The organism is Acinetobacter sp. ANC 4173 (genome assembly GCF_004331255.1).
Lineage (GTDB): Bacteria > Pseudomonadota > Gammaproteobacteria > Pseudomonadales > Moraxellaceae > Acinetobacter.
Window position 1 is genome coordinate 1 of the sequence record NZ_SJOF01000021.1, and the last position, 51,282, is coordinate 51,282.

At 38.4% G+C, this 51,282-nt stretch carries 44 protein-coding genes and 3 pseudogenes; 11 read left to right on the plus strand and 36 right to left on the minus strand.

Annotated features, from left to right (window positions below):
• Window positions 1–551: 551 nt before the first annotated feature.
• Window positions 552–1,865 (plus strand): ATP-binding protein, encoded by a 1,314-nt coding sequence (locus E0H94_RS17240; protein ID WP_131327614.1) that lies wholly within the window; start codon window positions 552–554, stop codon window positions 1,863–1,865.
• Window positions 1,866–1,958: 93 nt separating this feature from the next.
• Here E0H94_RS17240 and E0H94_RS17245 read toward each other — a convergent pair.
• Window positions 1,959–3,097 (minus strand): annotated as a pseudogene (locus E0H94_RS17245) (IS3 family transposase).
• A 50-nt stretch (window positions 3,098–3,147) separates the two neighbouring features.
• On the opposite strand from E0H94_RS17245, the gene E0H94_RS18795 reads away from it, so the two are divergent.
• Together E0H94_RS18795 and E0H94_RS18800 are read left to right on the plus strand one after the other, a co-directional pair.
• Entirely contained in the window at window positions 3,148–3,459 is a 312-nt protein-coding gene (locus E0H94_RS18795) for a hypothetical protein (protein WP_227548668.1), read from the plus strand.
• Between the two features lie 165 nt (window positions 3,460–3,624).
• Window positions 3,625–3,804 carry a hypothetical protein gene (locus E0H94_RS18800; protein ID WP_227548669.1) on the plus strand — a complete coding sequence of 60 codons (180 nt, stop codon included), beginning with the start codon at window positions 3,625–3,627 and terminating at the stop codon, window positions 3,802–3,804.
• A gap of 24 nt (window positions 3,805–3,828) precedes the next feature.
• Here the strand turns inward: E0H94_RS18800 and E0H94_RS17255 are convergent, their stop codons facing one another.
• Window positions 3,829–4,692 (minus strand): LysR family transcriptional regulator, encoded by an 864-nt coding sequence (locus E0H94_RS17255; RefSeq protein ID WP_227548670.1) that lies wholly within the window; start codon window positions 4,690–4,692, stop codon window positions 3,829–3,831.
• A 99-nt stretch (window positions 4,693–4,791) separates the two neighbouring features.
• Between E0H94_RS17255 and E0H94_RS17260 the strand changes: the two genes are divergently transcribed.
• The 3 genes and pseudogenes from E0H94_RS17260 to E0H94_RS17270 all read left to right on the plus strand — a co-directional run bounded on the left by E0H94_RS17260 (window position 4,792) and on the right by E0H94_RS17270 (window position 7,662).
• Window positions 4,792–6,162: an MFS transporter gene (locus E0H94_RS17260; RefSeq protein WP_131327615.1), complete on the plus strand. Its 1,371-nt coding sequence runs from the start codon at window positions 4,792–4,794 to the stop codon at window positions 6,160–6,162.
• Between the two features lie 144 nt (window positions 6,163–6,306).
• Window positions 6,307–6,642 carry a cupin domain-containing protein gene (locus E0H94_RS17265; protein WP_131327616.1) on the plus strand — a complete coding sequence of 112 codons (336 nt, stop codon included), beginning with the start codon at window positions 6,307–6,309 and terminating at the stop codon, window positions 6,640–6,642.
• Between the two features lie 87 nt (window positions 6,643–6,729).
• Window positions 6,730–7,662 (plus strand): annotated as a pseudogene (locus E0H94_RS17270) (IS5 family transposase).
• Window positions 7,663–7,862: 200 nt separating this feature from the next.
• Here the strand turns inward: E0H94_RS17270 and E0H94_RS17275 are convergent.
• On the minus strand, window positions 7,863–8,759 hold the full coding sequence (locus E0H94_RS17275; protein WP_131327617.1) for a LysR family transcriptional regulator: 897 nt from the start codon (window positions 8,757–8,759) through the stop codon (window positions 7,863–7,865).
• Between the two features lie 169 nt (window positions 8,760–8,928).
• Between E0H94_RS17275 and E0H94_RS17280 the strand changes: the two genes are divergently transcribed.
• Both E0H94_RS17280 and E0H94_RS17285 read left to right on the plus strand, forming a co-directional pair.
• Window positions 8,929–10,377, plus strand: a complete 1,449-nt coding sequence (locus E0H94_RS17280; RefSeq protein ID WP_131327618.1) for an aldehyde dehydrogenase family protein — start codon at window positions 8,929–8,931, stop codon at window positions 10,375–10,377.
• Between the two features lie 73 nt (window positions 10,378–10,450).
• Entirely contained in the window at window positions 10,451–11,542 is a 1,092-nt protein-coding gene (locus E0H94_RS17285) for an NAD(P)-dependent alcohol dehydrogenase (protein ID WP_131327619.1), read from the plus strand.
• Between the two features lie 345 nt (window positions 11,543–11,887).
• Here E0H94_RS17285 and E0H94_RS17290 read toward each other — a convergent pair whose 3' ends face one another.
• The 13 genes from E0H94_RS17290 to E0H94_RS17350 all read right to left on the minus strand — a co-directional run bounded on the left by E0H94_RS17290 (window position 11,888) and on the right by E0H94_RS17350 (window position 27,274).
• Window positions 11,888–12,484, minus strand: a complete 597-nt coding sequence (locus E0H94_RS17290) for an alpha/beta hydrolase (RefSeq protein WP_131327620.1) — start codon at window positions 12,482–12,484, stop codon at window positions 11,888–11,890.
• 13 nt (window positions 12,485–12,497) lie between these two features.
• A complete protein-coding gene (locus E0H94_RS17295) occupies window positions 12,498–13,454 on the minus strand; it encodes a glutathione S-transferase family protein (RefSeq protein WP_131327621.1) in 957 nt (318 codons plus the stop codon).
• A gap of 61 nt (window positions 13,455–13,515) precedes the next feature.
• The gene (locus E0H94_RS17300) at window positions 13,516–13,920 is read right to left on the minus strand and encodes a DoxX family protein (protein ID WP_131327622.1); all 405 of its coding nucleotides are present in this window, start codon (window positions 13,918–13,920) and stop codon (window positions 13,516–13,518) included.
• A 119-nt stretch (window positions 13,921–14,039) separates the two neighbouring features.
• Window positions 14,040–14,951, minus strand: coding sequence for a LysR family transcriptional regulator (locus E0H94_RS17305; protein WP_264757567.1), 912 nt, complete (start codon window positions 14,949–14,951; stop codon window positions 14,040–14,042).
• A 463-nt stretch (window positions 14,952–15,414) separates the two neighbouring features.
• On the minus strand, window positions 15,415–16,530 hold the full coding sequence (locus tag E0H94_RS17310; protein WP_131327623.1) for an NAD(P)-dependent alcohol dehydrogenase: 1,116 nt from the start codon (window positions 16,528–16,530) through the stop codon (window positions 15,415–15,417).
• A gap of 33 nt (window positions 16,531–16,563) precedes the next feature.
• Complete coding sequence (locus E0H94_RS17315) at window positions 16,564–18,018, minus strand: benzaldehyde dehydrogenase (RefSeq protein WP_131327624.1); 1,455 nt, start codon at window positions 18,016–18,018, stop codon at window positions 16,564–16,566.
• A gap of 101 nt (window positions 18,019–18,119) precedes the next feature.
• Window positions 18,120–19,001, minus strand: a complete 882-nt coding sequence (locus tag E0H94_RS17320) for a transporter (RefSeq protein WP_131327625.1) — start codon at window positions 18,999–19,001, stop codon at window positions 18,120–18,122.
• A gap of 411 nt (window positions 19,002–19,412) precedes the next feature.
• Complete coding sequence (locus E0H94_RS17325; RefSeq protein WP_131327626.1) at window positions 19,413–21,209, minus strand: sigma-54-dependent Fis family transcriptional regulator; 1,797 nt, start codon at window positions 21,207–21,209, stop codon at window positions 19,413–19,415.
• 357 nt (window positions 21,210–21,566) lie between these two features.
• Window positions 21,567–22,415, minus strand: coding sequence for an IclR family transcriptional regulator (locus E0H94_RS17330; protein WP_131327627.1), 849 nt, complete (start codon window positions 22,413–22,415; stop codon window positions 21,567–21,569).
• Window positions 22,416–22,532: 117 nt separating this feature from the next.
• Entirely contained in the window at window positions 22,533–23,750 is a 1,218-nt protein-coding gene (locus tag E0H94_RS17335) for a CaiB/BaiF CoA transferase family protein (protein WP_131327628.1), read from the minus strand.
• Between the two features lie 12 nt (window positions 23,751–23,762).
• Window positions 23,763–24,965 (minus strand): 3-oxoadipyl-CoA thiolase, encoded by a 1,203-nt coding sequence (locus E0H94_RS17340; RefSeq protein ID WP_131327629.1) that lies wholly within the window; start codon window positions 24,963–24,965, stop codon window positions 23,763–23,765.
• 11 nt (window positions 24,966–24,976) lie between these two features.
• Entirely contained in the window at window positions 24,977–26,494 is a 1,518-nt protein-coding gene (locus E0H94_RS17345; protein ID WP_131327630.1) for a 3-hydroxyacyl-CoA dehydrogenase, read from the minus strand.
• 3 nt (window positions 26,495–26,497) lie between these two features.
• The gene (locus E0H94_RS17350) at window positions 26,498–27,274 is read right to left on the minus strand and encodes an enoyl-CoA hydratase (RefSeq protein ID WP_131327631.1); all 777 of its coding nucleotides are present in this window, start codon (window positions 27,272–27,274) and stop codon (window positions 26,498–26,500) included.
• Between the two features lie 270 nt (window positions 27,275–27,544).
• On the opposite strand from E0H94_RS17350, the gene E0H94_RS17355 reads away from it, so the two are divergent.
• Entirely contained in the window at window positions 27,545–28,699 is a 1,155-nt protein-coding gene (locus E0H94_RS17355) for an acyl-CoA dehydrogenase family protein (RefSeq protein ID WP_131327632.1), read from the plus strand.
• Between the two features lie 169 nt (window positions 28,700–28,868).
• Window positions 28,869–30,587, plus strand: coding sequence for an electron transfer flavoprotein-ubiquinone oxidoreductase (locus E0H94_RS17360; protein ID WP_131327633.1), 1,719 nt, complete (start codon window positions 28,869–28,871; stop codon window positions 30,585–30,587).
• 174 nt (window positions 30,588–30,761) lie between these two features.
• On the opposite strand, the gene E0H94_RS17365 is transcribed toward E0H94_RS17360, so the two are convergent.
• The 3 genes from E0H94_RS17365 to salA all read right to left on the minus strand — a co-directional run bounded on the left by E0H94_RS17365 (window position 30,762) and on the right by salA (window position 34,463).
• Window positions 30,762–31,655, minus strand: coding sequence for a LysR family transcriptional regulator (locus E0H94_RS17365; protein WP_086210557.1), 894 nt, complete (start codon window positions 31,653–31,655; stop codon window positions 30,762–30,764).
• Window positions 31,656–31,705: 50 nt separating this feature from the next.
• Window positions 31,706–33,058, minus strand: a complete 1,353-nt coding sequence (locus E0H94_RS17370) for an MFS transporter (protein ID WP_131327634.1) — start codon at window positions 33,056–33,058, stop codon at window positions 31,706–31,708.
• 118 nt (window positions 33,059–33,176) lie between these two features.
• Window positions 33,177–34,463, minus strand: a complete 1,287-nt coding sequence (gene salA, locus E0H94_RS17375) for a salicylate 1-monooxygenase (protein ID WP_131327635.1) — start codon at window positions 34,461–34,463, stop codon at window positions 33,177–33,179.
• Between the two features lie 561 nt (window positions 34,464–35,024).
• Here salA and catA point away from each other — a divergent pair.
• Entirely contained in the window at window positions 35,025–35,945 is a 921-nt protein-coding gene (gene catA / locus E0H94_RS17380) for a catechol 1,2-dioxygenase (RefSeq protein ID WP_131327636.1), read from the plus strand.
• A gap of 262 nt (window positions 35,946–36,207) precedes the next feature.
• Here the strand turns inward: catA and E0H94_RS17385 are convergent.
• The 17 genes and pseudogenes from E0H94_RS17385 to ribH form a co-directional block, all read right to left on the minus strand.
• Window positions 36,208–36,651: pseudogene (locus E0H94_RS17385) on the minus strand (zinc-binding dehydrogenase); the annotation flags it as partial.
• A complete protein-coding gene (locus E0H94_RS17390; protein WP_131327637.1) occupies window positions 36,596–36,889 on the minus strand; it encodes a metal/formaldehyde-sensitive transcriptional repressor in 294 nt (97 codons plus the stop codon). The pseudogene E0H94_RS17385 and the gene E0H94_RS17390, both read right to left, overlap by 56 nt.
• Before the next feature lie 139 nt (window positions 36,890–37,028).
• Window positions 37,029–37,949: a LysR substrate-binding domain-containing protein gene (locus E0H94_RS17395; RefSeq protein ID WP_131327638.1), complete on the minus strand. Its 921-nt coding sequence runs from the start codon at window positions 37,947–37,949 to the stop codon at window positions 37,029–37,031.
• Window positions 37,950–38,003: 54 nt separating this feature from the next.
• A complete protein-coding gene (locus E0H94_RS17400) occupies window positions 38,004–39,005 on the minus strand; it encodes an alpha/beta fold hydrolase (protein WP_131327639.1) in 1,002 nt (333 codons plus the stop codon).
• 21 nt (window positions 39,006–39,026) lie between these two features.
• Complete coding sequence (gene grxB / locus E0H94_RS17405; RefSeq protein WP_131327640.1) at window positions 39,027–39,680, minus strand: glutaredoxin 2; 654 nt, start codon at window positions 39,678–39,680, stop codon at window positions 39,027–39,029.
• A 17-nt stretch (window positions 39,681–39,697) separates the two neighbouring features.
• On the minus strand, window positions 39,698–40,051 hold the full coding sequence (locus E0H94_RS17410; RefSeq protein WP_131327641.1) for a hypothetical protein: 354 nt from the start codon (window positions 40,049–40,051) through the stop codon (window positions 39,698–39,700).
• Between the two features lie 71 nt (window positions 40,052–40,122).
• The gene (locus tag E0H94_RS17415; protein WP_086210547.1) at window positions 40,123–40,320 is read right to left on the minus strand and encodes a tautomerase family protein; all 198 of its coding nucleotides are present in this window, start codon (window positions 40,318–40,320) and stop codon (window positions 40,123–40,125) included.
• A gap of 256 nt (window positions 40,321–40,576) precedes the next feature.
• Window positions 40,577–41,122, minus strand: a complete 546-nt coding sequence (locus E0H94_RS17420) for an RBBP9/YdeN family alpha/beta hydrolase (protein ID WP_131327642.1) — start codon at window positions 41,120–41,122, stop codon at window positions 40,577–40,579.
• A gap of 21 nt (window positions 41,123–41,143) precedes the next feature.
• The gene (locus tag E0H94_RS17425; RefSeq protein ID WP_165495632.1) at window positions 41,144–42,073 is read right to left on the minus strand and encodes a helix-turn-helix domain-containing protein; all 930 of its coding nucleotides are present in this window, start codon (window positions 42,071–42,073) and stop codon (window positions 41,144–41,146) included.
• A 63-nt stretch (window positions 42,074–42,136) separates the two neighbouring features.
• Window positions 42,137–43,567, minus strand: a complete 1,431-nt coding sequence (locus E0H94_RS17430; protein WP_131327644.1) for an NAD-dependent succinate-semialdehyde dehydrogenase — start codon at window positions 43,565–43,567, stop codon at window positions 42,137–42,139.
• A 27-nt stretch (window positions 43,568–43,594) separates the two neighbouring features.
• Window positions 43,595–45,229, minus strand: coding sequence for a flavin-containing monooxygenase (locus tag E0H94_RS17435; protein ID WP_131327645.1), 1,635 nt, complete (start codon window positions 45,227–45,229; stop codon window positions 43,595–43,597).
• 282 nt (window positions 45,230–45,511) lie between these two features.
• A complete protein-coding gene (locus E0H94_RS17440; RefSeq protein ID WP_131327646.1) occupies window positions 45,512–46,375 on the minus strand; it encodes a transporter in 864 nt (287 codons plus the stop codon).
• Between the two features lie 79 nt (window positions 46,376–46,454).
• A complete protein-coding gene (locus tag E0H94_RS17445) occupies window positions 46,455–47,582 on the minus strand; it encodes a glycerol dehydrogenase (RefSeq protein ID WP_131327647.1) in 1,128 nt (375 codons plus the stop codon).
• Between the two features lie 215 nt (window positions 47,583–47,797).
• A complete protein-coding gene (locus tag E0H94_RS17450; RefSeq protein WP_131327648.1) occupies window positions 47,798–48,910 on the minus strand; it encodes an NADH:flavin oxidoreductase/NADH oxidase in 1,113 nt (370 codons plus the stop codon).
• A gap of 30 nt (window positions 48,911–48,940) precedes the next feature.
• The gene (locus E0H94_RS17455; protein WP_131327649.1) at window positions 48,941–49,714 is read right to left on the minus strand and encodes a (S)-acetoin forming diacetyl reductase; all 774 of its coding nucleotides are present in this window, start codon (window positions 49,712–49,714) and stop codon (window positions 48,941–48,943) included.
• 76 nt (window positions 49,715–49,790) lie between these two features.
• Window positions 49,791–50,585 (minus strand): acetoin reductase, encoded by a 795-nt coding sequence (locus E0H94_RS17460; RefSeq protein WP_205679310.1) that lies wholly within the window; start codon window positions 50,583–50,585, stop codon window positions 49,791–49,793.
• Window positions 50,586–51,006: 421 nt separating this feature from the next.
• Window positions 51,007–51,282 (minus strand): 6,7-dimethyl-8-ribityllumazine synthase (gene ribH, locus E0H94_RS17465; protein ID WP_131327650.1); only part of this gene is annotated, 276 nt, incomplete at its 5' end.

Sequence of the window (51,282 nt, forward strand, 5' to 3'; positions counted from 1 at the left end):
GCAGAACCGTCAGCAGAACCGTCAGCAGAACCGTCAGCAGAACCGTCAGCAGAACCGTCGCATATTTCTTCCGCATGTGCAAGTAGTGTTTAAAACTAATCATTATCAACAGCCCCTGTTTTTAAGCCACATTCATGATCAATCTAAACGTGATAAAAAGAACTCTTGCTAATCCATCCAAACTTTTCAATTCATGTATCTATAACGTCTAAATGAATTTTTCGATCAATAAATTTAAGGTAAAAACTCTCAATCAAATTTTTATTATTTTTAATAAAAACTAAACCACTATGTAAAAACAATAACTTAAAAAATTATTCTTCCATTTTCTTTTGATTTAGTGTTATTAGTCGTATAAATCACCTCCCCCTCCCTACTTATCCAAGGGGTGGTTTGTCATTAAGTGATTGATTGATTTTCTGCGCCTTAAGAAAAATTATTTACATTTTAATGCGCATTAAAGTGTTAAATATTTCATTTATATGCGCATAAAAGTGTTAAAGAAAGATATAATATTAAACAGTTGACTTGATTACAAATAGGACAGGATGATGCAGCGTACCTTACTTAAGGCTTTAATGGCATGGAAAAATAAACCCTTGCGTAAGCCATTATTGATCGATGGTGCCAGGCAAACAGGTAAAACATTCTTGCTACAAGAATTGTTTGGCAATACCTTTACCAACATCCTTCGTATCGACTTTCTTGAAAATCCAACTTACAAAAAAGCATTCGATGGCTCCCTGTCACCTGAAGAACTATTGATGAACATTGAGCTGCTGACAAACCAAGTGTTTAACCCAGAAACTGATCTGCTGATCTTAGATGAGATTGGCGAATGTGAACGTGCAGTTACCTCATTAAAATATTTTGCCGAAAAAGCGCCATCCTATTTTGTAGCTGCCAGTGGCTCGAACATTGGTTTGTTAAACACCTTTCCTGTTGGTAAGGTAGAACAATACAATTTACGTCCATTAAGCTTCCAAGAATTTATTTATGCTTCTGGGGAACAGGCTCTAATTAAGGCCTTTGATAGCCAAATAAACACTCCGGCAGTACATTCTAAATTAATGGACAAACTGACGGACTATTTTTTTACTGGAGGACTGCCTGAAGCAGTTGCTTCTTGGTATCAATATAAAGAGTCGAGCATTTTAGAACGTGTTGAAAAAGTCTCTAAAATTCATGCAGATTTAGTCGAAGGTTATCGACGTGACTTTGGTAAATACGCGGGTAAGGTCGATGCGAAACTAATTGAATCTGTATTTAATAGCATTCCATCACAATTATCGCAGGTTTCCGATGAGTCCGTTAAGCGCTTCAAATTCAAAAATGTTCATGAGCGTAAGTCTCGTTATAGCGATTTTGAAACCGCAATCCATTGGTTAAAATGTTGTCGTTTGGCCTTAGCGAACTATCCCATTGAAGGGCAACCTAAATCACCGCTAGCAGCCTATAAAAAAGAGAATATGGTCAAACTGTTTCTATTTGATGTGGGGCTGCTCAATCATATGCTGGGTAGTAGTTATAAAGAGATCAAACGACAAAGCTATGAGTACAAGGGATATGTGGCAGAAAACTTTGTTCAGCAAGAACTCACCGCCATCAATGTGGACCCTAGTTACTCATGGAATGATGCCCGCGCTGAAATTGAATTTATTCTGGCAACTGATGAAGGAGATATCGTCCCAGTCGAAGTCAAAAGTGGTAAACGCACACGTGCTAAATCATTAACGTCCTATATTGAAAAGTGCGCACCAAGCAAAACATTCAAATTAACTGGAACACAAGGTTCTTCAGAGCTAGAACAAACCAATATAGTAATGCCCTTGTACTACACACAGTATTTGCCCTTGAGGCTGTGATTGCTTCTTTCATATTCCAAGCGAGTCAGGCCTAACCAGAGTTATGTTACTGGTAATATGGACTGCTCCCAGTATCCTAGACATGAGACAGCCTCATTTTGAAGCTGCTTCAAAGGCTTCTGGACTCATCCCATCGAGATGCGAATGACGCCTGATTCGATTGTAAAACATCTCGATATAATCAAACACATCTGCACGGGCCATTTCTCGAGTTTTATAGATCCTCTTTTTAATTCTTTCCTTCTTCAAGCTGCTAAAAAAGGATTCAGCAACGGCATTGTCCCAGCAGTTTCCGCGACGACTCATACTTGGAACTAAATTATGCTTCTGACAGAATTTCTGCCAGTCTCCGCTGCTGTATTGTGAGCCTTGATCTGAATGTATGATCACAGACTCATTTGGCCTGCGTCGCCACACGGCCATGAGAAGTGCATCCAAAACGATATCCTTAGCAAGCGTGGGTTTCATTGACCAACCGATCACTTTCCTTGAATATAAATCAAGAACCACAGCCAGATATAACCAGCCTTGCCATGTGCGGATGTAGGTAATATCAGTCACCCAAGAGGTATCAGGTGTGTTTACAACAAACTCTCGATTTAAATGGTTGGGTGGAACGATTTGAGGACGACCACAGCCATAACTCTTATGCTTTTTATATCCTCGAACAGCTGCAATGCAGTTGTTCTTCATGATCTTCAGCACACGATTAGGCCCGCAGCTTTCACCTAACTCTTTAAGATCCAGCGTGATGCGACGATAACCATAGATACCATAACTGGCCTCATAAGAAGACCGGATCAGTTGTAATAACCGCTTATCTTCAATCGTTCTGCATGATTCAGGTTCATGCAACCAGGCGTAATAGCCAGCACGCGCAATCTTAAGAACCCGACACATCGTTTTAATCTTAAATTGATGGCTGTATTCAAGGATAAACTGATACTTTACTCAGGCAGGCTTGCAAAGTACCTTGCGGCCTTTTTTAAGATATCCCGTTCTTCTTCCGTTTGCTTAAGCTGACTTTTAAGGCGCAGAATTTCTTTCTTTGCCTCAAGTAGTTCATGTTCATCAGGGTTGTTGCGTAAAGATTGTAACGCCTTTAGCCATTTATAAATGCTGTGCTGTGATACACCCAAACGTTCTGCCACATCAGTGACAGAATATCCACGTTCAGTAATCAATTTAACAGCTTCATCTTTAAATTCTGGGGTATATCGTTGTCCTCTCATAATGTTCTCTCCTATGCAAAAAGAATAGACGATATTTGTCTAGGAGAGTGGTGGCAGTCCATTACACCATGCCATCATTTATACAGACGTTTTCACAACCGGAGGATTTCATCCTGTCCGGTGTCAGTCTGGAAAGCTGCATCTACCAGTGTTGGTCGGCTATCCGAAGGACAATGCCGCGGGAAGCTATCCAGGATCCGGAAAAAGAAATCTTGACGGACAGGAACTTTATGGCATGGCTGCCGCTTAATTTTTGTGACGGAGAAATTGAACTCTGGCTTGCCAGCGAACTTGTTGCTGAGGCCCCGGCTTACGCGAGAGGATTTATTGGTCTGACTTTTCCTATTGATCAGTCAGACTAGTTTGAAAGTATTTATCTCAGGCCGACAAACAGCCTGGCTGATGACCAACTGAGACGCAACCACAGCGTTCAGTATGTAGCATACCCGGATTATCGATTTGATCGTCTCAGACGTGAGTCACCTGAGAAATATGAAACCTATGCTGAACTGGAATTAGCTCGCTGGATGCATATGCGGATTGATGTAAAAGGACAACGCGCAGTGCTCTATCTGAATCATTCTGATAAGCCGGCTTTAATCATCAATGACCTAAAGCTTGGATCAAACCAGCGTGGTGGTGTGGGCGTATGGCTTGAGTCGGGAACGGTGGCGTATATTCGGGAGCTAACAATCCGAGGTAAATAAAAGCTTCAAAGTTTGAACAGTTTCTTATTTCAATCCTAACCCAACCTTTTTCAGTATCATAGATATGACGTTTGAAGCGTGCACCACTAAAGGATCACTACGACGATCCGGGTGCTTTGCTATCCAAATATCAAGACTGAGCATAGATTCATCTACCTCGAGCTTCACCAGACGCTTATCCCTGTCTGCAAGGAAGCATGGCAACCCTGCAACCCCCACCCCTGAACAAACAGTTTCATACTGATGACTGAGATCCGCCATTTCACATAAAACGCGCTTATCACCAATTATTTTATCCAGCCATTGTTTATGTTCAAAGTTGGTTACACGTTCGGGATAGGCTATAAATTCCCAGCATTCGGGTTTTTCACGGTGGCAGTAACTACTTGCAGCATAAAGAGCAAAATCCATCTTCCCGATTTTCTTGATTATATCCGAGTCTTGAGTTCCAGGGGATAATCTGACGGCAAGGTCTGCCTCAAGTCTGGACAGAGAAACAAAGTGCACATCACTCAATATCGATATAAGAACCCCGGGAAGCTCCTGAGAGAATATCAACATGTTAGTGGCAAATAAATGTTTGGCAAGAACAGGTGGCGCTGAAATGGTCACCTTCTCTCTTTTTGCATTATTCGCGACTGACAGACGCTTTATTTTGAATGTACAGGCTTCTATCTCAAGGGCCTCTGCAAGAATAATTTTTCCTTGTGCCGTCAACCTTGCCTCACGCGGGAGTCGCTCGATAAGTTTCAACCCAAGTTCAGCCTCAAGTAACATCAGACGGCGGCTCACCGTTGCCTGGTCAACATCCAGGGCCTTGGCAGCCCCTGAAAGCGTACCTGATCTCGCTATGGCAACAAAAAAACGAAGATTTTCCCAGTTCATCATGTATGCACTTTTGCATGGGTAGTGTGCATATTCTAGTATTTATACATGCCATGGCAAGCTCTATCATTAAATCAGTTTTTTGATTGCTGGATAGACATAATGTCAAAATATACTCCTTCTTTGATAGCCATACAGCTCGCCACCTGTATGGGTTTCCTCGTGGTTCAACTCGATGTGAGCGTAGTCAATGTTGGCTTAGGCTCCCTTAAAAATGCCTTCAATACCAACCTCACAGGTCTTCAGTGGGTAATTAACAGCTACGCACTGGTGTTTGCGGCGTTGCTGATTATTGGTGGGACTTTTGGGGATAAATTCGGGGCGAGAAACATTTTTACCTGGGGATTTGCCTTATTTACAGTGGGTTCTATCGGGTGTGGCCTTGCCAATAGCCTGTCTGTTCTCATTGCTCTGAGAGGAGTCCAGGGGATGGGGGCAGCTCTGCTTGTGCCTACTTCACTGACACTGATCAGACTGTCATTTACCGACCCGGGCATGCGAAGAACCGCAGTAGCAACTTGGGGAGCCTGCGGGGGAATAGCCTTAGCTGTGGGGCCTGTTTTTGGCGGCGTTTTAATTCAGTATTTCGGTTGGCGCAGCGTATTCCTCGTTAATGTACCACTGGGCTTACTCGCGATTTACCTGATTTTGCGTTCAGCTCCGCCATCGCCACGGGTAGATAAAAAAGTCGATGGATTAGGCCAGGGAACGATTGCGGTAAGCATTACGGCATTGACCTATGGATTAACTCAGTCAAGCTCTGAAGGATGGTCCTGGGGGCCTGTAGTCATGATGACCGTTGCAGCGATATTTTTAGTGCTGTTCATCCAGGTTCAAAGACGCGTTGCGTCCCCTATGCTGCCCCCGCGCCTGGCTAAAAATAAAATTTTAGCTACTACAGCGCTCTGTGGTGCGGTAATCAATCTCACCTTTTATGGCACAGTCTTTGACCTGAGCATCTATTTCCAGAGCATTCTTCATTACGATTCGATCAAAACGGGACTATCTTTTATTCCATTAACGGCTGTGTTGACCATTTCTACAATGGTTTCGACAAAAGTTGCAAAAAAAGTCAGCGATATCCGGATCATCAATACTGGCTTTGGTGTTCAGATAATCGGTTTTATTTTGTTGTCACAGTTAACCGAGTCCAGCTCTCTGTGGTTCCTGAACGGCACTCTCATGTTGATCGGTATTGGTAGTGCAATGTCTGTACCTTCCATTACCAATTCGATGCTCTCTTCAGTATCTCAGGACGACGCGGGAATGGCTTCTGGTCTGATGGCATCTGCAAGACAAATTGGTGGCGTTATTGGTGTGGGTCTGTTTGGTGCCATGATTGCCCAAAGTGATCTACATTCATTTTCAACCGGTATGGCGTATGGGATGTGGGTCTCTGCGTTTTGTTTAGTGATGTGTATAGGCGTTAATGTTCTGGTATTGCGTAAGGATGAAGTCCCAGCCAAAGCCTGACAGGGTTGCTATGCAATGTATATATTTCAGGTATTCTGACAACTTTTTGTAATATGTGATGAAGTTTAACGCAAATATGGAGCGATTTATGTCTACTCATTCTAAAGAACAAACCGACCAAACATCTGATTTTGAAAATCTGACGTGCTGGTAAGTAGTGGGAGCGCAAGGAACGGTAAAATTTACGAAAAATATCCGGAAGGTAAACCGCATTTAACTGTCATGAAAATGCACTTTGAGGCGAATACAACACTGCCCTGGCACACCCACCCGATGCCTAATGTTGCCTATATTATTTTCGGGTCGCTAACGATTGAAGACAAAGAGACGGGCAAAAGTCGGAAATTTACAGCGGGTGAGGCGTTTAACGAATCTGTTGATGATATACATCGTGGTTTTACCACCGACGAACCAGTCGAAGTAATTATTGCTTATGCAGGAGTTGAAGGACAGGCGCTTTCAAAACCCTATAATTATTAATCTTACCTAAAGCATACTCTTATAGTATGCTTTGGCTTTGTTGCACAAAGCTATCCTTAAAGGCTTCTTCATCAATATAATTTCCAGATGAAGAAATCTGCATCCAAAATCTATCGTACAACCAATTGGCCCACATACAACCGAGCTCTCATTAATCGTGGGAATATTACCATTTGGTTTGATCCCAAAACACAATGGTATGCTCAGCCACAAGCTAAGCATGGAAGAAATCAAACCTATTCTGATACAGCAATTCAGTGCTGTTTGATGATCAAATCTTTCTTTCGACTTTCTTTGCGTATGGTCACAGGTTTTGTGCAAAGCCTAATTCAACTCAGTGGGTTAAGTTGGACAGCACCGGATTATTCCACACTTTGCCGACGACAAAAGCAGATTGATATTGCGATCAGCTATCAAAAAAGTCATGAAGGATTACATCTATTGATAGACTCAACTGGCCTTAAGTTTTTAGGTGAAGGTGAGTGGAAACGCAAGAAACATCAGCCTGAATATCGTCGGCAATGGCGTAAACTACATATTGGTATAGATGCTAAAACCTTGCAAATACGAGCTTTACAGCTCACAACAAATAATGTCAGTGATTCACAAGTCTTGGATGTTCTGTTGAATCAAATCCCATCTGATGAATGTATTGATTCTGTCTATACGGATTGAGCATATGACACGAAACAATGCCGACAGGTCATTGCAGATCGGCAAGCACATGCAGTGATTCCGCCCAGAAAAAATGTAAGGCCGTGGAAAGATAAGAAATTGGGATCTTTAGAGAGAAATGAATTATTGAAAACAGTTAAGCGTCTAGGAAGAACACTTTGGAAAAAGTGGTCTGGTTATCATCGACGTAGTTTGGTCGAAACCAAGATGCATTGCATCAAACTATTGGGCGATAAACTCAGTGCAAGGAGTTTTAACAGTCAGGTCAATGAAGTCCATGCACGTATAGCTGTGTTAAATAAATTTACAGAATTAGGCCGACCTCATACCCAAGTTGCAACCTAAATTTAAGCAACTTAGGAAAACTTTACCTTCAAAGGCTTTATGCAACAAAGCCCCGCACCGCTGGAAACCCAGCCCAAATTAAAAAATAGCGATGGGGTTCAGCGGACGCTTACCTTTAACTTTTAAATATTTATGTAATTAAGCCAACTCATACTGCCTAATTTTTATGATTGAAATTTAAAGTTGATGGTATGATTAAGTTACTTTTTTATTTTATTTTTAATAAATTCAATGAAATAAGTGTGTTTTAATTGTGGGTGATTATTAGTCACATACACTAAATATAAATTTTTATGCAACGGATTAAATGCTTCCAAGCATTCAATAATTACACCAGAAGCAAGATCTTTTTCAATATCCCAGTTTAATTTATAAGCAATCCCGAGACCATTTAATACCCAATTATGCACTATTTCACTACTATCACTGGATAAGTATGGGGGGACTTTAATGTTCAAATTTTTCCCATTATCTATAAATGGCCAATCATTAAAAGTATGACGATTTCTGATGAGACATAGACAACGATGGTCTCTTAAAGCATAAGGATTAAGGGGTATGCCAAATTTCTCCAAGTATTCAGGAGAGGCACAATATATTTTTTTTCCTTCGATTAAAGGTACTGCACAATAATCAAGTTCTAGCGGAACTTCAATTTGGAAAGAAAAATCAAGTTCTTGTTCTATTAAATCTACTTTAGAATCGGACAAGAGTAATTCAATCTTCAGATGGGGGTAGAGTTGATTAAACTCTGCAATCCATCCAGCTAAATATTGTTTTCCAAATTGATTCAAGCAAGCGATTCTTAGACGACCTGTCAAAAACTCTTGTTCACCTTGTAAATTTTTTTCCATCTTATCAATCAATGAAACAATTTGTTGGGTGTTTTCTAAAAAAAATTCTCCTTTTTCTGTCAATTTGAAACGTCTCGCATTGCGGTCAATCAGTTTCACCCCTAAGCGTAGCTCTAACTGAGACAAACGACGACTCATTGAAGGTAAAGAACTTTCCATCAGTATTGCAGCACGTGTTAATGAACCTGCTTCTACAATTTTTAAAAAAAATTCCAAATCACTTACTTTATCGTAGGCACTCATACTTTCACCCTATGAAATATAAGCTCTCAAAATAGCTTACTTTATCTCCATTAATGTGATTATTATTATCTAAATTCAAAATATCAGATACATATTTTTTGAATTTCTAGATATTAAATCTATCGATACACTACAGAATGGATCTGAGTGCTTTCAAGGAGAAACACATATGTCACAAGTTCAAATCACTGGTTTTATAAACGGAGAGTTCTTACTTCCTTCCGACCAGATTCAACCTGTGTATGATCCGGGAAATTCCACCCAGCAAATCGGAACGATTAGCAATACCAGCCTCGATGATGTCAATAATGCAATTGAGGCGGCTCATAAAGCTTTTCAAACATGGAAAGACACACCAATTGCTGAAAGACAAGAACTGTTAAAAAAAGCATCTGAGCTCATTTTTCAAGAAAAAGATAATTTAAAGGAACTACTAGTTTCTGAACATGGCGGTATGCTGTGGGAAGCAGAAACTGATTTTTACTTAGGATCCGGTGTGATGAGTATGTATGCTCAAGCTCCAGACGACTTCTTGGTTCCAAAAGAAATATCAGAAGAAAACGGTTGGATTCGTATTCACAAAAAGCCTAAAGGCGTTATCTCAGCGATTGTTCCTTGGAATATGCCTATTGTGTTGACCATGATGAAACTTGGACCACTCTTATTGGCGGGTAATACCGTAGTGTTAAAGCCCTCTCCTTTTGCGGCATTAGCATTAACCCAATTGTTAGCAAAAATTGCAGCAATCTTCCCTAAAGGTGTGATTAATGTTGTGCATGGTGATGCAGATGTAGGCAATCTTATGACCAGCCATCCGCTCGTACGTAAAGTTGCATTTACGGGTGGTACTGCAACAGGTGCAGCCGTTATGGCTAGTGCAGCACAATCGATTAAAGATGTCACACTTGAATTAGGTGGAAATGACGCTGCGATTATTTTAGATGACTCCGATTTTAAAGCGATTCTTCCAAAATTATTAAAAGGTGTATTTACCCGTAGCGGACAAATCTGTTTTGCCGTGAAACGTGTTTATGTACCGAAAGATAAGCTTGATCATTTTTTTGATCTTATATGTGAAGAAGTAGATAAATACAAAGTTGGGCATGGCTTAAATGCTGACGCAAATTTTGGGCCACTCAACAATAAAAAACAGTGGTCAATCGTGCAGAAATTTATTGAAAATGCAAAAGCATCGGATCAATGTGAAGTACGTGAGTTAGGGCAAAAACTGAATCCAGAACAATGGGATAAGGGATACTACGTTTTACCGCACGTTGTGAAAACTCTAGATAACTCCTTAGAAATTGTTCAACAAGAACAATTCGGACCGATTATCCCATTGATTGGTTATGACTCAGTGGAACAAGCGATTGCATATGCCAATGATAATGAGCAAGGTTTATGTTCTTCAGTTTGGTCTGACAACATTGAACGTGCCTATGAAATTGCGCAGAAGATTGAGGCAGGCAGCACATTTATTAATAGTCATAGTTTTGATTCTCTACAACTTGGTATGCCATTCGGTGGTATCAAGCAAAGTGGTATTGGACGTGAATTAGATATTAACGAAACATTGAAATCTTATCTAGAGCCGCATTCAATTCGATTGATTAACTAATATTTTAATTATATCTACAACATGCTGTTATCGAGCATTCAGCGAGATAACAGCTACATTTAAGGAAAAATGTATGAAAATTAAAGCTGCACTTGCAAAAGAAAAAAATTATCCATTGGTGATTGAAGAAATTGAAATTGATGAACCCAAAGAAGACGAAGTACTCATCAGAATCATCGCATCAGGTATTTGTCACACAGATGCAGAGTCGATTAAAGGAAATGGTGCCCCATTTCCAGCAGTATTAGGGCATGAAGGTGCAGGTGTTGTTGAGAAAGTAGGTTCTAGTGTTGCGAATGTCACTGTCGGTGACCATGTGGTTTTATCTTACTCATATTGTAATGCTTGCTCGCAATGTCTTACAGGACATCACAATTTATGTATACGTACCGTTGAGCTCAATTTTGGTGGAAAACTTCAGGATCGCACCTATCGATTGCATAAAGATGGTCAGGATTATTCGACATTTTTTGGTCAGTCATCTTTTGCCACCTATGCGGTAGCGAATAAGCATAATGTTGTGAAAGTGGATAAAGATGTTGATTTAAAACTATTAGGACCTTTGGGTTGTGGGATTCAAACTGGCAGTGGCACAGTGATGAATAGTCTGCATCCTGAACCAGGAACATCTATAGCAATTTATGGTTCTGGTGCTGTCGGACTAAGTGCAGTAATGGCGGCAAACCTTTTGGGGCTTAAGCATATTATTGTTGTAGATATCCATGAAAATCGTCTAGAGATAGCCAAAGAGCTTGGTGCTACTCATGCGATTAATAGTAAAAATTCCAATGTAGTGGAAGAAATCAAAAAGATCACAGATGGTGGTGTTCATTATGCAATTGAAACGACTGGCGTCCCTCTTGTTATTAAAAATGCCATAGATGCATTAAGAGTCGCAGGAAAAATCTCAATTGTAGGTATGGGTGGAGATGTGACTTTAAATTTTACCAATGATATCTTGATGGAAGGTAAAACGATTGTAGGGACCATACAAGGTGACTCTACACCACAAATACATATACCTAAAATCATTCAATATTATAAAGAAGGGAAATTTCCTTTTGATAAATTGGTGAAATTTTATGATTTTAGCGATATTAACCAAGCATTTGAGGATTCTAAATCAGGAATCACCATTAAACCGATTGTTGTAATCGATGGATAATTCAATTATTTCATAATTTAGGTAGATAAGCATTATTTCTAATGCTTATCTCAAGAAAAATTCTAACATATAAATAAAAATAATCTAAAAAAACATGACACTCTCAAGATCAATCACTATCAATTTTCAACCTATTCTAAGCAACCAAAAATTTTATTTATCGAATAGTTCCCATATTTATAGACACCTTCATGTTAGGCAAAAACTAATAAAGAATGATGCTTATGAATAAGCTGTATTTACTTGGAAATAGCTGCTGTAATTATAATTTTTTCATTTTTAACTAAACTAGATTTGTACATCACAAATCTAGTTGAGCAAAAACAGTTCAATTTCTATATGTACCTATTTTTTGAAAAAATTAGTACATTGTTCTAATTCCTCTAGATTAATAGAATGTCCCAACCCATCAATGGTATGCAATGTGCTATTAAATCCAGCCTGTGTTAGAAACTGTTGAGCCTGTAGAGATTCAGTGACAGGTATTACAGTGTCATTTTGGCCATGCAATAATAAAATTTTAGGTTTAGTGATTAAATCATTTTGAATTGGTGTCGCTAAACGACCAGAAAAACCAATCACACCAGCAACAGGCCAACGTCCTGTTACAACAGCATCTAATGCCATGATAGTACCTTGTGAGAATCCACAAAATACCACCTGATCTAGCTGATTTTGTAATTGATGCTGTTCTAAAATTTGTTGGATGGTCTGATCAAAAGCAGGACGTGCTTGCTCTATACGTTCCAAGCGATTTTCTACTGTTACACCTGCAACACTAAACCACTGAAATGCCTCATTACTATTCATAAATGGAAAGGGTGCATTGGGTGATGAAATTTCCAATTCAGGCTGATATCTCTGAAAATATTCCCCAATAGGGAGTAAATCCTTTCCATTACTACCTACACCATGTATGAAAATAACCAGTTTAATATGCATAATTTGCACCTTATCAAGATAATTCAAATTTTATTTCAGGACCTAAAGGAACAATACCTAAAGGATTTAATGATCTGATGGAATAATATCCCTGTTTAATATGTTCAAAATTGACTGTATTTGCCACACCAGGAATATGCAGAATGTCTTGCACATAACGGCTTAATGATGAGTAATCACTCAATTTTTTTAGATTACACTTAAATAAACAATGATATGCGATATCAAAACGAATAAGGGTCACAAACAAACGGATATCCGATTCGGTAAAGACATCACCAAATAAATATCGACATTTTGACAAGCGTTCTTCAAGCTGATCTAGCATTGAGAATACGTCACCAACTGCATGTTCATAGGCAATTTGCGTTGTTGCAAATCCAGCACGATAAACACCATTATTGAGCTTTTGATAAATTTGTTGATTGAGTCTGTCTATATCATTCTGCAAGCTTTCTGGATACAAGTCATAATCAGTTTGAGCGAAATGTGAAAAGTCAGAGTTCAACATACGAATAATATCTGCCGATTCATTATTTACAATGGTTTGCCGTTTTTTATCCCAAAGCACAGGTACAGTTGCTCTACCTGTAAAATTTGAGTCGGCCATAGTGTAAATTTCATGAAGATATTGTTTATTGTTGATCTCATCATGATTTGCATCAAATGAATCCCCAAAACGCCAACCAAAATCACTCAACTGAGGCTCTACAACAGACACTGAAATAATATCGGTTAGTCCTTTAAGTGCAAGTGCTATTAGCGTCCGAGATGCCCAAGGACAAATCAATGCAACATATAAATGGTAACGTCCTTTTTCGGCTTTAAAACCACCTTCGCCTGTTGGACCAGCCTGACCATCAACTGTGATCCAGTTTCTAAAACTTGAGATCTGACGAACAAACCCACCTTCATCATCAACAGCTTGTACGGGTTGCCAATTTTCGACCCACTGTCCATTTACTAACATGATTTTTTAACCCTTTTAATGCAAAAGCACAGCATCTCAAGATACTGCACTTAAATTAAATTTAAGACTTAAAAGAAGATTTTAGATGAAGTGCTCCATCACCAATTAAAGCCAAGCTAATTAAACCTATAATCCAGAATGCAGGATATTCCCAACCGCCATTTGGATTGGTAAACCAAAAGCCTGATACACCATGTACTGTAAAAATTGTACCAAGTAAAACAGGAATCAGGGCTAGTGCAGCAAGTCGCGGTTTAAAACCAATTAATAATGCAATAGCACCTAAGAATTCCCATGTGATAGTGATATAAGCCATCCAACCAGGAACGCCAACAGATTCAAAAAATTGTGCTGTACCAGTCGGGGTATACACAAAGAATTTCAGGCCTGCATGGGCAAAAAATAGAATGGCTAAGCTAATGCGTAATAGCAAAGCAGCATAAGGAGCTGTTGGTGCTGTATTCATAATCATTTCCTTCAACACTGATGTCGTTATAGAAACAATATAATTATTTTTGATTTGTTGATTAATACCATATATGGCAAAATATTATTTCCATTATGGAAATTATTCTCTCATTTTTATTAGAAATCCCATTCTGAACGGTTCTGATAATAGTCTTTTAAGAAATCGATTAAGCTTCTTACCTTATTGGCTAAGTGACGTGATGGTGGATACATTGCATATAAACCACTACTTTTAATATAATAATTTGGCATAAGTGGAATAAGCTGTTTCGATTTAAGCGATTGACTACAAATAAATGCAGGGATTCTACAAACACCTAGTCCTGCTAAAGCCGCAATATGACAAGCTTCAGTGTTTGCAAAGTTAACTCTGCCTTCTAACTGTACAGTTTCTTCTAGCTGGGGTTGTTCTGTTGAAGAAAAACGCCACAATTCAGGTTCTTTAAAATTACGATCAATAATACATTGATGCTTTAATAAATCCTCAGGTTTTTCCGGTGATTGTACCTGTTGTAAATAGTTGGGGGCCGCTACAAGTAAAATTTGTATATCCAATAAATGTCGAGCAATTAGGTTACTATCTTTTAAAAGTCCAATACGTATTGCTAGATCAAAACCTTCATCAATAACGTTTACCAGTCGATCTGTAAAACTTACATCCAGCTCAATTTCAGGATATCGCTGGGCAAACTCAACAAGCGCGTGACTTAATTGATTTACTCCAAATGAATTTGGAACACTGATTTTGATTCGACCACTTGGTGTGCGTGATTGATTTTTTACACTGACTTCAAGCTCATCAAATTCAGCCATGAGCTGTTTCACTTGAATATAATACGCCTGACCAATTTCAGTAGTTCGTAATGAACGTGTCGAACGATGCAACAATTGCACACCCAATTCATTTTCCAAACGAGCAATTAACTTGGAGGCTTGTGCAACACTGGTAAAACGATGCTCTGCTGCTTTTGCAAAGCTGCCCTGTTCAATCACGGCAATCAACATTCGATTGCATTCTAATCGATCCATATTTTATTTTTCAGATGTAATTTTTATAAATATATAATATATTTATAAAAATTATGAGCTATTACCATTCTTCTAGACAAAATTAGCATGTTATTTATGCATAGAAGTACACAATAGCAGAAAAAACTAGTTTAGCCTTATATGAAAATATAATTGAATGAGATCGGTTAAAATAACTAGATATGTTTGCTCAACTCATAAATTGTGAATTGTAACCAATTTCTGCTTTTATATTATTAAGCATCAAAATAATCTTGGCGAAATATCTTCTTCCCGTTCCTCACGGCTTAATACATAACTTGAGCCACCATAATTGAATATCAGGAGCCCATGCTGATCACGCAAGAAAAGTTCACATTTTTTTGCTATTCACTGATCGAAAAACAGCAGTCATTGGCTTCATTTGACTGCATTTATATTATTCAGAAGAAGACATGATCACGAATGATCATGCCTTTATGTTTTAAGCGATTTTAATAATAGGTTTGAGCGTAATGCCCTTATGACTATCTATCGCAGCTTGATTGATTTCATCAAATGGATAGAATTTCACAAGTTTATCAAACGGGAATTTGCCTTGTTGATAGAGCTTCACCAGTTCAGGAATAAATTTTTTAGGTGCTCCGCTGCCTTCAACCACTCCCAAAATCGTTTTGCCACCGAGCAATAAATCATTGACATCAAATTGAGCTATGGTTCCTAAAGGCGGTGCCCCAACCACGGCGATCTTGCCTAAAATACCCAGCGCATCAATACCTTGTTTCAATATTTCAGGTCGTCCTGTCGATTCCAGAGCGAAATTAATTCCTCCACCCGTTATTTCTTTAATTGCCGCTACTGGATCTTGAGTTTTACTGTTAATGACATGCGTTGCACCTAACTGCTCGGCTAACTCTAAACGTGATTCAACAATATCAACAGCAATGATGGTAGATGCACCGCAGACCTTTGCTGCAAGTAAGGCACTTAAACCAACAGCACCCGCACCCCATGTCACAAAACTACTGGCAGGTGTGACTTTAAGGGCATTAATACATGCACCAGCCCCTGTTTGAATACCACAACCTAAAGGACCAAGTAATTCAATTGGTACATCTTTGGTCACCTTAACCGCATTATTCTCACGACTTAAGGCATAGGTTGCAAAAGAAGACTGTGCAAAGAAATGGTCATGTACCACACCATGATCATGCGTACAAATTGCACTGTTCCCTTCTAAATCTGCACCACTAAAGTTTCGTCCAAAAAATTCTGAACAATAGGCTGGATTGCCCGTATTACACTGCGTACATTTGCCACAGTAACCATAACTGAGCACCACATGATCTCCCACTTGAAGATCCGTGACATTCGGTCCAATTGCCTCGACAATACCCGCACCTTCGTGCCCAAGTACCGCAGGCAAAGGCACTGGATAATATTGATCACGCACAATTAAGTCGGTATGACACATACCTGTCGCAACAACCTTCACCAAAACTTCATCACCTTGCGGTTGGCGAATTTTTAAAGGCTGCAATTCAAAATCTGCGCCCTTACATGCTGTTACGGCAGCAACGATATCTTTCATTTCACTCATGTAATTACTTCCTGTAATAAACGATTTTATAAATTAAAAAGGATAATGTGGCGCTTGAGCCTGTACAGTCATCCATTGCCATTGGGTAAACTCATCCACATTGGCAGGTCCCCCAATACGTGTGCCGTTCCCTGATGCACCAAAGCCTCCAAATGGATTAACGGTTTCATCATTCACGGTTTGATCATTGATATGTAACAAGCCAACTTTCAACTGTGCGCCAAGCTGCATGCCACGCCCAATATTGGCGGTAATAATTCCCGCTGAAAGTCCATAGTCGCCCTCATTGGCCAACTCAACGGCTTCTGCATCTGTGTCAAAAGGAATCAGTACAGCAACAGGTCCAAAAATTTCTTCAGTGAAAATCGAGTTATTAGACGTGACATCTGCAAGGACAGTCGGTTCAAAAAACACGCCATCTGCACGTCCGCCAATTTCCAATTTCGCGCCTTCAGAAACTGCGGCATTAACCAATTGCTCTACCCGTTGTGCTTGCTTAGCATTAATGAGCGGTCCAATCGTGACATTGCTGTCGCAAGGGTTGCCCACAACAAAATTCTTCACCTTTTCAATGACACGCTGTTTAACTTGTGCATAAATCTTTTGATGAATTAAGATTTTCCCTGAAGTCATACAAATTTGACCCGAGTGTAAAAATGCACCCCAAGCAATGTTTTCAGCGGCAAGTTCTATATCGGCATCGTCTAAAATAATCAGTGAGTTCTTACCGCCTAACTCTAATGACACTTTCTTCAACGTTTTTGCCGCATTTGCCCCAACAATTCGACCGACATGCGTCGAACCTGTGAATTGAATACTGGCAATATTGCGATCTAGAGTTAGTGCTTCACCCACTTCCGCACCACCTGGCAATACATGTAACAATCCCTTTGGTAAACCTGCTAATTCAAAAATTCGTGCAATCGCATAACCACTACACACTGCCGTGCGTTCGTCAGGCTTAAGAACAACAGCATTACCCAATGCCAAGGCGGGTGCTACAGCACGTAAGGCTAAATATAAGGGGAAATTGAACGGTGAAATGACCCCGACCACCCCCAAAGGCACACGTTTAGCAATACTTAATTTTCCATTTTGGGTAGGCAATAATGTGCCCTGATCTGCGGCAGGCAAAGCTATACAATGTTTAAGCACTTGAATTGCAATGCTCACTTCAAAGCCCGCTTTGAGCTGCAAGGAACCACTTTCTTTAACCAACCACTCAATCACTTCCGCTTGATTTTCTGTAAGCAATTGCACGGCTCGTTCAAATACGCCTTGGCGTTCTTGATAGCTCATTGCCCACCATTGCTGCTGTGCAATCTTGGCTTGTTGGGCTGCCTCCACCACATCTTGCGCGGAAGCATAACCAATTTCACCCAGTCCTTGACCCGTAGCCACTTCCACCACGTTGTAAGTCTGCTGAGCTGACTGCCATGAACCGTTGAATAGTTTTTTATCCCAAATTTCTTTTATTAATATCGACATAAGTACCTCTTGTTGGTGGATTTATTTGGCTCACACATCTTTGCATTTTCATCGTTGCAAAATTCAAGCATTGGATGTGTAGGCATAGCGCTTACTTTGAATTAAAAAATGTAAAGCAGTCGCAAATTCAGTCCCAAATCTTTTTTTAATCCGCTTTCGACCTGTGTATCTGAAACCAACTGTGTGCTCAATTGCGTTTTGGCATTCAGCATTTGTTGAAACTCGAATCTGAGTTGCTGCCTTTCCATATCTTGATCTAGATGAATACCATCTAAACTTTGCTCACCGCCATAATTCGCGGCATAGCCCAAAGCCACTCTTTGTTTTGCATTCAAGTCGTAACGTAAATTAATTTGTGTTTGATAACTGGTGTCTTGCGACAAGGTTTGATGACCATCACCAGCTTCATCATTGTCACCATACCAAATGAAATCTTGATAAAGCTCTAAACCCAATTTCCCATACAGTGGCTGTACCCATGCCATTTGCAAATCATACTTGAATCGGTTTTCACCCAAATTCACAGCATCATGCTTATCATAGCTACCTAAGGGCAATGTAATTAATGGAGTTAAAGCAAAGTAACGCCCTGATGCCCCCTTCTCAGGTTGATTGATCAACCAAAATGAAGACGCAATGATCGGATCTGCAAAACCCGAGGCATCATTTAAATGTGCTCCCCCAATTTGGGTGTTTCGGACGGATCCAAATGGCAAAATAATTTGAGGATCTGCACGTATCCCCCCAATATCGGTGAAATGAATAAAACGTGCGATACCAATATCGGAGGTAGAGTCAGCATCAATTTTATGCCCATTTTGATAATAGCCATCCATTTCACTATGTTGGTAATAGAACACACCTACATTTGTTCCTTTGGGTAAAGCGGTGTAATCCCCTACATTCACATCTATCGCATAACTCTGCTGAGCCAGAAAACCACTTAACATCAGAATTAACGCATTTCGCTTCCTAAAATGCATAACATGTTCCCTTTTATTCAAATTGTCCTTAATCACTCATCTCATTTTTTAAAGGTTTCGAAGGCATTCCTAGCCCTACAAAATTACCCAGAACATTGAGCATCCTTCTCCATTGAGGATGAGCAAGACAATGATTGCAGCTTACATGCCAACTTTTTAATATTTAGGAATCAATAACTTATAATTTTATTAAAATACATGCTGTCCATAATCCAGACAAAACAAAAAAGGACTGTCCAATTACTGGACAGTCCTGATCAGAGCACTATTTGAAAATTATTCAACGCAACTCTTTGCACCATACAGACACAACATACACAACTCTCAAAATCTAATATTTGAATGCGCATGCACTAACCTTAGCTGCAAAAAATTTCGCCAGTAACTGAACCCAATCATCAAGAACACACGCTAACTGCTGATGTATTTATAAACCGTTGTTCTGGAAATATTTAAGCGCTTCGCAGTCCGCGCAATATTGCCATTTTCCTCTTGCAGTACCTGCATAACCATGTGCTTAGTCATTGCATTCAAATTATTATTTTCTAAACCCAGTATCGACTGATTCTGATTTAGAGGGCTCAACTGATCATCAGGGAGATGCAACTGATTCAGAACCTCATCGTCATTAAATGCAGCCGATAATCGAACAATATGAATCAGTTCACGTATATTGCCAGACCAAGGATAAGCATTAAATTGTTGCTCCACTTTTTCAGACCACTGTTGCACCCCAAACTGATCCAGAATCTTATGCAAGACCTCTTGTTTATCTTGGCGTAAACGCAAGGGGGCTAAATGTACTTGAAACCCACAGATTCGATAATACAAATCGCGACGAAATAACTGCTGCTCAATTTTAGATTTTAGATCCTGATGCGTAGCACAGACTAACTTGAAAGCCGATTGAATAGGCTTACGCCCACCCACGCGATAGAACTGCTGATCCTGTAAAACTCTTAAAATTTTAACTTGTAAATGCAACGGTAAATCACCAATCTCATCAAGAAAGAGAATCCCTTGATCCGCAAGTTCTATCAGCCCTTTTTCCCCTTGTTTCTTCGCACCTGTAAATGCTCCACCCTCATAACCAAATAATTCAGATTCGAGTAAATGATCTGGAATTGCACCACAATTAATCGAAATAAAGGGTAAAGCAGGGTCAAGCAACTGATGTAACTGTTGAGCAAAATGATCTTTGCCTGTGCCAGTTTCTCCTGTAATAAGAACAGGAATATCGGCTTTTAAAGCTTTCAGTGCTTGATTCAAATTATTGTTCGATATCAACTGCTTCGAATAATTTAACGCACCGATATTCAACTGACTGAATTTGGCATAAAAGAAAGCATGATCATGACTTTGAATTAAAAATGAATCACTTGAATCTAGTTGGCTAAAAGTTTCTGTGAAAAAGAACTCATGCATTGTTTGGTTTAACAACTGCTCTATATCGCAATTGAGCAGCTTTAATGCCATTTGATTGGATTTAATAATTTTTCCATGCATATCAAGCACGATCATTCCTGTATAAGCATTCTCCAGTAAGTCTTTAGAATGTTGGAAATAAAGTACGCGTTGCCCAGCTTGCAACGCGGCATGGATAATTTTATTTTCTAAGATGTAACTCTGATAAAGCAAATGCCGAAGCCAGTTACTGGCCAATAAACCTTTCGGAGAGGTAATATCTAAAGCACCAAGAACCACACCTGCGCCATTAAAGATCGGCACCGAGGCACAAGAATAACTCGCAAATTCATCCAAATAATGTTGGTGCCCGGTCATAATCATGGGCTGTTTCGATAAAACACTGCACGTTGGCGCAATGGCACCAAATATGGAGGGATCAATCACACGACCAGTGCGTAAAAAGTGATACTGCCGATCTAAATCAGGATTATGTCTTTCTGAAATAATTTTAAGCTGATGATTAATCAAAAATACGCAGACATCCTGCTGTCCAAAAAGCTGCCAAATATCATTCAAAACCACGTCGGCCATTGCCGCAAGTTTCATGTCCTCTCCCGAAAGAGGATCAATTTGAAAATCATATAAAGAAGTCAGTTGAGAAAAAGGGCTTAAGCCTGCTTTTTTGGCACTTTCCCAAGCCTGCAATATGGGAGAGTCTCGCTGTACTACTTCTGGCAGTTCTCCACTGAGGTAAAAATTGTATTTTATATTCTTCCAAGATATTTCAGATAAACCGTCCATGTGTATATCCTTGATCATTCAAAAATAAGATAAATTAATAAATAGTAAAAATATCAACATATTTCTGTCGTCTGCAAATCATAGTTTAATCTAACGGTTTCAAATTTAATCTATGAAGTAGAATGAGACTTTAAACAAAACCTAAAACTAGATCTAAAGATAATCGAAATAAAACTTTGATTATCAGATAGTATTGAGTAGCTGTATCGGTATAAGTTTGATTCTGACTGAACATACCATTCAGTATTGAGATCAAACCAGCGCAGATGATTTCGTAGTTAGAATGCAATAATCTAGAATTGCACTCTAAATCTCCCTCTTCACGAAGAGAAAATACATTTTAGAGCTTTAAAAAGCTTAGCCAATTTCGGCTTTTATGTTATTTACCATCAAAATTAATCTTGGTGCAATATCCTCTTCCAGATTCTCACGGCTTAATACAAAACTTGGGCCACCACAATTGAATACCAGTAGCCCATGCTGTTCATGCAACAAAGGCACCGCTACTGAGTTCACATCTTTTTGCCATTCACCGATCGAAAAACAGCAGCCGTAATCTTGGTAGTCTTTAAATGCTTTGTCTAAATCTCGATTAATTTTAATCCAGTCTTCTTTATTCCTTTCCCGTATAGCATTTAACAGAAAATCACGCTCATCAGCAGGTATAGCTGCGAGACATGCTCTTCCCATAGCACTTAAATGGATTGGTAAGTAAGTCCCGACTGGACGACGCATCGTGACATTACCCTTGCCCTGTACCACATCTAGATAGATCATATTTAGACGATCACGCGTGGCCATGGCAACCGCAGCACCAGCATAATCCGCCAATTCCTGCATATGCGGATGGGCAATCGATCGAATAGAAACATTCGCTAGCATCGAATAGCCAAAAGAAAGCACACCCGATGACAATTGGAATTTATTCGAATTCGGTACTTGCTTGATATATCCCAAGCGTGACAGCGTATGGGTTAAACGTGTGATAGTCGCTTTTGGCAATCCTGTCATCTGGGATAGTTCCTGATTGCCCAGATGTTGATATTTTGGAGTAAAACAACGTAAAAGCTCTAAACCTCTAGCCAATGCTGTCACATATTGACGGTCATTTTCATCCTGCATGTCTTCAATCGGATTCAATAATTCGTGACGTAATGGCATCAAAAGATTTTCTGTCTGTTCTGAATCAATCAAATTATTCGTCATATTATTCCTGTCTAATCAAGTATACTTTGTTCCGCACTGCGGAAATTATAGTTCATTTATTTTAATTAGGGCAAAGGAGAGGCTTCGACAGACTGCGCTTTGCCCAATATTTTAATCTTATCCAATAATCCCCTTCTGCCTAAGTTCAGCGATCTTCTCTGCATCCAGAATGCCGCTTAAGATTTCATCAGTATTTTCACCCAGCATCGGCGGTGCTTTCTTATATTCCACCGGTGTGCGTGACAGTTTAATCGGGGAACCAATCACCGTTAACTTGTCTTTTAACGGATGCTTCATTTCAACCAGCATATTACGCGCAATCACCTGAGGTTCTTCAAATGCTTGCTGTAAATTGTTGATCAATCCCACAGGAACTTTAACCGCGTGAATCAAATCTACCCAATGCCGTGCAGTATTGGTTTTAAAATGGGTTCCAAGTAATTCATCCATTTCTTGACGATGCTGAATTCGCAACGCATTGTTTAAGAAACGCAGATCGTTTGGTAGCTCAGGCAAACCAATGGCCTGACATAACGCAACGAATTGCTTGTCATTGCCACAGGCGATAATAAAGTCCTGATCGATGGCTTTGAATACCTGATAAGGCACAATGTTCGCATGTGCATTACCATAACGTTCTGGAACTTTACTGGAAGCAAGATAATTCATACCCTGATTCGCTAACGTTGCGACCTGTACATCAAGTAAAGCCATATCAATATATTGGCCTAAGCCAGTCATAGTACGGTTAAGAAGAGCCGCCTGAATTGCAATCGTGGCATAAAGCCCAGTCGTCAAATCGGCAAAGGCCACGCCCACTTTTTGCGGCCCACCGCCCGGAAGATCATCTTTCTCTCCCGTAACGGACATCAAGCCACCCATTCCCTGAATGATAAAATCATAACCCGGTTCTGAGGCACGTGGACCGGTTTGGCCAAAACCAGTGATCGAACAGTACACCAGTTTTGGGTTGATCTTCTTTAAAGTCTCGTAGTCGAGACCGTACTTTTTCAGTGAACCCGCTTTGTAGTTTTCAATTAAAACATCTGATCCCACTGCCAATGTACGAACTAATTTTTGCCCTTCCGGTGTGGCAATATCGATCGCGATAGAAAGTTTATTGCGGTTCGCAGACTGGTAATACGCTGCTTCCTCCGTATCTTCACCTTGGTCATTCTTCATCCATGGCGGTCCCCACAAACGGGTATCATCACCCGTTTTAGGACGTTCGACCTTAATCACTTCTGCGCCTAAATCCGCTAGGATTTGGCCGCACCAAGGACCAGCCAGTACACGGCTCAAATCCAGTACGCGTATACCTTCCAATGCACTCATTCTATCTTCCTTTTATATGCGCTCAATCACCATAGCGAGACCTTGTCCCACACCAATACACAGGCTAATGACAGCATATTTTTTGCCACTTCGCTGTAATTCACGTGCTGTAGTTAAAGCCAAACGTGCACCGGAAGCCCCCAATGGATGACCCAGTGCAATTGCACCTCCATTCGGATTGACTCGTGGATCATCAAAAGCCACGTCCAAACCTTTTAAACAAGCCAACACTTGAGAGGCGAAGGCTTCGTTGATTTCAATGATATCCATATCATCCAAACTAAGGTTGGCACGTTTTAACGCAAGTTTAATCGCCTCTACCGGACCAGCACCCATAATACGTGGTTCAATCCCTGCCACACCAGAAGACAGTATTTTGGCAATCGGCTTAATTCCCAGTTTTTGTTCAGCTTCAGCAGAACCAATGATCAAGGCAGCTGCACCATCATTCACGCCTGATGCATTACCCGCAGTCACTACACCACCTTCAAATAAAGGCTTGAGCTTTTGTAAAGCTGAAAAATCTGAACTTGGACGTGGATGTTCATCGGTTTTAACTAATTTTGGTGGCAATTTTCGGCCTTGAGCAACCTCAACGCCGACGATCTCACCAGCAAAAAAATCGGATTGTTTGGCGGCTTCATATTTGGCTTGAGAAGCTGCAGCAAATTGATCGGCATCTTCACGTGTAACACCATATTCAACCGCAACGTTATCGCCAGTTTTAGGCATAGTGTCATCACCGAACTGCTTTTCAATCGCTGGGTTTGGAAAACGTGCACCGATGGTTGAATCAAAGACTTTAAAATCACGGCTGAAAGGCGTTTCAGATTTAGCAAAGACAAATGGCGCGCGAGACATGGATTCCACACCACCTGCCAGAATCACTTCACCTTCACCACAAGTAATCGCACGTGCAGCATCAATCACTGCAGCAAGACCAGATGCACATAAGCGGTTTACGGTCTGTGCAGGGGTTTTTACATCTAGGCCTGCAAGCAAAGTCGCATGACGCGCAATATTACGGCTATCCTCTCCGGCCTGATTGGTATTGCCCAGAATTACATCATCAAAGATATTAGTTGGAAGCTGGTTCTTTTCTACCAGTACTTGAATCACATGTGCTGCCAGATTGTCTGGTCGAATCGAAGATAAGGCTCCAGCGTGACGACCAAATGGAGTACGAAGACCATCGTAAATATATGCATTTAACATATTTTAATCCTTTAAATAGCGGAGGTATGGAGTAAAGACAGGTTCAAACGGGCACGACGCTGCAACCATGGACTTGGACGGTAACGTGGATCACCTGTATTGCTAGTAATGCGTTCCAGAATCAGCAGGATCCGCTGCGCACCAAGAACATCCCCCCATGAAATTGGACCATATGGGTAACCTAAACCAAGTTTCACTGCCTTATCGATGTCGGCTGCCTTAGCAATGCCCTGTTGTGCGATATCACAAGCTAGATTAATTACCATGGCCAATACACGCTGTGCGACAAATCCGATGCTTTCATCAATCACACTGACGCCATGGTCATTGGATGCAAAGATGGCGTGTGCCTGATCAGTGTAGGTTTTATACGTGGCAATCGATGGCATTAAAGTACGGTTTTTGGTGAAGTCAGTCAGCATATCTATGCTGACCGCACGTGTTGCATCAACACCAAAACGCAACGCAGCTGTTGTCGTGTCTTCCCCATAAGTAGCGAGTAGAATTAAGCTGTCTGCAGCCGGCTGCTCTGCCGTATCTAATGTTAATCTTTGTGCTTGCAGATAGTTCTTCAGGATTGTGGCATCCTGCTCTAAATCCGCCTTGATCCAGATCGGGCTAAATATTGAAACCTGAGGTACAGCCTGACGTGGTGCTTCATTGATTTTGACACCATCGACATATTTGTAGAAACCCTCTCCGACTTTGCGACCGACTTTTTTACCGACCAGCATCTGACGGGTTAAAGCACTTGGTCGATAACGTGCTTCCTGATAATACTGATTGAAGATGGATTCCATCACGGGATGAGAAACATCCAGTGCAGTCAGGTCAAACAGCTCGAGTGGCCCCATACGGAAACCAGCACCCTCACGTAAAATGCGATCAATTTCACTGACTGAAGTCACACATTCACCCAGTATTTTTAGCGCTTCTGTACTGTAAGCACGGCCCGCATGATTCACGATGAATCCCGGTGTATCTTTGGTGCGTACACCAAAGTGTCCCATCTTTTGTGCAAACTCAAGCAAGTCAGCGACCACGTGTTCATCCGTTGCCAAACCAGCAATTACTTCCACGATTTTCATCAGTGGTACTGGGTTGAAGAAATGGAAGCCTGCCAGGCGCCCTTGATGCTCAAGGTTTGAAGCAATTGCTGTCACAGAAAGCGATGAGGTATTGGTCGCCAGAATGGTGTCTTTCGATACAATACTTTCAAGCTGCTTAAACAAGCTTTGCTTGATTTCCAGATTTTCAATAATTGCCTCAACGACTAAATCAACGCCAGCAACTTCTTCGATTTTTTCAAGCACTACAAAACGTGCCAAGGTAACCGCAATCTGCTGGTCGGTTAATTTACCCTTTGCCGACAGTTTCTCTAAAGTAGCTTTTAATTTTGCCAAGCCTTGCTCTGCAGCACCTGGTTTTGCATCAAATAAGCGGACTTTAATACCTGCCTGCACTGCAATTTGCGCAATGCCCATCCCCATGATACCTGTGCCAATCAAGGCCATTGTCTGAATTGTCATGACTTATTTTCCTTGATATTGGGGGCTACGTTTTTCAAGAAAGGCATTGACACCCTCTTTTTGATCTTGAGTATCAAACAAAATCTGGAAAGCTTTACGTTCAAGTGCCAAAGCACTATCGAGTGGCATATTGGCACCCAAAGTCGTCACTTCTTTAATTTGCTCAACTGCAATCGGTGAAAATTGGGCAATCTGTGCCGCGACTTCAAGCGCTTTAGTGATCGTTTGATCATCTTCGACTACTTCAGACACCAAGCCAATTTTGTCAGCTTCTTCTGCAGAAAAAATCTTACCGGTTAACACGATTTGCATGGCTTTGAACTTCCCTACTGCACGCAGCAAACGTTGGGTACCACCTGCGCCCGGCATCAGTCCTAATTTGACTTCAGGTTGACCAAACTGGGCTGATTTTCCTGCAATAATGATGTCTGCATGCATAGCGAGTTCACATCCACCACCTAATGCATAGCCATTCACTGCAGCCACAATCGGTTTAGGGCAGGCAATTATTGACTGCCAGTATTGTTCTGTATGGCGTAAATACATATCAACGGTTTTTGCAGTGGTGAAGTCACGGATGTCCGCACCTGCTGCAAACACCTTATCACCACCAGTAATTACAATCGCACGAACTGTATCAGATGCGGCTAGCTGCGCAAATGTTGCCGCAAGCTGTTGGCGCAACTCCAGATTCAGGGCATTTCTGGCCTCTGGGCGATGCAGCTCGACAATGGCTACGCCATTGCTTTGAATATCCAAATGCAATACTTTATCACTCATAATAACACACCTGTTTCGCATAGCGGTTTAATTAAATCAAATATACTGTTTTTTTTAAAACATTAAAGCCCTAAAGACATAATTTTAGTTAAAATGTCAAAGTTCATACTTAGTTTTTGTGATTATTAAATACCGCATAGCGGTATTTAATATCAATATTATTGCATTTGTTTTTTTATTCTGTCATATTGTTTTCATTCCAAGACGCTATATCATCACTTGCTGAAGCAGTGATGCTGAGCTTTAGTTATTAAATACAAGGACTTGAAGATGATTCGTGATCAAGACACATTAAACCAGCTGGTTGACATGATCCGTCAGTTCGTGGATGGCGTTCTTATCCCAAATGAAGAATTCGTTGCAGAGACCGATGAGATTCCGGCTGAAATCGTGCAGCAAATGAAAGAACTCGGTCTTTTTGGACTCACCATTCCTGAGGAATATGAGGGTCTCGGTCTGACCATGGAAGAAGAGGTTTACATCGCGTTTGAATTAGGACGTACGTCACCTGCCTTCCGTTCGTTGATTGGTACCAATAATGGTATTGGTGCATCAGGATTGATTATTGATGGCACAGAAGAACAGAAACAATATTTTCTGCCGCGTCTAGCCAGTGGTGAAATTATTGGTTCATTCTGTTTAACAGAACCTGATTCTGGTTCAGATGCTGCCTCTTTAAAAACGACCGCAGTAAAGGATAGTGATGATTACATTTTAAACGGCACCAAGCGTTACATCACCAATGCCCCTCATGCCGGTGTTTTTACAGTAATGGCACGTACCAGTTCTGAAATTAAAGGTGCAGGTGGAATCTCTGCCTTTATCGTTGATAGTAAAACACCAGGTATTTCTTTAGGTAAACGTGACAAAAAGATGGGACAAAAAGGTGCTCATACCTGTGACGTGATTTTTGAAAACTGCCGTATCCCAGCTTCTGCACTGATTGGTGGCGTTGAAGGGGTTGGTTTTAAAACCGCAATGAAGGTTCTGGATAAAGGTCGTATCCATATTGCTGCTTTAAGTGTAGGTGCTGCTACACGTATGCTTGAAGACTCCCTGCAATATGCGGTTGAACGCAAACAATTTGGTCAAGCAATTGCGAACTTCCAGTTGATTCAAGGCATGTTGGCAGACTCTAAGGCTGAAATCTACGCTGCAAAATGTATGGTTCTTGATGCTGCCCGATTGCGTGATGCTGGACAGAATGTCAGCACAGAAGCCTCTTGTGCAAAAATGTTTGCTACGGAAATGTGTGGCCGTGTTGCGGACCGTGGCGTACAAATCCATGGTGGTGCTGGATATATCAGTGAATATGCTATTGAGCGTTTCTACCGTGATGTTCGTTTATTCCGTCTGTATGAAGGTACAACACAAATTCAGCAGGTAATTATTGCTCGTAATATGATCCGTGAAGCAACTCAATAATTTGAATAAAAAATGATTGAGTATTTCTAAAAAGATAGGATTGGCAATTTAAGTACACCTTGAATACTAATCCTGTATTTTTTTGATTTTCAGGATATACAACTGGAATAACCTGATCTGTCCTTGTCCTAAAACGGATCATTCACGAGAAAAAATGGATGTTATTCATATGCAAGAACAAGAAATCGAACGTGAATCGATGGAGTTTGATGTCGTTATCGTAGGCGCAGGCCCTGCGGGTCTTTCAGCGGCAATTCGCATCCGTCAATTAGCCATTGCCAATAACTTGGTCGACCTGTCCGTTTGTGTGGTAGAAAAGGGCTCCGAAGTCGGTGCGCATATTCTTTCAGGTGCTGTACTCGAGCCACGTGCAATCAATGAACTCTTCCCGAACTGGAAAGAAGAAGGTGCGCCTTTAAATGTTCCTGTAACGGAAGATAAAACCTATTTCTTGATGTCGCCTGAAAAAGCGCAAGAAGCGCCACATTGGATGGTGCCTAAAACCATGCACAATGATGGCAACTACGTGATTTCATTGGGCAACGTGGTGCGCTGGTTAGGTCAAAAAGCGGAAGAACTTGAAGTTTCAATTTTCCCGGGCTTTGCCGCAGCTGAAGTACTTTACCATGCAGATGGCACGGTTAAAGGTATTCAAACTGGTGACATGGGCATTGGTAAAGATGGCGAACCGACGCATAACTTTACCCCAGGTTATGAACTGCATGCCAAATACACCATTTTTGCTGAAGGCTGTCGTGGTCACTTAGGTAAGCGTCTCATTGCCAAATTCGATTTGGACAAAGATGCCGATCCACAGCACTATGGCATCGGGATTAAAGAACTTTGGGAAATCGATCCTGCAAAACACAAACCCGGTTTGGTGATGCATGGTGCAGGCTGGCCTTTAAGTGAAACAGGTTCTTCAGGCGGTTGGTGGCTATACCACGCAGAAAACAACCAAGTGACTTTGGGGATGATCGTCGATTTATCTTACGAAAATCCACACATGTATCCATTTGCAGAAATGCAACGCTGGAAAACCCATCCACTGGTGAAACAGTATTTAGAAGGCGGTAAGCGTATTTCTTACGGTGCACGTGCCGTGGTGAAAGGTGGTTTCAACTCACTACCGAAGTTCACCTTCCCAGGTGGTTCTTTAATTGGTGATGATGCAGGCTTCCTCAACTTCGCAAAAATTAAAGGCTCACACACCGCCATGAAATCAGGCATGTTGTGTGGTGAAGCCGTATTTGAAGCGATTCAAACTGGTGTTGAAAAAGGTGGTGATCTTGCGATTGCCCGTGTCACTGAAGGTGAAGACTTCTTCGCGAAAGAATTGACCGCTTATACTGAAAAATTCAACAACAGCTGGTTAAAAGAAGAGTTATACAACGCGCGTAACTTTGGCCCTGCGATGCACAAGTTTGGTCAATGGATGGGTGGTGCATTCAACTTCATCGACCAAAACGTGTTTAAAGTGCCATTTACACTACATGACTTAGCCCCTGACTTCAGCGCGCTAAAAACAGTAGATGCGGCAACCTTTAAGCCAAACTATCCAAAACCAGATGGCAAATTGACCTTTGACCGTTTGTCTTCAGTTTTTGTTTCGAATACGGTGCATGAAGAAAACCAGCCTGCACATTTGAAACTGACTGATGCCTCTATTCCAGTGAACGTCAACTTACCAAAATGGGACGAGCCTGCACAGCGCTACTGCCCTGCTGGTGTTTACGAGATTATGGAAAATGATGATGGTTCAAAACGCTTCCAGATTAACGCAGCGAACTGTGTACACTGTAAGACTTGTGACATTAAAGATCCATCTCAGAACATCACTTGGGTAACACCGGAAGGGGGTGGTGGTCCAAACTATCCGAATATGTAAGATTGAATATTAGATTAAAAGTAATTTCCCATTACCTTACTTTTAGTCGTATTTATATAACATAAAAGATTTGTATGGATCTGTTACCAGAGACATTTGATCTAATCGTTCGAATGTTATTTTTTAGGTAATCCTAGTCCCCTCGGGGGCTAGGATTAAAATTTTTATTTGATATTAAAGTAATTTAAATAATTCCTGAAGTTTGTTGATAAACCAAGTTCGAGCGTCTAAGTCATCTCGATGATTGTACCAATTGACACTGACATTAAAGGGCTTAACTGAAAATGGTAATTCAAAAATATTTACATCACCATTTCGCGCATATACTTTTGCGGCACGAGAAGGCAAAGTTACCAACAACTCAGAACTCGTTATGACATCTTGTAATACACTAAAATGAGGAAGTTCAAGCATAATTTTTCTTGTTAAGCCTGATTCTTTTAGTCTTTGATCAATTTCGATATGACCTGTTGAAGACTTAACTGCCGCATGATTTTCTTGGAGGTACAGTTCTAAACTGAGCTGATTCTTAACACGCGGATGGTGTTTGTGTGCAATGCACATGTAGCGCTCTTCAAATACATTGCGCGATTCAATTTTAGGCATAACAGTATAACTGCTATTAAACACAGCAACATCTAAAAAACCGTCAATCAGCCAATCCTCCACCCGATCAGATTGAATTTCCTCCACCTCTATCTTAATAAAAGGTGCTTCTTTAGAAAGATATTGAATCAATGAAGGTAAAAGACAGATTTCACCTAAATCAGACAACCCCAAACGAAAGATTCGGGTAGATGTTTTAGGATCAAACTGTTGCGAAGCTGTAATCGCCATTTCAATATCAGTAATAGCTTGTCTAAAACTCGGATATAGACTTTGCGCCAACTTGGTTGGTTTGACACCAAATTTATCACGCTCAAACAAAGCATCATTAAGATATTTACGTAGGCGATTGAGGTTATAGGTGACTGAGGGTTGGCTCAAATTTAAGCGATCAGCAGCATGGCTGATATTTTTAGTTTCATAAATAATAATAAAAACTTTAATAAGACTTAGATCGATCATTTTTTTCTTATCTCGATAAAATTAGGGAGGCGTACCTCCCCAATTTGCTATTAGGCTTCTACAACTTTTGCGTTTAATTTTGCTTTTTTTAAACGAAAGTGAATCATAGAGACACTCATCACTGCAATGATACAAGGAATGGCTAATGCAATAAAATTATAATTAATAGGTAAGCTCAAGCTTAATAACCAACCACATAAAATCGGCCCTAAAATTGCACCTAAGCGACCAACACCTAAAGCCATACCTAAGCCTGTTGCACGAATGTTGGATGAGTAAAATTGCGACATAAAAGCTAACAGTAAAATTTGTCCACCAATTGAAGCCGCACCCGCAACAGCAATACAGAAATAAAGAATGACAGTAGGTAAATTATAACTGAGTAAAATTAAGGCAATCGCACCACTAAAAAATAGCGTACATAAAACTTTGGCTAAATTAAAACGATCTGCAAAGTAACCACCACAAATTGCACCAAGCATACCACCAATATTTAAGGCAAGCAGAAAAACAAGACTCGTAGATAGATCATATCCAGCTTCCACCATCAATTTCGGTAACCAGTTTCCTAGGGCATAAACTAAAACGAGAGCCATAAACACACTGCCCCAGAATAACAACGTTACCGTACCACGATTCTCTGCAAATAAATCTTTTACAGGAGATTTAGAGGTTGACTGGTTGTCTTGATGTAGACCGATTTGAGTTTTTTCTGTATAGGAGATAGTGCTATCAATTTTCTTCAGAATCTGAATTGCTTTTTCGGTTTTCTTTTGGCGAACCAAATAATCAATCGATTCAGGTAAAAGCATCCAAATGATAGGTACCAGTAACAATGGTATGCCGCCTAAAATAAACATGATCTTCCAACCAAATTGAGGAACCAGCCACATTCCCAATAAAGCTGAACACATTCCACCAACAGCATAGCCACTGAACATTAATGAAACTAAGGTTGAACGTAGCTTTTTAGGAGCATACTCCGTCATAAGTGCAATCACATTTGGCATGACACCGCCTAAACCCAGACCCGCCAAAAAACGAAAGATTGCAAATTCTTGTGGATCCGTTGCATATCCGCAAAGCAAAGTAAAACCACTGAATAAACAGATGCATAAAATAATTAACTTTTTACGACTGAATCCATAACGTTCTAATTTATCACTCAAACTACCAAAAATAATGGCACCAAACATCATACCAAATAAAGCTACACTACCAAGAAAACCAGCAGTAATGCTATCAATTTTCCATTCTGCCATCAGTTTTGGTAGTGCTACACCGTATATTACTAAATCATAGCCATCAAAAATGATGATCAGTGCACTAAGCAAAATCACGCGCCAATGAATCGCTTTCAATTTAGCGTGATCAATAATTTCATTTGCATTAATCGTTTGCATAATTGACCTCCCTGGTCATATTCCTATGTTTTGTAATTTATTTCCCTTTAAGCAAACGTGCCTGCTTAAGTCATTAATTTCTTTTAATCAGGCACTGCAGCTTTTGTATGCTTATCCTTTAAGCAGAGATTTCTGTTTGCTGTAATTGATTCTTTAATGCCGCTTGGGCTGCCTCAATATCATTTTCCAGAGCGTGTTGCCACAACCAATCAAAACGATGCGCTAAATGCTTCCCTACAGAATCGAAATCTGGATACTTTGATGAATATAGCTCATAAATTTCGCCAGATTCACGTGAGGTATTTTGAACTTTTACAGCGCGGTTTAAACGAATTTTCTCATAAACCTCAGAAACAAGTTTGATAGATTCAGAAGTCAGCTCAGAGTTTTCTAATAATTTAGCTAAAATTAAAGCATCCTCAAGACCTTGCCCTGCACCAGCACCTTGATGAGGTAACATGGCATGTGCAGCATCGCCTATTAAAATTACATTGTTCGTTTTATTCTTATAGGTCGTTAAAGGTTGAATTTCATGTAAAGCCCAAATCGTTGGCGAATCAATGAGGTCAAGTAAAGCTTTACAGCTGTCACTCCAGTCATCAAAATCAGCGAGCATTTCCTGTTTTGAAACAGGGAATGTCCAAGGCGTATTTTCTGCCAAGACTGTTTGAGCACGATCTGATTTGAAAGCCACGATATTGATTTCTTCACCCTGACGGATCGGGAAAGTTAGAATATGCTTGTCTTTACCTAAAAACATTTGTGGAACATCGGCAATTTCTACATCGTTGCCTAATTTTTCAATCGCATTTTTAAAATCTTGGAATTTAATAATACCTCGATATGCCCACGTTCCAGAGAATTGGGGTTCAACACGCACTAATTCGTTTGAATCAAGCACATGATTACGTATAACGGAGCGAATTCCATCACAGCCGATCACATAATCAAATTCAGCTTGTTGACCATCAATGAAAGTAATCGTCACTTGATTTTTATTGGCTTCAATTTCTTGTACCCGTTTATTAAAATGTACATTAGTTAAAGGGACTAAAGGAATTAAAGTATCGAGGAAATCTGCACGGTGTACAGAGGACTGACCAACTTGAGGTGCAATCGAGGCAGATAAATACTCATCTGTATAGCCATTTCTCCATTGAAACCAAATATCCGTATATGGCGCTTTGACCTTATCAGCAATAGCTTCGTACTCTTGGCTTAAGCCTAATAACTGAATTGCTTTAACTGCATTGGCGCCAAAAGAAATACCTGCTCCAATTTCAGAAAATTGAGGTGCAGCTTCAAATAGATGTACATCTAAATTCGTATTTTTGACCAATTGAGTCGTGAGTGCTAAGCCAGCAATACCGCCACCAATCACCGCAACTTTAATCTTCTTGTCCATTTTTAGCATTCCTTACTAAATCGCTTAGATTTCTATCATTGGTTATTTTTTAGGACAAATCCAATTTATATTTTTTTGCCTATACTATCTATTTTTCTGATATTTCCTCAAAAAGTCGATCTTTAAGTTTTATTATTTAAATTTATTTTTAATTAAATCAATAAATTATCAAGTATATTTTGATTGATCCACTCATTCAAAAAAGTGTTTTGATTAAAAATTTCATATTCAATTAGGAGAAAGGGATATGAAGCTTAAAAAGGATGACCATGTTATTACTCCAAAAAAATATCAATCTAGCCTATATATTAATTATAAAAATATCGATTTTTATAATTAATAATTTGAGAGTAAATTCTAAATTTAGAGGATTACTTAGTTTTTTATTAAGTATTTTTACTTATAGAAATTTATTTAATTACAACTTGGTATGCCTCATTACATTAATATGCAAACATGTAGTTTTGTTTTTCTATTTAATTTGCTTTATTTAAGCAAGTTAAACTTCATTAATTAACTGATTTTTGGAAAAGCTGATTACTTATTACAGGAAGTTATAGTATGAACCGCCAACAAATTGATGCCCTCGTAAAAGAAATGAACGTCGACACAGCGACTGGCCCTGTTAATGCTCGTGTACAACAAATTGTTGTACGTTTACTTGGTGATCTATTCCAAGCTATAGAAGATTTAGATATTTCACAATCGGAATTATGGAAAGGTCTGGAATACTTTACCGATGCTGGTCAAGCCAATGAATTAGGGCTTCTTGCTGCGGGTTTAGGTCTGGAACACTATCTTGATTTACGTGCTGATGAAGCTGATGTTAAAGCCGGTATTTCGGGTGGCACTCCACGTACCATCGAAGGTCCGCTTTATGTTGCTGGTGCACCTGAATCTGTTGGTTTTGCTCGCATGGATGATGGTTCTGAAACAGACAAAATCCCTACCTTGTTTATTGAAGGCACAGTAACTGATACTGATGGCAACATCATTGAAGGTGCCAAAGTTGAAGTCTGGCATGCCAACAGCTTAGGTAACTACTCATTCTTTGATAAGTCACAATCTGATTTCAATTTACGTCGCACCATTTTCACTGACGCTGATGGTAAATACTTAGCACAAACCACGATGCCTGTTGGTTATGGTTGCCCGCCAAAAGGTACAACTCAATTTGTACTCGACAAACTTGGTCGTCATGGTAACCGCCCTTCTCACGTGCATTATTTCGTTTCTGCTCCTGGTTATCGCAAGTTAACAACACAATTTAACATTGAAGGTGATAAATACCTTTGGGATGATTTCGCATTCGCGACACGTGATGGTCTGGTAGCAACTGCTGTCGATGTGACAGATGAAGCTGAAATGGCTCGTCGTGGCGTTAAGCAGCCGTTCAAACATATCACATTCAATGTTGAGTTAGTGAAAGAACAGCAAGGTGTTCCGGCAACAGAAGTTGAGCGTCGTCGCGCTAGCGCTTAATACAATGAAGACTGGGATGTACACTAATAGTGACATCCTGATTTTTTTATCTTATACATAATCTCAAAAAATTCCTCTATTGTTTCATGAGATAAGTTTTACTCAGCTGATTCTCTATCGAAACAATATAAAGTTTTCAATAAATATTTATGTAGATAAATCATATTGATACAATCAATAAATCCATTTATTGCAGATAAATTCAATACATTTCATACTAAGTACAGTATTTCATATTTCAGAAATACTGTACTTTTAAAGGTTACTTGTAATGAATGACTGTACGAATTGACTTACCCTCATGCATCAGATCAAATGCTTCATTAATTTGGTCTAAACCCATGGTATGCGTCACAAAAGGTTCTAGTTGAATCTCACCTTTCATTGCATCTTCAACCATACTAGAAAGTTGAGTACGACCTTTTACACTACCAAAAGCACTACCCATCCATTTACAACCAGTAACAAGTTGGAATGGTAGAGTTGAAATTTCCTGACCCGCGCCTGCAACACCAATAATTACAGCTTGTCCCCAACCACGGTGAGCACATTCTAATGCTGATCGCATAATATTCACTTTACCAATACATTCAAATAAATGGTCGACATCCAAACCTGTCATTTCAACAATCACTTGCTGAATAGGCTTGTCATAATACTTTGGATTTAAAAAAACAGTTGCGCCAAACTCTTCCGCTAGCTTGAATTAACTCTTCATTTCGTTCACTTTCAGTCGAATCACCCGATACCAAAGTATCTTTTAGATGTATCTCCAGAAGTTCAGTCATTAATCCATTCATTGCACCTCGAATTGCACAGATTTGTTGCAAAATAGAGGCACAAGGCATATCACCTTCAAGAGCATTTTCAATTGCTTGCATTTGCCCTTTCATTTTCTTAATGCGTAGCAAGATTCTTTTTTTATCTTCAACTTGTTTAGGCATATTTTCACACTATCAATAAACTATACTGGGGTATAGTATTACAAGTAGTAAAGAAAACAAATTAATTTTAAATAATAAAGTAAATTTAATGTGGCAATTAAGTTAAAAATACAAATTAAATTAAATAGTTAAGATTATTTTAACTAAATTTACTTTTCTCTGATAAGGCCATGAGTGTATCAATCACATAACGTAACCCTGGTAGTAAAACGGGTGTACGCGGCCAAATAATACTAAGTTTTGTTGGTTCCGGGTTAAACTCAGGCAATATGATTTGCAATTTATTCTCCACAATGTGTTCTTTTATTAAAGAGAGTGGGAATTGCATGATCCCAGCGCCAAGTAAACAAGCATCTACCATTGCATCACCATCACTGATTTGATGAAAGGGCTTAGGATAAAATCTGACATCTTGTAAATTTTCATTTTTGAGCAACCAACCTAATGGGGTTGCACCTCGCCACGCAACTAAACATTGATGCTGATTTAAATCTTCCAGCGTATTTGGAATTCCATTTTTTTTCAAATATAGTGTAGAAGCACAGAGTACAAGCTGTTGATCATTTAAATTTTTGGCAACTAAATCCAAACTATCTTTTACCTCACCAAACCGAATAGCTAAATCAAAACCTAGGTCTTGTGGGTCAATAACTTTATCATTAAAAGTAATAATAAAACTTAATCTTGGATGTTCAGAAGACATTTCCATCAAGATGGGAATCATGACCTTCCGACCAAAAGCGGAAGGCATATCAATTCTTACAATGCCATTAGGAGCATTGATATTCGCTCGCAAAAGGTTTTGTGCAGACTCCAAAGTTTGTAAGGCATCCAAACAACTTTTTAAATATCCTTCACCTTCAGTCGTTAAGGTGATCTTTCTGGTATTACGATGAAATAATGTAATCCCGAGATTTTCCTCTAGGCGACTTATACTTTTTCCAATAGTAGATTTTGAAACGCCTAATTCTTCTGCAGCATTGGTAAAACTCTTCTGCTGTGCTGCAGTAATGAAATAGATCAGACTTTTAAAAGAATCTAATGAAATGGAAGGTGACATAATGAGAATGATCCTAAAAAAATGAATCTGTTTAATACACCATTTAACAAAGCTCTATTTCTCTTTATTATCTAGGAAACCTGTTAAATCCTGAGTGAATTGAGTCGGGTTCTTAAATGCTAAAAAATGATCAGCATAATCCCCTTTATAAATAAACAGTTCAGAATTTTTAATTGCTGAATTCATCCATTTTTGACTCTGTAGATTATTACTATATTCTCCAGTAAAAATTGCTGTAGGTTTGGTTACCTTATATTGAATAACATCTTCCCAGTTATTCGTTGCATGGTCAAACAGCACTCGAGACATATTTTTTGGAGATTTTTTAATAACAGCTTGAGCAAAACTTTCCGAATTTTTAAAGTAATCAGAATCTTGCTTCATATAGCGTGAAAAAACATTCATATCTGCAACTTGCTGGTTTGTAGGTTCATTATTAGTAAAAGCAGCAATCATGCGTTCTGGTGATGTTGTCATTGCACCGAGGTTTAAACGTTTTTCTTCACTCCAATCACTGTGAGTATATATGGAGATGGGCTCATCAATGAAGGCTAATTTTTTTAACTTTGTATCTCCGAAAAGATCGATATAACTCCAGATAATAGAAGCACCCATCGACCAGCCTACAAGATTGACTTGCTTATTCTGTGTATGGTCAATAAATTCTTTTAAATCGACTGCATAACGTGAGATTCGATTACCATAAGGAACACTATCTGAAAGACCTTGATTTCTTGGGTCTAATACAAAAACGTGATATTTTTTGCTGAGCAAAAACATCACATTAATAAATTCAGCACCATTCGCTGACCATCCTGGTACAAAGATTACAGGTTCACCACTTCCAGCTTCCCAATAAGCCAAATTAACATTATCACTTGTCTTGAATTTGTTAATTTTCAATTCTTTAAACTGTGATAACTTTTCAGGAAAACCTTCAATTTTATGGGGGAAATGATAATCCTGAGCGAGTGCTTTAATTGCATCTGCAGCAAATAGACTTGGGCTTAAGCCAGTTAAAATAATACTTAAGGAAATGGGAAATAACTTATTCATAATATACTCAGATTGAATAGATTAAAGAGCAATATCATTGTGCAAGGCAATGCCGCATTGTTCTGACATTTTTTCCATCCAAGATTGCACATTCTTAGGCCAAACAATGCCCTTAACAATCGATAAGGATCGTAAAATTGGAAAAAGAAGAATATCGGTATAAGACCAAGAATTCGTTCTGCTTTCGAGTGCCTCTAAACTGATCATGTTATTTAGAACTTCAAGCTCCTTAACAATAAAATCAATTTTTGAAGTACTAGCATTTAATTTTTCAATAAAATCACCAATAGCTGCTTGTTTTTTATTAATAAAATACATTCTAGCAGTAATTTTATTGAACTCTTTAAAATCAGAAAAAGCCCAGCGAGGAATGGCTAATTCGTAAATGATCCGTTCAATATTGATAATCCAATTTTCAATCTCAATTTTTCTGTCTTCAATTAAAGATCGATCCCCACTCATTGAATCAATATGAGTAACGATATCTAAGCTTTCGCCCATATAGTGATTATTTTTAAGTTTTAAAATTGGTAAACTTTTTTTACCAATCATATCTATTGGTGTCTTTTCATCATCATTATCCAAAATAATTTCTGAATAATTCAATTTTTTAAGGCCAAAGATCATTCTGGCTCTGGTACAGAATGGACAGTGATCATAGATATATAATTCCAACTCAATTTCTCCTAAAATTATTTTGAAAAACCGTTAAATGGTATTAAATATTGAGCGCCAAACTTATCCAATCTGCTTTTTTCCTCATCATTAGGATGACCATAAACGGTGAGTTCGGTGATCGAAACAAGTGAAAGGAATTCATCTGCAAAAGGTGAAAATGTTGTGTCGATATGTGATAAAAGCGAATTTTCTTGATAACGTTCAATAATATGAACACTACTCTTTTCTTCATTGACACTATACAAATAAGTCAAGGTACCTACTTCTTTATCTGCATCATTGACAATCTGCGCAATCAGTTTTTCAAAAGTCTGAAAAGAACTACTCTCCAAACTCAATTTAAATACGCATATAATTTCATTATTCATTAGTATTACAACTCGTTTGATTAATAAAAAAGTAAGTGAATACTGAATTTCACTTACTCTTGATCAATTGTTTACCCTTGTTTCTTTAAGGTCTCTGAAAATAACTCACCGGATATAGCCCAGTTGTCTACTGAAACATCATTAAAAATGACATAGATATATTTGGGGTCTATATTTGCATGCTTAGAAATGGCTTCAGTGACTTCTTTTGCAATAGCTGGTTTAGCTTCATCACGGCCTTCAAATAATTGGATATTGACTACTGGCATTTTATTTACCTATTCATAAGAGTATGTCTTATCAATTTAAAGGATTCCGGAGTGGGGATAAACATTCAAAAATTCTCAACATTGTAGAAAAAAATTCTACAAAACCGAACAATCAATTTAAGCTATTTTTATTTTAATTATTTGTAGGTAAAATTTTAATTAAAAATTATCTGCACATTTATTTAATGAAAATTTAACATCATATAAAAAACCAATGTCTAAAAATGTATAGACATTGGTTTTGTTAAAATTTAAATTAAATCAACTTTAGTAGAGAATCAAACTTAGTATAACCATCAGACTCTAAAAAATGACCTGCATTATTTTCTATAATCAACTCTGCAGAAAGCTGTTTTGCAAGATTCCTAGTTAAAATTGGATCAACGATTACATCATTACTTGATACAAAAACAATAATTTTGTCAAAATACTGTGCAGTTTTTACTAAATCCAATTGACATTCATTAATAAAATTATCTAGATCAGGAAAAGATTTTAACTTCTCATTAAATCCAGCAACAAGAATTAATTTATCAAGTTTAGGGCCAGTATAGTTTTTAAAAAAATCTAGTGTAGAAATACAACCTAAACTATGACAAACAATAGAATCTCCTGTTTTTACATTACTAAGTAGATTACTAATATCCTTTTTCCATGTATGATATTCAGGATTATCTGCATTTGTTAATGTTTCAGCCATTAATTTTTTATTATTTTTTTGAAGTTCATTTTTCAACCATGGAAACCAATGTGATTCAGAATTTGCTAAGTATCCATGAATTAAATATATTGAATTACTCATTCCTATTTCCTTAATTTTATATTAACCAATTTGAATTTGTGTGATCTTAGATAATTCCTGTCGAATTTCAGCAGGAGTTTTTTTGAAGAACTTATGAAATACCCGATTCATATGGCTTTGGTCAAAAAAACCTGATTCACTTGCAATAACCTTAATCGGCATATCTTTCCGACTTATCAAAAGTTTTTTTGCTAACTGAATCCTTTGTTCCATAATATATGCCGCTGGAGAAGTTCCAAAATCTACTTTAAATTTTCTCATCAGATGTGGAACGCTGATCCCAATTAATATTGATAAATCCTCCAAGCAGATCTTTTCACTTAAATTTTGCTGAATAAAATCTACCAATAAGTTTCGCTGAACCAAATTAAATCCTGTTTTACAAAAACCTTCCTTAAATTCTAATTTTGCATAGCGTCTTAAAAGATGAAGGGCAATTTGATTTTTAATACTTTCAACAAATAAGTTACCTCCTAATCCACCATTTCTTAACTCTTGTTCTAATAATGACGATAAAACAGGTAATGTTTCATCTTCAACACCAATCTCATCTGGAATTCTAATATTAGCTATGTCATAGTCGAATACTTGATTAGCCATATTTGATACAGTTTCATGAGCTATATATACATGAACTACTTCTAGTTCTTTATCCCAAGCCCATCTAGTATCTTCTCCACATGTAAGTAGTGATACAGTTTTAGGATTTACAGTTTTGGTTTTCCAAGAATTATTTTCCCTACGTTTCATTTCTAGATTGTTAGATTTATAGTTAACAATCATATAATCACGCATAGCAGGAATATCAACATCTAAATAGTTATAACTATAGCCACGCATAGCTATATTATCCCAACCTAGACCTATACTATCTATAGTAAGATCTCCTGGAACCCACAAAATCACTTCTTCAGGTTTTACTAATTTTTTTGCAGTTTTATCCATACTCATTTTAACTTCCATCCTTAAAGTCAAAAGAGATTTGGTGAACTGGATTCAGCTCACCAAAAATATTTAGTTCATTTTGGTAATAAACTTGGTATTCAAGTAACCATCGAAGGATTCAATACCACCCTCACTACCAAATCCACTATCTTTAATGCCACCAAAAGGTGTTTCAGCAAGAGCTAAGCCAATATGATTAATCGAAACCATTCCAGCCTCTAAACCTCTTGAAATTTTATGGGAGTTTTCTAGAGATTGTGTAAAAGCGTATGATGCTAAACCAAAAGGTAACCGATTTGCCTCGAGAAGAACATCATCAACTGTCTTAAAAGGAACTAAACCAATGATAGGACCAAACGGCTCATCATTCATAAAATCCATCTCATTAGTTAAATCACTTATTACGGTAGGCATGAAATAATTTCCCTTCCCGTCTATTACATCACCACCTGTTTGGATTTTTGCACCCTTTTGTTTTGCATCTTCGACTATTTTAAGCATAGCACTAATACGTCGAGTTTGTGCTAATGGCCCCATTTGACTTTGACTATCTAGACCATTTCCAACTCTAATTTTTTGAGTACGTTGAGTAATTTTTTGTACAACTTCATGATAAACATTTTCTTGCACATAAAATCTTGTTGGAGATATACACACCTGCCCAGCATTTCTGAATTTATATCCAACCAAAGCTTCAACAGCTTTATCAATATTGGCATCATCACAAATAATGACTGGAGCATGTCCCCCTAATTCCATGGTACATTGCTTCATGTGTAAACTTGCTAGAGCAGCCAATTTTTTTCCGATTGGAGTAGATCCAGTAAAACTTACTTTTTTAATGATCGGAGATTTGATTAAATATTCAGAAATAAAATCTGAATCTCCCCATACCATATTTAGAACACCTTTAGGTAATCCCACCTCATGAAACATTTGTGCAATCGCTACTACTGCACTTGGTGTATCACTTGAACCTTTTATGATGATGCTACAACCAGCTGCGATAGCTGCTGAAATTTTTCTGATTGCCTGATTAAATGGAAAATTCCAAGGTGAAAATGCTAAACACACACCTATTGGTTCACGAATAACAATTTGTTCGACATCAGAACGTCTAGACGGAATAACACGACCATAAATTCGTCTACATTCTTCAGCATGCCATTCTGCATGTTCTGCACAAACTTTTACCTCTCCAATTGCTTCTTGAAGTGGCTTTCCTTGATCAAGGGTAATCCAACGTCCGATTTCTTCAGAACGTTCACGTGCAAGTTGAGCAAACTTTCGTAAAATATCACTTCTTAATAATGGGGAAGAATCTTTCCAAGATTCAAACGCTTCTTGTGCACTTTCTAATGCTAGATCTAAATCACTTTGAGTTGCGCATGGCATAACACCAATACACTCATTCGTCGCAGGATTAAGGATTTCTCTGCTATCTCTGTTTAGGTGAATAAATTCACCATTAATGTACATAGGTATTTGTGGATAGTTCATTTACTCATACTCTTAATAATTTATATCTTATGAAGCTACAACTGATTCTTTAGAGTGTGATTTAGCTTTTAACTTAAAATTAGAAAAATTGTTCAGACGTGCTTGAGCAAGAACACTCCTATATTCTTTAAGACCACCCATATAGAAATAAACTGTATTCTTTTTACCTGGAATATTAGCGCCAAAAATCCATGACTCCGCTTTAGGAAATAAAGTCTGAGCTGCAATATCTGCACACACCTGAGTCCACTTTTCCTCTTCAATCGCAGGAGCTTCAATTGACTCAATATTCTGCTCTTGCGCAAATTGAATAAAATCACTAATCCACTCAACCTGTGTTTCAATAGATGGAGGCAGGTTTGTAAAAGGACCATTAGGTCCAAGTACCATAAACATATTTGGATAATTTGCTACAGTAATACCCAAATAACTTGAAGGACCTTCTTTCCAATAGTCTTTCATTTCTAAACCATTTCTACCACGTATATCCATTCGGATATAATTCCCATCTACTGCATCAAATCCAGTCGCACAGATCAGCACGTCTAATTCAATAAATTTACCGTCAGTTAATCGTACACCTTGTTCAGTAATCTCTTGAATTGGATTTGATTTCACATCTTCAAGTGTTACGTTGTCTCTGTTAAAAACAGCATAGTATCCACTATCACACAAAGGACGTTTAGCGTACAAATCTTTGGGCATCAATTTTTTGGCAATTTCAGGATCTTTTACAATTTCAGCAATTTTGTTTTTAATAAAATTTTGAGCTTCAATATTAGCTTCCATATTGGTTGCAATATCACCAAAAGTTTCGAACATGAATCTAAAACCACCACCTTTTTGCCATGCATCTTCAAAGATAGCTTTACGCTCCTCAGGAGTCACACTAAAGGTTGGTCTATCTGTTTCATTCAAACCGAAACCAAGAGCTGAATTCCAAACCTGATCCCAAATTTTTTCATAATTATTACGGATGGTTTTTACTTCTTGCTCTGATAACTGGCTATTACCAATTGGTACTGTATATTGTGCCGAACGCTGTAATACCGTCAAATGTTTCACTTTAGGTGCAAGTGATGTAATAACCTGTACCCCTGTAGAACCTGTACCAATTACAGCTACACGCTTTCCAGACATTTCTGCATTTTCAGGCCAGCGACTAGTATGATAAAGCTCCCCTTTAAAATTTTCGATTCCTTTAATCTTAGGCAGATTAGGAGCAGATAAAAGACCTAAAGCAGTGATTAGAAACCGGGCTCTAAAAACATCACCTTTATCAGTAGTTACGATCCATTGGTTATTTAGTTCATCAAAATGTGCTGAATTAATACCAGTATTAAACTCAATATTTTTTCTAAGGTCGTGCTTGTCAGCGACTGCTTTTAAATAATTAAAAACATCGGGACCATTAATATATTTATTTTTAATATCAAATGTTTGCAGTAAATCTTTTTCCCAGCAGTAACGATATAAATGAGTTTCTGAATCTGATAATGCACCAGGATATTTATTCCAAAACCAGGTTCCACCGACTTCTGCTGCTTTATCAAAAGCACGGACTTTTAAATTTAGTTCATCACGCAATTTTTTAATTGCATATAAACCACCAAAACCTGTTCCTATTACAATTGCATCATAATCCATATCAATCATTGACATTTTTAATCTCCATATTTTCCTTAAAAATAAGAACCGTGATTACACTTCACGTAAGATGTAAGAATCCTTATGCTTATTAGGTTCTCAAAATACGATGACGAACGATTGGATAAAATTTATAGAAATTTGGATGAAATTATCATTACGTAAAATTAAATATTTTTATTATTTATCAATAACATGATTTAGATTTTTTATTACAAAAAATATTTATTATCTAAATTAATATACAAATAATGGATTTAATCCAATAAATGTATATTAATCTATAGATACTACTTATTAAAAGGCATAAACTAATCGACTTTGTATACCTGAGATTTCGGCCCCATCTTTCACATCAAAATCTTGGCGCCATTGAAGTAACAATTGAGTATTTTTTGCAATATTAGTTGCTCCAGACAAAAGTAGTGTATTTTTTTGCTCACTCTCTAGCATTGTTTCATTTCCTAAGAATTCCCGCCCACCATCAACCCTTCTCCATGTAATTGCAAGACTTGTTTCACTATTAAACTTATAAATTGCTGATAAATCAGTTTGATAAAAAGTTTCTTTTTCCATTCCACTTTTATCTTTATCACTATAAAGTTCAATTTGAGCAATTCCTTCAAGAACAATATTTGGGTTTAATGCATGTTGATATCCAGTTTGAAAATTGTACTGGAAGCGATCATTACTGATTGAGAAATTATCATCTTTATGCGAACCTATCGGAATGGAAAGAAAGCCACCCAATGCAAAATATCTACCCAACTCCTCATTATGATAAGGCCAAGCAACACCACCAACCAATAAATCCCCAATTCCCCTGTTTTCTGAACCATCTAATGAATTCTGTTGCTTGGCAAAAGGTAAAACAATCTGAGGATCCATAAGTAATCCTCCAATTTCCATATACCTAACATAACGAAGCATACCTAAATCCAGAGTTAGCCCTAAATCATCGACAACTTTATTATTATTCGAATAGACATCATCAGCCGTTAAATGTTGATAATATGCAACTGCTAAATTCGTACCTGCAGGAAGGGCTTTATAATCCCCAGGATCCGCACTTACACCTGCAGCAAAAATTGATGAGCTAATACTAAATAAAGCTGATGTGTATAGAACAACAGTTAAGTTTTTAAAGTTATGAGTGACCATATAAAATCCATTTTAGTTAAAACACTTCGATTCAAAGACTAATATTTTCAATAACTACTAAGAATAAGCATTGATTTATTTACGAATGAATATAATGTTTTTCTTTATAATCATTTAGCATAGCGTTAGTTGCTACAATCGCGCTGTAAACCATCTCAGGTGTTACTGTAAATGGCATGTTATGCATCGTATCATTGGAATCACATGCAATTTCAGCAACCTTACGCCATTCATTTTCTCTGAATTCTTTTAATCCAAGGTCTTCAAGTGTCAATGGCAAGCCTACAGCTATAGCAATATCAATCACCTCTTCAAGCTCATGTTTCGGTACAGCTTCCATGACTAGTTGAGTAAATAATCCAAATATGACTTTTTCACCATGTTGTGCGCCATGCAAATCATCAACAACCGTCATCCCATTGTGGATAGCATGAGCTGCTGCACACCCTCCAGACTCGGCACCAACTGCTGACATATAAATCGTGGCTTCAATAGTATGTTCTAAAGCAGGTGTAACTACTTTATTTTTAACCGCATATACTGCTTGTGCTGCATGTAACTTAATTGTTTCATAACATGTTTTTGCAATTGTAAAACCTATAAGAGAAGGCTTAAGCATTGAGCCATGTTGACCTAAAATCAAATTATCTTTTTGAGCTTTATAACAAGCTCTAGCTTCAAAATATGTCGCCAATCCATCTCCTACTCCAGAAGCAAAAAAACGCACAGGCTCTTCAGCCAAAATCTGTGTATCTGCCAGAACCACATCTGGATTCTTTGATAAAAATAAATATCTATTGAAAGTATCATCATCATTATAGATAACGGATATTGCTGTACATGGCGCATCAGTAGAAGCCAATGTTGGTAAAATTAAAACCGGTTTACCTAAATAATGAGCAGTAGCTTTAGCCGTATCTAGTGTTTTACCACCACCGATACCCACGATATAATCAAAATCTAAAGCCGCTTTCTTATGCTTTTCAATTTCAGTATCTGAGCATTGACCACCAAAGACTCCTATTTGAGCACTTGTATTGCCAATAAAACTAGGTATAGCTTTTTGTTTTACCTGCTCTACAATGAATGAATCACAAATTAAATATGCATTTTTACCAAAAACCTTACCATGCGTGCCAAGTTCTTTTAATAAGTCTGTTTGGACCAAAAATTTAGATGGTGATGCAATTGCTTTTGTAATGTTCACGGATATTCCTTTTCCTTTGAGATATGTTTAAATAATCACGTCAATAAATAAAACGAGTCATTTTAGAAAATAACTAACCCATACATGTGATCCAAGACCACATGCATTCACAAAATTTAAAAACAAGTTTTTAAGAATTTATCTTAAGTTAATTAGATAAAAGTAATCCCTATTGCTGTCATGAAAATTAATAGAGTTTTTTGAAACCAAAGCTATTAATCAGTAAATCTTCCTAATTGATAACGACTGAGCCAATGAGCATAAGGTGCAGGTAAGACCCATGAAGGGTTTTCTAAGTTCAACTGTTTAGCCAAAGTATAGGGATAATGCGGATTTGCAAGCATTGCACGACCAATCATAACCAAATCTAATTGATTATTTTCAATCACACTGTTCGCTACCTCAGCTTGATCAATACACCAAGATGAAGCAACTTTAATACCTGTTTCTTGTTGTATTCGTTTTGAAATAGGCGCCATAAATCCTTGCTCAGACCAAGGTGTTGTCGTTACAGGAATGCTAAAACCCATACTCACATTTAATAGATCTAAACCTTCTTGTTTAAAGCGCTTAACTAATTGGATAGACTCCTGCAGAGTCTCTTCATCTTGGCCATCATATTCCAACACTCCAAAACGGGCAGTTAAGGGTAAATGCTCAGGCCAAACTTGACGTACCTTCGCCATAGTCTCAAGAAGGAAACGACTTCTCCCATCTAAATTTTGACCATATCGATCTTGGCGGTAATTAGAGTGCTTTGAAAAAAAACTTTGCGCTAGATAACCATGCGCAAAATGAAGTTCTAACCATTCAAAACCTGCATCTAAAGCCCTTTTTGCAGCGTCAACAAAGTTTTGTTGAACACGATAAATATCTTCAAGATTCATTTCTTTTGGGATGCGCGGTAAATTTTTACCAAAAGCAATAGAAGATGGTCCTATTATTTGCCAAGCATCAGCATGATCTTCTGGAAGGTGATCATCACCTTCCCATGGTTTATTGGCACTTGCTTTTCTACCTGCATGTGCAATTTGTATGCCTGGAACAGCTCCAGATTTTTTTATTGTGGCCGCAACCTTACTTAACTCTTGAGCCTGAGCGTCATTCCATAGACCTAGACATCCTGGTGTAATTCGACCTTCAGGAGAGACTCCAGTAGCCTCAACAATCACAAGCCCAGATCCACCTCTAGCAAGCTCTGAATAATGCGTTAAATGCCAGTCGTTAGCCAAACCATCAATTGCATTATATTGACACATAGGTGGCACAGCTATACGATTTTTTAAGGTAATGTCTTTTAACTTAAATTCTGAGAATAAAGCTACCATGCGTTGATTTCCCTGCAAAAAAATTTATTTTTAATTAAAAACCATTCCACCATCTACAATAATTGCCTGACCAGTTATATAGTCAGAATCTGAACCTGATAAAAATGCGACACAAGCAGCAACATCTTCTGGTTTTGATATTCGTTTTAGGGTGATATTTTGTGCGAATTGCTGCATTCCCCACTCAAAACTCTCACCTGATAAATCAGCCAAATCCTGTGCCACCTTTCTCATCATTGGTGTATCTACAATACCTGGGCAATAGGCATTAACTGTAATACCTAAAGGTGCGAGCTCTTTAGCAGCTGTTTGTGTAATTCCACGAACAGCAAATTTTGTTGCGCCATAAACTGACAATTCAGGATTTCCAACCTGACCTGCTTGAGATGAAGCACTAATTATTTTTCCACCATGGCCCAACTTTTTAAATGCATTAACTGCAGCTTGAATTCCCCATAGAACCCCACCAATATTAATATCCATAGTTTTTTGATAAATTTCAGGGGTTACTGCTTCAATTGGCATGATCGGGGCGATCCCTGCATTATTGATTACCACATGCAAATCCCCACACAAATCTAATGTTTCCTGTATGGCTTGAAAAACATTTTCTCTTCGTGCCACATCGACTTGCACAGCAACCGCAGCTCCACCATCTGCATTAATTTTATCTGCAACTTGTTGCGCTGTTTGAAGATTTAAATCTGCACAAGCAACCATGAACCCATCTTTCGCTAATCGTAAAGCTATTGCTTCTCCAATTCCTTGGCCCGCACCTGTAATAAAAGCAACTTTTTTCGACATGAAAAACTCCCTAAGAGACGCAAAAAATTAAGCCTCTTGATTTATATTTTTAAAATAATGAAAGAATATAACTTGATTAACGGAATACCATTCCGCCATCGATAATAAGTGATTGACCAGTAATATAGTCCGAGTCACTAGATGCTAAGAAAGAAACAATATTACCTACATCGACAGGTTCTTGCGTACGTCCACATAGAATACCTGCTGAGAATTTTTGCATTGCCTCGCCAGACTCCCAGCCATATTCTTTTGCCATCGCAGCATCTACACGCTCCCACATCGAAGTTGCGGCAACACCAGGGCAATATGAATTAACGCGAATATTATATTTTGCATATTCTTTTGCAGCAGCTACAGTTAGTGAACGAACTGCGTGTTTTGCAGCACAATAAGTTGCAAGCATTTCATAAGATTCATGTCCTGCAATTGAACATGCATTAATAATTTTGCCAATGCCATCTTGTTTTTTCATTACTTCTGCAGCAGCTTGAGTACCATAAACCACACTGAAGACATCAATAGCAAAAACTTTTTCTAGTTGCTCTTGTGTGATATCAGAAAATGGCACTACGCTTTCCACCCCAGCATTATTCACCCAAACATCAATTCTTCCAAAAGCATCGAAGGCAATTTGTGCTAATGCTTGCTGATCTTTTTGAACCGAAACATCACCTTGAAACTGTTTTATTTCATAACCCTTATCTAAAAACTCTTGTTCTGTTTGATCAAGTAAACTTTGATTTAAGTCAGAAATTAATACTTTGAAATCATCCTTAGCTAATCGTTCTGCAATACCTTTACCGAGACCAGATGCTCCACCCGTTACTACTGCAACTTTATTCACCATTTTTTCCTCTATACTGTCCATTGTATTCAATTTTTATAGAATTAAGGATCACTTAATTATTCCTTTCCATCAGGAATTCTTATTAAATTAAGGTAAAGAAAAATGAGGTACTTGGATTTTTTTTATTTTTTTTAGGATGAAATGATCATCTTTCCTCAATTTTCCAATATAAGTTCTGAATGAAGTCTCCATCAAATTTTCAATAGTATATCTAGCTTTTGTTGTATAAAAATTTAAAAGTAAAATTTACTTAAGTTACTCAAATTTAAATGGCACTTTGGATATAAGATTTTTGACTACTTCAATTTTAAATTCTTCTAGATATCTTTTACTGCTCATAAGCACCTAGATAATTAATCATTTTATCTAACCTGAAGGCGTCTATAGAATTGGGAACTATTCAACCAATAGTGACACGGCAATATATTACAAAAGGCTAAATTTAAGAAATTGCCTTTAACAAGTTAACCATTTCAATTGCAGTAAGGGCAGCTTCGCTACCTTTATTACCTGCTTTTGTTCCAGAGCGTTCAATCGCTTGTTCAATGCTGTCCGTAGTCAATACACCATTAATCACTGGTAAGCCAGTGTCTAAGCCTACAACGCCTAAGCCTTTAGCACATTCACCTGCGACAAAGTCAAAGTGTGGCGTGCTGCCACGAATGACTGCGCCTAGTGCGATGATGGCATCAAAGCGATCAGACGCTGCCAGTTTTTT

Coding starts and splice junctions, on each gene's coding strand:
- salA (WP_131327635.1), bottom strand. CDS start 34,463: ATGGACAAGAAGATTAAAGTTGCGGTGATTGGTGGCGGTATTGCTGGC.
- E0H94_RS17355 (WP_131327632.1), top strand. CDS start 27,545: ATGATTCGTGATCAAGACACATTAAACCAGCTGGTTGACATGATCCGT.
- E0H94_RS17420 (WP_131327642.1), bottom strand. CDS start 41,122: ATGAGTAATTCAATATATTTAATTCATGGATACTTAGCAAATTCTGAA.
- E0H94_RS17430 (WP_131327644.1), bottom strand. CDS start 43,567: ATGAACTATCCACAAATACCTATGTACATTAATGGTGAATTTATTCAC.
- E0H94_RS17285 (WP_131327619.1), top strand. CDS start 10,451: ATGAAAATTAAAGCTGCACTTGCAAAAGAAAAAAATTATCCATTGGTG.
- E0H94_RS17340 (WP_131327629.1), bottom strand. CDS start 24,965: ATGTTAAATGCATATATTTACGATGGTCTTCGTACTCCATTTGGTCGT.
- E0H94_RS17370 (WP_131327634.1), bottom strand. CDS start 33,058: ATGCAAACGATTAATGCAAATGAAATTATTGATCACGCTAAATTGAAA.
- E0H94_RS17280 (WP_131327618.1), top strand. CDS start 8,929: ATGTCACAAGTTCAAATCACTGGTTTTATAAACGGAGAGTTCTTACTT.
- E0H94_RS17455 (WP_131327649.1), bottom strand. CDS start 49,714: ATGTCGAAAAAAGTTGCTTTTATTACAGGTGCGGGCCAAGGAATTGGA.
- E0H94_RS18800 (WP_227548669.1), top strand. CDS start 3,625: ATGCATATGCGGATTGATGTAAAAGGACAACGCGCAGTGCTCTATCTG.
- E0H94_RS17360 (WP_131327633.1), top strand. CDS start 28,869: ATGCAAGAACAAGAAATCGAACGTGAATCGATGGAGTTTGATGTCGTT.
- E0H94_RS17345 (WP_131327630.1), bottom strand. CDS start 26,494: ATGACAATTCAGACAATGGCCTTGATTGGCACAGGTATCATGGGGATG.
- E0H94_RS17415 (WP_086210547.1), bottom strand. CDS start 40,320: ATGCCAGTAGTCAATATCCAATTATTTGAAGGCCGTGATGAAGCTAAA.
- E0H94_RS17240 (WP_131327614.1), top strand. CDS start 552: ATGCAGCGTACCTTACTTAAGGCTTTAATGGCATGGAAAAATAAACCC.
- E0H94_RS17305 (WP_264757567.1), bottom strand. CDS start 14,951: ATGGATCGATTAGAATGCAATCGAATGTTGATTGCCGTGATTGAACAG.
- E0H94_RS17300 (WP_131327622.1), bottom strand. CDS start 13,920: ATGAATACAGCACCAACAGCTCCTTATGCTGCTTTGCTATTACGCATT.
- E0H94_RS17365 (WP_086210557.1), bottom strand. CDS start 31,655: ATGATCGATCTAAGTCTTATTAAAGTTTTTATTATTATTTATGAAACT.
- E0H94_RS17460 (WP_205679310.1), bottom strand. CDS start 50,585: ATGGACAGTATAGAGGAAAAAATGGTGAATAAAGTTGCAGTAGTAACG.
- E0H94_RS17390 (WP_131327637.1), bottom strand. CDS start 36,889: ATGCCTAAACAAGTTGAAGATAAAAAAAGAATCTTGCTACGCATTAAG.
- E0H94_RS17260 (WP_131327615.1), top strand. CDS start 4,792: ATGTCAAAATATACTCCTTCTTTGATAGCCATACAGCTCGCCACCTGT.
- E0H94_RS17350 (WP_131327631.1), bottom strand. CDS start 27,274: ATGAGTGATAAAGTATTGCATTTGGATATTCAAAGCAATGGCGTAGCC.
- E0H94_RS17320 (WP_131327625.1), bottom strand. CDS start 19,001: ATGCATTTTAGGAAGCGAAATGCGTTAATTCTGATGTTAAGTGGTTTT.
- catA (WP_131327636.1), top strand. CDS start 35,025: ATGAACCGCCAACAAATTGATGCCCTCGTAAAAGAAATGAACGTCGAC.
- E0H94_RS17290 (WP_131327620.1), bottom strand. CDS start 12,484: ATGCATATTAAACTGGTTATTTTCATACATGGTGTAGGTAGTAATGGA.
- E0H94_RS17435 (WP_131327645.1), bottom strand. CDS start 45,229: ATGTCAATGATTGATATGGATTATGATGCAATTGTAATAGGAACAGGT.
- E0H94_RS17335 (WP_131327628.1), bottom strand. CDS start 23,750: ATGAGTGCATTGGAAGGTATACGCGTACTGGATTTGAGCCGTGTACTG.
- E0H94_RS17400 (WP_131327639.1), bottom strand. CDS start 39,005: ATGAATAAGTTATTTCCCATTTCCTTAAGTATTATTTTAACTGGCTTA.
- E0H94_RS17450 (WP_131327648.1), bottom strand. CDS start 48,910: ATGGTAGCTTTATTCTCAGAATTTAAGTTAAAAGACATTACCTTAAAA.
- E0H94_RS17275 (WP_131327617.1), bottom strand. CDS start 8,759: ATGAGTGCCTACGATAAAGTAAGTGATTTGGAATTTTTTTTAAAAATT.
- E0H94_RS17330 (WP_131327627.1), bottom strand. CDS start 22,415: ATGACGAATAATTTGATTGATTCAGAACAGACAGAAAATCTTTTGATG.
- E0H94_RS17255 (WP_227548670.1), bottom strand. CDS start 4,692: ATGATGAACTGGGAAAATCTTCGTTTTTTTGTTGCCATAGCGAGATCA.
- E0H94_RS17325 (WP_131327626.1), bottom strand. CDS start 21,209: ATGGACGGTTTATCTGAAATATCTTGGAAGAATATAAAATACAATTTT.
- E0H94_RS17395 (WP_131327638.1), bottom strand. CDS start 37,949: ATGTCACCTTCCATTTCATTAGATTCTTTTAAAAGTCTGATCTATTTC.
- E0H94_RS17295 (WP_131327621.1), bottom strand. CDS start 13,454: ATGTTAGTAAATGGACAGTGGGTCGAAAATTGGCAACCCGTACAAGCT.
- E0H94_RS17440 (WP_131327646.1), bottom strand. CDS start 46,375: ATGGTCACTCATAACTTTAAAAACTTAACTGTTGTTCTATACACATCA.
- E0H94_RS17425 (WP_165495632.1), bottom strand. CDS start 42,073: ATGAGTATGGATAAAACTGCAAAAAAATTAGTAAAACCTGAAGAAGTG.
- E0H94_RS17310 (WP_131327623.1), bottom strand. CDS start 16,530: ATGAGTGAAATGAAAGATATCGTTGCTGCCGTAACAGCATGTAAGGGC.
- E0H94_RS17410 (WP_131327641.1), bottom strand. CDS start 40,051: ATGAATAATGAAATTATATGCGTATTTAAATTGAGTTTGGAGAGTAGT.
- E0H94_RS17315 (WP_131327624.1), bottom strand. CDS start 18,018: ATGTCGATATTAATAAAAGAAATTTGGGATAAAAAACTATTCAACGGT.